Genomic DNA, 57,671 nt, shown 5'->3' with positions numbered 1-57,671 from the left:
ACTACCTGGAGCTGTTCGCGCAGGCCGGCATCGGCCGCTATTTTTTGAACAGCCTGCTGCTGGCGCTGGCCGCGACCCTGCTGTCGCTGGCCTTCAACGTCGGCGCGGGCTACGCCTTCGCCAAGCTGCGCTTTGCTGGGCGCGACCGCATCTTCAAGCTGCTGCTGGGGGCCCTGGTGATTCCCGGGCAGGTGGCGATGCTGCCGCTGTTTTTGATCATGAAGCAGATGGGGCTTGTGAATACCTACATCGGCGTGCTGGTGCCGGCGGCGGCCAGCATCTTCGGGATCTTTCTGGTGCGCCAGTACGCGCTGACGATTCCCGATGCGCTGCTGGAGGCGGCGCGGCTCGACGGCGCCAGCGAGTTCCGCATCTTCCGCTCGATCGTGCTGCCGCTGCTGGCGCCGATCCTGGTGACGCTGGCGATCTTCAGCTTCCTGGGCAGCTGGAACGACTTCATGTGGCCCCTGATCGTCCTCACCGACAAGGACTTGTACACCTTGCCGGTGGCGCTGGCGTCGCTCTCGCGCGAGCACGTGCAGGATAACGAGATGATGATGGCCGGCTCGGTGCTGACCATCCTGCCGGTGCTGCTGCTGTTCCTGGCGTTGCAGCGCTATTACATACAGGGCCTGCTGGTCGGGAGCGTGAAGGGATGATCAGACTGTGGCCGCTGCTGCTGTGCGCGGCGATGGGCGCGCAGGCGCAGGAACGCGTGCTGGACGACTTCGAGCAGCCGCTCGCGTGGAAGGCGGTGGTGTCGGACGGAGTCACGGCCAGCGCATCGCGCGCGCCCGGGGTGCAGGGGCAGGGCATGCGCTTCGACTTCGATTTCGGCAGCGCCGCCGGCTATGCCAGCGCCAAACGCAGCTTGGCGCTCGACTTCGACGGCGACTACGCCATCTCGTTCTGGATGCGCGCCGACGCCCCGCTCAACAACTTCGAGATGAAACTGGTCGACGCCAGCGGCGACAACGTCTGGTGGGTCAACCGCCCCAACTTCGCGATCTCGCGCGACTGGCAGAAGGTCACCTTCAAGAAGCGCCATATCGATTTTGCCTGGGGGCCGTCCAAGGACCGCACGCTGCGCCGCACGGAGCAGATGGAACTGGTGGTCAGCGCCGGACGCGATGGGGGACGCGGGTCGGTTTTCATCGACGACCTGCGCATGCGCGCCGTCGCCCCGGCCGGAGCGCCGCCGCAGCCCGTCGTCTGCGCCACGCCGGGCGCGGTGACGGTGGACTATGGCATTGCGCGCGAGTTCGGCGGCCTGGTGCTGCACTGGGCCGATGGCCTGCACGCCGTGCGCTACGAGGTGGCGTTCTCCGATGACGGCAATACCTGGCGCACCGTGCGCAAGGTGCGCGACAGCACGGGCGGCGCCGATCCGCTGCTGCTGGGCGAGTCGGAGGCGCGCTTCGTGCGCGTGACGATGCCCGACGCGCCAGCGCCAGCGCCAGTATACCGGCTGGAGCGCATCGAACTGAAGGACCTGGCGTACGGCGCCACGGCCAACAGCTTCTTCCAGGCGCTGGCAAAGGAAGCGCCGCGCGGCCATTACCCGCGCGGCATGTCGGGAGAGCAGAATTACTGGACCGTGCTCGGTGTCGACGGCGGCCGCGAAACGGGACTGATCTCGGAAGACGGCGCCATCGAAGCGGCGCGCGCCGGCTTCACCATCGAGCCGTTTGTCATCGACGACGGCAAGCTGGTCACCTGGGCCGACGTGACGGCATCGCAGTCGCTGCAGGAAGGCTATCTGCCGATACCGTCGGTCACCTGGACGGCGCCGCGCTGGCGTCTGCGTACGACCGCCTTTGCGCAGGGCACGCCGGCCACCTCGCAGCTGATTGCGCGCTACGACCTGGCGAATACCTCGGCCGCCCCCTTGACCCTGCGGCTGGCGCTGGCGCTGCGTCCCCTGCAAGTCAATCCGCCGATGCAGTTCCTCAATACCCCGCCCGGGGTCAGTCCGATCCGCACACTGGCCTGGAGCGGCGACAGTCTTGCCGTCGATGGCGCCACGCGCGTGTGGAGCCTCGCCGCGCCCGACCGGGCCGGCGTGTCCTCGTTCGACCATGGCGCCATCCCCGCGCGCCTGGCGGGCGACGGCTGGAGCGCCGTGGCGCGCGTGGAAGACGAAGCCGGTTTCGCCTCCGGCGCGCTGGCCTACGACGTCACGCTGGCGCCCGGCGCGACGGCGGTGTTCGGCCTGGCGCTGCCCTTGAACGGCCAGCCGGCGCCCCCGCAACTGGCTGGCGCCACGCCCGGCCAATGGCTGACAGCGATGCAGGACCAGGTGGCGGGCCAGTGGCGCGCGCGCCTGAATCACGTGGCGATCACCGTTCCGCCGTCGGCGCAGGCGCTGGTCGATACCATGCGGTCCTCGCTGGCGCACATGCTGATGACGCGCGACGGCGCGGCGCTGATGCCCGGCACGCGCTCGTACGCCCGCTCGTGGATCCGCGATGGCGCCATGATGTCGGAAGCGATGCTGAGGCTCGGGAACGGCGACGATGCGCGCGACTACGCGAACTGGTTCGCGCCGCGCCAGTTCGCGAACGGTAAGATTCCCTGCTGCGTGGACCGGCGCGGGGCCGATCCGGTGCCCGAGAACGACAGCCAGGGCGAGTTCATTTTCCTGGTGGCGCAAGTGTGGCGCTACACGCACGACCGCGCACTGGTGACGCGCCTGTGGCCGCGCGTGAAGGCGGCAGCGGCCTACATGGAACGCCAGCGCCAGTCGGAACGGACGGCGGCCAATCTCGCGCCCGGCCGCCGCATGCTGTATGGCCTGCTGCCGGCGTCGATCAGCCACGAAGGCTATTCGGCCAAGCCGATGCATTCGAACTGGGACAATTTCTGGGGCCTGCGCGGCTACCGTGACGCCGCCATGCTGGCCAGCGTGATGAACAAGCCCGCCGACGCCGCCGCCCTGCGCGCCCAGGGCGACCAGTTCGAACGCGAGCTGATGGCGTCGCTGCGCCTGACCGCCCGCATGCACAGGATCGATTACCTGGCCGGTGCGGCGGAACTGGGCGACTTCGACCCCACCTCGACCACCATCGCGCTCTCGCCGGGCGGCCTGCAACAGCGGCTGCCGCAAGACCTGCTGCACGGGACCTTCGAGCGTTACTGGAGCGAGGCGGTGGCGCGGCGCGACGGCCGGCGCGAGTGGAACGACTACACGCCGTACGAACTGCGTAACGTGGCCGCCTTCGTGCGGCTGGGATGGCGCGGGCGCGCGCACGAACTGCTCGACTACTTCATGCGCGACCGCCGGCCCGCCGCCTGGAACCAGTGGGCCGAAGTGGTGGGGCGCGACGCACGCGCGCCGCGCTTCGTGGGCGACATGCCGCACGGCTGGATTTCGTCGGACTATATCCGCTCCGCGCTCGACCTGTTTGCGTACGAACGCGAGTCCGACCGGTCGCTGATCGTCGCCGACGGCATTGCGCCAGCCTGGCTCGCTGGCGCCGGCGTTTCCGTCCAGGGCTTGCGCACGTCCTACGGACAGCTGGACTACGAGATCAAGGCGCAATCGCGTGGCATCACCATGAGAATCGGCGGTAAGATCGAACGGCCGCCGGGCGGCGTGCGGCTGCGCGCGGCCGACGCCCGCTGGCGTGGCGCGCGCACCACCATCGACGGCAAACCCGCGCTCTGGCGCGGCGGCGAACTGCGCATCGGCACACTGCCGGCCACCGTTTTCATCGCAGTCGATCACACCAAGGGAACACCATGATCAACGCAATCGAGTTTCCCAAGAATTTCCTGTGGGGCGCCTCCACGTCGGCCTACCAGATCGAAGGTTCGCCGCTGGCCGATGGCGCGGGGCCGAGCATCTGGCAGCGCTTCGCGCACTCGCCCGGGAATATCCGCGACGGCGACACCGGCGACGTGGCCTGCGACCATTACCGCCGTGCCGCGCAAGACGTGGCGCTGATGCGCGAGATCGGCCTGCAAGCCTACCGTTTCAGCATTTCGTGGAGCCGTGTCATGCCCTCCGGCCGCGGCGCCGTCAACCCGGTGGGGATCGGGTTTTACGACCAGCTGGTTGACAGCTTGCTGGAGCAGGGCATCAAGCCGATGGTGACCCTGTTCCATTGGGATTTGCCGGAAGCGCTGGACAACCAGGGCGGCTGGCTCAATCGCGACATCGCCGACTGGTTCGCCGATTACGCGCGCGTGATGTTCGACCGGCTCGACGACCGCGTCACCTCGTGGGCCACGCTCAACGAGCCGTGGGTGGTGTCCGACGGCGGCTACCTGAACGGCACGCTGGCGCCGGGGCACCACAACCGCTTCGAGGCGCCCATCGCCGCGCACAACCTGATGCGCGCGCACGGGGCGGCGGTCAAGGTGTACCGCGAGATGGGCAGGCACGAGATCGGGCTGGTGGTGAACCTGGAGCCGAAGTACCCGGCCAGCGGCAGCGCGGCCGATGAGGAAGCGGCGGCGCGCGGCCACGCCTACATGAACGGCCAGTTCCTCGACCCGGTATTTTTCGGGCGCTACCCCGCAAAGATGACGGACGTGTACGGCGACGCCTGGCCCGCCTGGCCGGCGCAGGACTTCGCGCTGATTGCCCAGCCGCTCGACTTCATCGGCGTCAATTACTATACTCGCAGCGTGACCCGCGACGAGCCGACCGCCTTGCCGGTGCGCGCGGTGGCGGTGCGCCAGCCGCTCGCCACCTATACCGAAACCGGTTGGGAAGTGTACGCCAAGGGCTTGAGCGACACGCTCGAATGGGTGGCCGCGCGCTACGGCAATCCGCCCGTGTACATCACCGAGAACGGCGCCGCGTTCTTCGATCCGCCGGTGGCCGAAGGAGGGCGGGTGCACGACCCGCTGCGCATCGACTACTACCAAAAGCACCTGCGCGCGATCCACGAGGTGATCCAGAAGGGCGTCGACGTGCGCGGCTACTGCGCCTGGTCGCTGCTGGACAACCTGGAATGGGCGCATGGATTTTCCAAGCGCTTCGGCATCGTGCACGTGAACTTTGCGACCCAGGAGCGCACGCTCAAGAACAGCGCCTATTTTTACCGCGAGGTGATCGCCACCAACGGCGCGGTGCTCGATGGCGTGCCGGCGCGGCCATCGCCGTGGACCGGCGCGGCGATGTGGACCGAACCAGGTCACCCTGGATTTACCAGCGATGGATCAGATACTCTTTCTGGCAGAAGGAGTACGTCTGAGTGAATTCCGGGAACAGAACCAGGTGCGTGCCATCGACCCAGATCCGGTACGAGGTGTTCTTCAGATAAAAGCCACAACGTTCGTCGTCGATCAGCTGTTCGGCCGTGTCTTCGTCGAGGCGGATGAGCTCCTTGTTTTTCGACACGGCGGGCGCGATTCTGACGGCAGGCAGCATCTGCTTGAACAAGGTTCGCGCCGGGATCGGCGTACCGCTCTTGCGCGCAAACACGCGCGCTTCTTTTTGTTCGTTCGGGGAGCCCGCACACACGGTCGTTTTGGCAAACACGATGCTCAGGTAGTTGTCGGACAGCAGGGCTTTGTCGAACCGGACTTGGTATCCCCATAAGTGTCCCTGCGCGGCGGCAGCGCATTGTTTCGCTTCTTTTGCAAAACCGGCGGTTGCGGAAGTCAAGGCGGCATTGACCTTGCCGACAGCTTGCCGGTCCATCCCGGCGACCGCTTTCACCGACACAGCCTGGATCGCAATGCTGTCGGACGGCTTGCTTTCGTCGACCCGGTAGCTGACCGGCGGGGTAGGCGGCTGCAGCGCCATGGTCAACCATGCCGCCGAAACGAGTACGTTCACAATACAATTCTTTTCATGCTGCTACGGTAGCGTTGTGGCGCAGAATAGCGCATTTCCGCAAGCGCCAACGAAATATCGACTGACGACAGGAACCGCTTGCGCGACAACGAGTAATGAAGGCATACACACATGGATCTCGAACCCGTTCAATCGCCGCCTGCCGAAGCCGCCGGGCTGTTTTCGGCCTACGACCACGGTGTGCAGGGCAGCGAGGCATATCCTGACGACTGGATGGACGGCGGCATGTCGCACGCCGTCGACGTCATGGACGCATTCTCCGACGCCGACTGGGACGCCCTGATGACAGAGCTCGATGCACGCAGCTCGCATTGGTTGCAGACGTGTGCCGGAATGCTCGACCAGGCGGCCGATACCAGGCGGGCCACGCAGCTCTTGACGCTTCTCAGCAAGAGCGCCGATCCGGACGTGGCCTACCAGGCGCGCGACGGTCTTCGCTATATGACGTAGGCGAACATATAGGCGGGTGTCAGAACCCTTCGACCGCGCTGGCGGTATGAAAAACCCGCGGCGGCGCGCTGTAAAATTCACCTACCAGGCGGCGCCATTCCTTGAAGTCTTCGCTGCCGCGAAAATGCACCATATGGTCGTCCACGCTTTCCCATTCGACGAACAGCATGTAGCTTCCCGGCTCTTCGACCGAGCGCTCCATGCGCATGCCATGGCACCCTTTGGCGCGCTTGAACAGCGGGATGGCTTGCTGCACGCCCGCTTCAAACTGCTGCTCCATTCCCGCAGCGATCTTCAGTTCCGCGACTTCCTTGATCATAGTGTCTCCTGATGTTCCCGGCATCGGCCGGCGTGCCGATATTTTAACGAGTCGCACGCATTTCTGCCCGCTGCGCTAAGATTTGCCAACGGAGGAAGCATGACACAGCAGATCGACTACGCAATGCAGGAAACCTGGATCAAAGCCTGGTGCTACGCGGCCCAGGTCCACGGCCAGCAAAAATTCCCCGGGTCCGACATGCCCTATCTGGTGCACCTGGGGATGGTGGGCATGGAGATTCTGGCCGCCCATGCCCAGGAGCCGATCGACGGGGTCGGCACGGCCATGCAGTGCGCCATCCTGCACGATGCGATGGAAGACCAGGATATTGCGCACGCAACGCTTGCCGCCGACTACGGGCTGGCCGTGGCCGATGGCGTGGCCGCCTTGTCGAAGTCGCCCAGCCTGCCGAAAGCCGAAGCCATGGCCGACAGCCTGCGCCGCATCCGGCAGCAGCCGAAGGCCGTCTGGTGCGTCAAGCTGGCCGACCGCATCAGCAATCTGCAAGCGCCGCCGCATTACTGGTCGGCGGAGAAAATCGGCGCGTATTGCGAGGAGGCCGGCGTCATCCTGGCGGCGCTCGGCGAGGCGCATGGCTACCTGGCGCAGCGGCTGGCCGCCAAGATCGCGGCTTATCCGTCCTGACGGTCGCGCTTCAGGTTGTCGGCCAGCATATTGCAGAACAGCGCGCCCTGTTCGATGGCGTCGTTCAGCGCCACATGCGAATGGGGCAGGGGATCGAACCAGTGCCGTGGCATATTGCGCTTGGTGCTGTCGCGGTAGCCGCGTTTCAGGACCGCCATCGCGTACGATTTCATGTCGAGCGCGGAATGGCTGAACGGACTTTCGCCGGTAAAGCGGATCAGGTACCAGTACACGAACAAAAAGTCGAAGCCGGCCGGGTAGGCCACGAACACCGGTTTTCCCGGCAGCGACTTGACCCATGCGAGGTAGCGCTGCATGGCCGCCAGCGGCGTTTCCAGGTCGGCGCGGCAGGCTGCCCAGGCCTCGGGCTGGGTCAGCCACCACGCGGCGGTGGCGGGATGCGCAGCGGCCTCCGGCAGGCATTCCAGGTTTGCGCTGAAGGTCGCGATGCAGGTCTTGTCGGCCAGGTAGGCGGCCGAGCCGATGCTGAGCATCGAATGCGGACCGGGAATCGGGCCGTCGGTTTCGACGTCGGTGCTGATGTAGATTTCCTGTTTCATGATGACAGAAGGTGAGGGTTGTCGGCGTGCGCCCGCCTTCATGGCGGCGGCCGTTTTGCGGGATCGAACGCGATCGACGAAAGGCACTCGCGCTGGCGTTCGGCAAAGCTGAAGCTTAGCGCTCCCCATGCGCGCACGCTGGTGTGCGAGGTGGTTTCGTTGATCGAGCGCCCGCGTGGAAAACCGGTGATACGCAGCTCGCCGTAGTGCTCACGGACCTGGGCCAGCGTGACGCACGCACCGCCCAGCTCGAGGACCATGAAGCCGGGATGGCTGCCTTGGCGCGCAATCCGCAGGTCGACATTGGCAATGATCACGCCATCGGCCAGCGCCACCGGCGTGCTCCGGTACAGATCGAAGTACTCGTTGACGCCGCTGGTCGCCGTGCTCAAGGTCGTTCCCAGCACCGCCTGCACCTGCGCGGGCCGGAACGGTGCCTGCGGCGCCAGCAGTTCGATCGCTTCCCAGAGCGACGATGGATGGGTTGCGATGCTTGCCTCCCTGGCGTGAATGGGCCCCGCAAGCGCGCCGGCAAGGCAAACCGCAGCCAGGCCGGCGGGCAGGCGGCGCATCAGGGCTCCGGTGGCGTCAGCAGGGCCGCCAGGCGGATCTTGCGCTTGGCCTGCAGGGACGATTGCAGCGCGCGGGTTTTCAGTTCCTCCAGTTGGGATGCATCGGCGGCCCTGACCAGGTCGAGCAGGCTGTCCTCGGCGAAGGCTTCTTCGGTGCGCAGCTTGTGCTGGTAGGCGATGCGCTCGTTGCGCTGGTCGTTGGCCGCCAGCGCCGCCTCGTACGCGGCGCGCTGGGCCGGATCCTTGATCGCCGCCGGCGACGCGCCTGCGGGCAGGCCGCTTTCCGGCGGCGGCGCCACTTTCATCTGGATGCGCGCGCTGGCGTCGATGTCGGGCGCCAGTTCGCTGTCGATGGCGTCGAAAATGCTGAGCCACAAAGCAAATTTGTCGTTCGGCGGGCCGGCCGGGGTCAGCGGCGCGATCACGTTCTCGATCCTGAGCATCTGTCCGATCGCACTGGAAAGCGCCTTCACATCATGACGGGACCGGAATGTCTCCAGGTCCTGCAGGATCTTCTTTTCAGGCTGTTGCATGGTTTCTTTCGCTGTCGTTGGATGGGGAGGGGGCGCGGCGCGCGCCTGCGCGCACGGCTGGCCGCCGTACAGCATGGCCAGCATCAGCAGCACGCAGGCGCGCGTCGTCATGGCGCACTCAATAGGTGGAGTTCGGGTCGCCCAGCGCGGCAGCGCCGTTGGCTCCGGCTTTGCTCACCGTCATGTCGCCCGCCGCATTGATTGTAAACCGCTGGTGCACGGTGGTAAATCCGCCCTGCGCGCCGGCGCCGACCCGGAACAGCCATGGGATCGGCCAGTCGAAGGTGCCGGCGGCATACGGTTCGCCAAAATTGCAGTGGCCCGACTGCGCCGTATCCTGGCCCAGCACTTCGGCGCCCTTGCCGGCCACCGTGTCGCTCACCGGCACCCAGGTGCCCGCGCCGTGCGTGCCGTGCGAGACGCCATCGAGCGGGGTACCCACGAAGTAGCCGGTTACCAGGCCCGCGCAGTCGTCTTCGGACACCTCGATGAACTTGAAGGACACGGTATCGGGCAGCAGGTAGATCGCGGTCCGGATGCCGACCGAGGGAATGGCGTTGGCGTGCCACACATTGGTGCCGCTGGCGCGCTCCATGCGCACGCCGCTCGGCTCGATCACGGTGAAGGTGAGCGTGACGCTGCAGCCGCGCCCGGTGGCGGTAACGGTCACCGTGGCGGCGCGGTCGGGCGCGTCGAAAATGACGGACGTGCCGCTGGTGTTGTCGAGCGTGCCGCCGGTCTTGGTCCAGGTGGCGCTTCCCAGGCTGTAGGTCAGCTTGATGCGCTCGCCCACCCCGACCGTGGTGCGGGCCCGGTTGGCGGGCAGGCGGGCCAGCGCCTCGATGGCGATGGCCGCGCGCGCGCACGGCGAACTACCCACCGTGGCCGGGGCGCGGGTCTTGTTGGCCAGCGGCGTGGTGGTGCTGCTGGCGACTGTTTTCCATGCGCTCATCGGCAGTCCTTTGCCACTTCCAGGCGCAGGGCCTTGGCCGCCAGCGGGGACATCATCGCGATGCGCTTGCGCTGCTTGGGCAAAGGCTCGCAGGTCATTTCATCTCTCACTATAAATCCTTGCTAGAACAGGTTGAGGCATATACCGGCCGGCGCATCAGCGCGTCGGCGTCAGCAGCTCCGTCAGGCGTATCTTGCGTTGCGCCTGAAGGGGGGATTGGGCGACCCGGCTTCGTAGATCTGCTAGCTCGGGTTGGCTGGCGACCCTGACCAGGTCGAGCAGGCTGTCTTCCGCGAATTGTTCCTCGGTGCGCAGTCGGTGCTGGTAGGATAGCCGCCGATTGCGCGCATCGTTAGCTGCCAGGGCAGCTTCGTATTCGGCCCGGAGCGCTGGATCCTTGATCGCCTCAGGAGACACTCCAGGCGGCAAGCCTGTCGCAAGCGGCGGCACCACGTTCAGGGACGCCTGCTTCGTGTCATCGTCGTTCGGTGCCAGTTCGGAGTCGATGGCGTCGAAAATGATCAACCATAAGGAGAACTTATCCTTGGCCGGAGTTGGCGGCGTCAGCGCTGGAATGGCGTTCTCGATGCTGGACATCTCCCTGATCGCCCTGGAAAGCGCCTTTACATCACGACCCGACCGGAACGTCTTCAGGTCCAGCAAGATCTTTTTTTCAGGCTGTTGCATGTGGTCTTTCGCTATCGTTCCATGGTGAAGGGGCATGAGGCCCTGACGGTCTGCCGCTTGCGCAGAATGCAGGCCGGCGTACAGCACGGCCAGCATGGTCAGCAACACTGCGCGCCTCGTCATGTTACCCTCAGTAATCCGAGCTTGGGTCGTTCAGCGCAGCGGCGCCGCTGGCACCGCCTTTGCTCAAGGTCATACAGCCAGCCTCATCAATAGTGAACTGCTGATGCACGGTGGCAAATACGTTCGGTTCGCCATCGCCTACCCGATAGAGCCACGGGATCGGCCAATCGAAGCTGCCGTCGGTATACGGCGTGCCCAAATTGCACGCGCCGGATCGCGCATGATCTTTCTGGACGAGTTGCGAACCCATCCCGGCGACCGTGTCGGACACCTGCGCCCATTCGCCCCCACCGCGCGATCCATGTTTCATTCCATCGAACCGGGTGCCCACAAAATAGCCGGTAACCAGCGACGTGCAGTCGCCCTCGCTCACTTCAATGGATTTGAACGAAACGGTATCCGGTCGCAAGTAGACGTGGAGCCTGATGCCGATCGAAGGAATGTCCTTGATGTGCCACACGGTGCTGCTCGCGCGTTCCATGACCACCGCGTCCGGCTCGATCACGGTAAAGGTGACTGTGCAGGTGCAGCCCGCGCCGGTGGCGGTGATCGTGACCGATGCCGCGCGGTCGGGCGCGGTGAAAAAGACCGATACGGCGGTGTTCTTGTCGAGCGTGCCGCCGCTGTTGCTCCACTTGGCGCTTCCCAGGCTGTAGCTTAACTTGACGCTTTCACCCACGCCGACGGTGGTGCGGGCCCGGTCGGAAGGCAGTACGGCGACCGCCTCGATCTTGATCGCCGCTCGCGCGCAGGGCGAATCCGCAAATTGCGCAGGGATGCGCGTCCTGTCCTCAACCGGCGTGGTGGTGCCGCTCGCAACCGTTTTCCACGTGCTCATCGTCAGCTTTTCGCCACTTCCAGGCTCAAGGCCTCCGCCGTTACCGAGGACACCACATGGGTGCGGCCTTCGGCGTCGGTCACGCCTTCCTGGTAGCTGCCGTCGGCCAGCTTGATGCGGTAGCGCTGGTTGGGCAGCGGCTCGCCGGTCGTTTCATCCCTCACGACGAAGCCCTGGTCGAACAGCTTGACGCGGGTGTCCGGCAGCGCTTCGAGCTGCGCGCTGCTGCCGCCGGGACCACCCCAGGGGTGCAGGGCGCCCAGCACCGAAAACTGCCCGCTGCACGAGAACGTGATGTCGGCGCCGTCCAGCGTGACCGAGGCGCCTTGCGTGCGCAGCACGATCTTTTGGCGTGCATTGATCGCGATGTTGTTGTTGACCGAGATGACCGTGATCGATTTGTCGGCCAGGATTTCCAGCGCATCGGTGTGGGCCTGCAGCGAGAGCGGCCCGTTGCCCGCGTACACCTGGATCCCGCCCGCATGGGTGAACAGGTTGCTGCCTTTGCCCGCCACCGAGGAGATGGTGCCGCCGGCCGTCATGTGCATGTCGCTCTGCGTGGTCCAGTGCAGCTGTTCGCCCGCGTACAGCAGGGTCGACGCCGGCGTGGCCCAGTTGATGCCCGCCGCCGATTCCATCAGCACCACCGGCTTGGCGAAGCGCTCGACCGGCTTGGCCGCGTCGAGCGCGCGTTCGGCATGCTTCGCCTTGAGCGCCTCCTGGCCGCTGACCGGGCCGGGAAACGTCGCCTTGGCCTCGGGGTCGATCAGGTCGATGAAGTCGGCCTGGGCCTTGCCCGCGTCCGTGCTGAACAAGGCCTTCTGCTGTTCGGCGGCGCCGGCCAGCTTCTCGCTGATGCCCTTGGCGTGCTTGAGCATGCCCACCGCCTCGGCCGCGTCGAGCTGGGTCGATTCGATGCCGCTGCCCGACACCTTGCGCGCCGTGGTGGTCAGCATCACGCCTTCGGCGCCGCGCACCACGGCCCAGGCATCGGTGCGCAGTTCGAAGCCGCTGCCGCGATAGCGTCCGCGCTGGGCCGAGCCGGCCTGCTGCGCGATCAGGTAACCCAGGTTGAGCTGGCTCGTCGCGCCGCTGCTGGCCAGCCGCGTGCGCACCTGGCCCTGGGTGTCGTCGAGCTGCCACTGGTTGTAGTCGTTGCCTTCGAAATTGTGGCTGTGGATCCCCGACAGCACGCCGGCGTGGTTGACGCCCGAGTCGACGCCGGCCGAAAACGGCGGGATGTCGGAGCCGGTGTAGAGCTGCGCCACCACCACCGGGCGGTCCATGTCGCCTTCGATGAAGTCGACCAGCACCTCGGTGCCGATGCGCGGCGTGAACTGGGTGCCCCAGTTCGGCCCGGCCAGCGCTTCGGCCACGCGCACCCAGGTGCCCGAGGTCTCGTTGCCTGGCGCATTGCCGCTGGCGTCGAGGTTGTGCGCCATGCCGCCGCCGATGGCCCTCTGCCCGCGCTGCCACGGGAACTGGATCTTGACGTGGTACTCGCGCGCGGTGGTCGAGACGGCGTCTTCCAGCCCCACCACGATCGCCGTCTGCGGTCCGAGCGCGTTGACGGCGTGCGGCAGGGCGGTGGCGCGCGGCACGATCGCCACCACGTCGCGCACGCAGCCGAAGCGGTTGCGGTAGGTGCCCGCTTCCACCCCGGCGCGGCTGGCGCTGGCGATGGACGGCTTGAAGTTGTTGCGCGCTTCGTGCGCGACCCACAGGACGGTGAAGCCGTCGGCGCCGGCGCCGTAGCGCTCGTGCTGGGTCAGGCGGAAGGCGTGGCCGGCCGCCAGGCGCCGCACCGCGCCTTCGCCTTCGAAGGTCTTGTTGTCCAGTTCCAGCGCTTGCAGCATCAGCTGGCTGTGCGGATCGGCCGCGCCGCTGGCGCTGACGATGCGCTCGCCGCTGCCGTCGTACACGGCCATCGGCGGCAGCTCGCCGGCCTGCAGCGAGGAATGCTGTTCGGCTGCCGGCGCGACCAGTTGGGCCGGGTCCCAGCTGCTGATCGAGACCGCGTTGGCCTGCACCTGGCGGCGCGCGCGGAAGGCGTCGATGGCGTCGTCGGTGTCGGTGGCGCGCACGCCGTGGAAGCGCAGTTCGGCGCCGCCGGGCGTGTCGGGCGCCTTGGCGCGGCTGTCGAAGATGACCAGGCGGTGCTTGGCCTGGCCATCGCCGCCATCGCTTGCCTGGTCGTGTTCGAAGCGGTACGACAAGCCTTCGGAGGCGAGCAGGCGTTCGAAAAATTCCAGGTCGCTCTCGCGGTACTGGGTGCAGATCGGGCGCACCGCCAGGGACTGGCTCACGTCGAACTCGAAGCGCACCTGCGGATAATCCGACAGCAGTTCGGTGACGATGTCCTGCGCATTCTTGTTCTGGAAAATGAAGCTGTCGCGGCGCAGGCGCAGCAGCGCCAGGCCCGGTTCCAGGTGCAGGCGATAGCGCGCCACGCCGCCGTCGGCGCCCAGCCAGGCCGCGTCGGTGCAGATGCCGTGCCAGTAGCGCTTGCTCGAATCGGGCTGCAGCAGGGTGATGGTGAGTTCTTCACCGATGAAGGTCGCCAGATCGAGGTCGGTCGAGACGCTGAGCGCGTCGACTTCGAACGTAAACAGGTCGTTGACCGCTTCGCGGCCGCTGAACTGCTCGGCCATGAGCGACTCCGGCAGCGCGCTGTCCTGTGCGCTGGCCAGGGTGATCAGGCGCGCATGCTGGCTCAATCCCGTGCCGAAGGCGGCGCGGGAGACAATCTGGTCGAGTGGTGTCATCAGGGCAGGGTAATGGTCAGGTGGGCGGCGCGCGGCGCCAGCTTGACCACGTCGTTATACGCGGCCATGCGTTCGTCGGTGGAGGTGTTGAGCGAGGCGCGCAGGCCGATGTAGCCGAGAATGCAGATCAGCCCGAACACCGAGGTCAGCACCCAGACCGGCAGGTCGCTGCGCAGCTTGTGCACGATCTGGTCGGGCCGTTCGGCGTGCGGGGCGAAGCCGCCGCGCTTGCCCTTCATGTTGGCGATTTCGTCGCCCAGGCGCGCGGTCAGGTAGTTCAGCTTTTCCGACCCTTCCAGGATGTAGCGGCCCTGGAAGCCGAGCAGCAGGCACATATGGAACACTTCCAGCGCCTGCAGGTGGGTGCTGCCGCGCGTGCGCAGCGATTCGAGGCGGTGATAGAAATTCTCGCCGGCCAGCTGGTCGCCGAACAGCACCAGCTGCAGCGGGCGCCGTTCCCATTCGTCGCGGATGGAAAAATTCGAGCGCAGGATGATCTCGTCGACCGCCGCGCAGAAGGCGTACTTGGAAGCGTCGATATCGTCGGCCGAGGCGCCTTGCTTCTTGGCGCCGCGCGTGAAGTCTTCCAGGAACTGGGTGGTCTTACGCTGGAAGTCGGCGTTGTTCTGCGGGCCGTTGCCGTTCTTGAGCATGAACAGCGCGTAAAAGCCCTCGTACATCAGGTCGAGCAGGGTTTGCGGGGTGGCTCCGGCGGCGGCGGGGGCGGCGGGGGCGCCGGCCATCAGCGAAGGTGCGGTGGTAGTCATCTGGGTCTATCCTTGGGTCAGGAGGTTACGGCAATCAGTTCCAGGGTCAGCTCGCGCATCCCTTCGGGAACATAAATCGAAATCGACTGCGCCTGCATCATACGTTCGTACATCTGGCCCTTCGCTTCGATCATGAAGTAGACCGTGTCGGGACGCACCGGCACCGCCGGCGGCACCTGCGGCGCGTGCTGCAGGCGCACGCCCGGCATGGCCGAGAGCACGAATTTTTCGACGTCGTCGGGGGCGCCGATCTTGAAGCGCAGCGGCACCACGTCGACCAGTTCGATGGCCGGCAGGTTGGCCGACACCGCCAGGAAGAACGCGGTCTTGTCGTCGATCTTGCCCGATTCCAGCGAGCCCAGATAGTACGATGGCTTGATCAGATCGAGCGCAATGGCGAAGTACTTCGACGATATTACAGTGTCCAGCAGGTCGCGGATGATCATGTTCAGCTTCGCGAACGCCGGTCCCGGATCGGCGTGCTGGTAGGGCGGCAGGTCGGCCAGGGTCCAGCTCTTGGAAAACGTCATCAGGGCGCCGGCCACGCCCAGCAGCGCTTCGTACAGGCGTTCCGGATGCAGCGCCGGATGGTGGAAGTAGTGCGTCAGCGAGGCGTAGGCGCTGCTGGCCGTGTGCAGCAGCCAGAACGAGGACATGTCGCCGGAGCGGAACTCGATCACGTTCTTGCTCGGTTCGCGGTGGTGCCCGTACAGGGCGCTGACCTTGGCCTGCAGCGCGTCGATCAGGCGGCGCAGTTGCAGGAACAGGATAGGGGCGCTGCGCACCGACATGCTCGGCGGGACGAATCCCGGGTCCATCTCGAAGCCGCCGGTGGCCACGCGGCGCAGGCGCAGCAGCGGGAAGTGGGTGTACGAATCGCGCGGTTCGAACTCGGAAATGAGGCGCACGCTTTTCTTCAGGTAGGTCAGCTGGGCTTGCGCGGCCTGGGTGTACAGGTCGGGCGTGTCGGCATTGGCCTGGACGAAGCGGGCCGCGTTGGCGGTCTGGCCGAGCGGCGCGAAGTTGCCGCCGAACGGCTTGAAGGCGGGCAGGGCGGCATAGAAGGTCACGGTCTGCTGCGATTGCAGCAGCTGGCTCAGGTCGACCGTCTCGGGCAGCGCGTCGGCGCCCGGGGCGTCGACCAGTTCGCCGTCCTGGAAGCGCAGCGACAGTTCCAGCACGCGCAGGGCGTTGTTGGCCAGGGCGTCGCGGTCGACCTGCAACTGGTTCACGCCCCAGGCATACGGGTGGACTGCCTTGACGCTTTCGTTGAGGCGGTGCTCGTGGTACTGGTCCTGCTGCTGGAAGTGCTGGGGGCGGAGGAACAAACCTTCGCCCCAGAGGACTTTACTTGACATGCTGTTGGCACCCTTCGGAAAATTTCGCGCTAATATGAAAAACTAATTAGCGGAACAATAACATTTATGAGAAGATTTGTCTGCGGTGCTAATGTAACGTGCGCGCTTACTACAAAGTGAGAATGTGTGATTTTCAATTGAACGCTGTTAAATTTCAAACTCTGCTAACGTTGTTTCAGTAATAAGTGTTACAGTATACACATTATTTTTTTGTCACCGCTTCTGAGGATACCGCATGACCACTTTTTCCGATTTCAAGTACCTGTGTGGCGTCCTTGCCTGCGCCGCCGCATTGACCGGTTGCGACACCACGGCCAAGGCCCCGCCTGTACCGAAGGGCCCGGCGCCGCTGGCCGACCTGCTCAACCAGGGCAGCCAGGCCGCCGCCACGGGGCAAAAAGAGCAGGCCATTTCGGTATGGAAGCAGGCCGGCACGGCCTATCCGGCCGACAAGTCGCCGTGGGCAAATATCGCCCAAACCCGCTACGATTCGGGCCAGTATGGCGAAGCGATCGTCGCGGCGCAGGAAGTTTTGTTGCGTGATCCCAACGATAAGGCGGCCAACACCATCATCGCGATCGGCGGCCTGCGCCTGTCGACCCGCGCCTTGGGCGATCTGAACCGCCAGAACAATATGACGCCGCAGCTGCGCGCGGATGCCCAGGAGATGGCCAAGTTGTTGCGCGAAAACATGAGCGACAATTCGGCGGCGGTGGTGCCGACCCGGCGCACCACGGCGCCGGCCCGCAGCTCGCTGCGCGACACCAAGGACGTCAAGGAGGTCAAGGACGTCAAGGACAAGGTCGAGGCCGCGACCAAGGTCAAGCCGGAAGGCGACAAGAACGATCCGTTTGGCGGCTTGCTCAAATAATCCGGCCGGCTCAGCTCCACATACGCTCCAATCATGTAGAAGGAAACACCATGTCAAAGAAACAAAGTGTCCAGAAGAAATTGCAGAAAGTGCGGCCGCCGCGCATCCAGATGACCTATGACGTCGAAATCGGCGATGCGATCGAAAACAAGGAACTGCCCTTCGTGATGGGCGTCGTGGGCGACTTCGGCGGTGCCTCCGAGGTCGAGAAGAAGCGCCTGAAAGAGCGGAACTTCGTCGGCATCGACCGCGACAATTTCGATGAAGTGATGAAGGGCATCGAGCCGCGCGCCGCTTACCGCGTGGAAAACACCCTGTCCGGCGAAGGCGGCAAGTTCGCCGTCGACCTCAAGTTCAAGTCGATGGAAGATTTCCGTCCGGAGTCGGTGGTCCAGCAGGTCGAGCCGCTGCGCAAGCTGCTCGAAGCGCGCACCAAGCTGGCCGACCTGCGCAACAAGCTGGCCGGCAACGACAAGCTCGAAGACATCCTCAACGACGTGCTCAGCAACACCGAGAAATTGGCCGAACTCGGCCAGCAAGCCAACGCCAAGAAAGACTGACCATGTCCGCTCAACTGACCCCTGCATCCGGCGCCGCCGCGACCCATGAAACGGCCCTGCTCGACCAGATCGTCGAACAGAGCAAGGTGGCCAAATCGAGCGTCGAGCACGCCCGTGCCAAGGACCTGATTTCGGAACTGGTGCACCAGGTGATGGACGGCACGGTGATCGTGTCGGACAACCTGTCGGCCACCATCGACGCCCGTGTCGCCGAACTGGACCGCATCATTTCGGAACAGCTCTCGGCCGTGATGCACGCCCCCGAATTCCAGCAGCTCGAAAGTAGCTGGACCGGCCTGAACTACCTGGTGAAGAACACCTCGACCAGCACCACGCTCAAGATCAAGATGTTCAATGCGACCAAGCGCGAGCTGGTCAAGGACTTCCAGAGCGCGCTCGAATTCGACCAGAGCTCGATGTTCAAGAAGGTCTACGAAGAAGAATTCGGCACCTTCGGCGGCGCGCCCTTCGGTTCGCTGCTGGGCGACTACCAGATCACGCGCCAGCCGGAAGACATGTATTTCGTCGAGCAGATGTCGCACATCGCCGCCGCCGCGCACGCGCCGTTCATCACCTCGGCCTCGCCCGAGCTGTTCGGACTGGAAAGCTACAGCGAGCTGGGCAAGCCGCGCGACCTGGCCAAGATCTTCGACACCGTCGAATACGCCAAATGGAAATCGTTCCGCGACTCGGAAGACTCGCGCTACGTCGGCATCACCCTGCCGCGCTTCCTGGGCCGCCTGCCTTTCCATCCGGCCGACGGCGCCACCACCGAAGGCTTCAACTTCGTGGAAGACGTGGACGGCACCGACCACCACAAATACCTGTGGTGCAACGCGGCGTATGCCTTCGCGACCAAGCTGACCGGCGCGTTCGACGACTTCGGCTGGTGCGCGGCGATCCGCGGCGTCGAAGGCGGCGGCCTGGTCGAAGACTTGCCGACCCATACCTTCAAGACCGATGAAGGCGAAGTGGCGCTCAAGTGCCCGGCCGAAATCGCGATCACCGACCGCCGTGAAAAGGAATTGTCGGACCTGGGCTTCATCTCCCTGGTGCACTGCAAGAACACCGATTACGCGGCCTTCTTCGGCGCCCAGTCGGCCCAGAAAGCCAAGAAATACAACACCGATTCGGCCAACGCCAACGCGGTGCTGTCGGCCCAGCTCCAGTACATCTTCGCCGTCTCGCGGATTGCCCACTACATGAAGGCAATGATGCGCGACAAGATCGGCAGCTTCGCTTCCGCATCGAACGTCGAAGATTTCCTGAACCGCTGGCTGACCCAGTATGTCCTGCTTGACGATAACGCAAGCCAGCAACAGAAAGCCCAGTACCCACTGCGCGAGGCGTCGGTGCAGGTGTCGGAAGTTCCAGGCCGTCCGGGCGTGTACCGCGCCGTGTCGTTCCTGCGTCCGCACTTCCAGCTCGACGAGCTGTCCGTTTCACTCCGACTGGTCGCGGAGCTTCCACCATCGACCAAAACGTAACACCCCGTAGTACCTATAAACCACTGAAAGGAACACAATGGCAATCGACGTCTACCTCCAAATCGACGGCATCAAAGGCGAATCCACCGACTCGGCCCACAAAGACTGGATCGAGTGCCAGTCCGTCAGCTGGGAAGTGCTGCAGCCTAAATCGGCTACCGCATCGACCGGTGGCGGTCATACCGCCGAGCGCACCGAGCACCGCGATATCGTCATCTCGAAACTGGCCGACCTGGCAACCCCTCTGCTGCTGCAGAACTGCTCGTCGGGCAAAACCCTGCCGAAGGCAAAGCTGGAATTCCTGCGCGCCGACGGTCAAGGCGAGCGTATCAAATACTTCGAAATCGAACTGGAAAACGTGCTGATCTCCAGCGTTGCTCCAGCCGTTGCGGCAGGCGACATCCTCACGGAAAACCTGTCCTTGAAGTATTCCAAAGTCAAATGGAAATACACGCAGCAAAAAGTTGGCGGCGGTTCGGGTGGTAACACTTCCGGCGGCTGGGATCTGTCGACCAACAAGACGGCGTAACGCAGTAACGCATCGGGGTACCAATGAAGGGTTTTACGCCAGGTTTGTTTGACCGGTTGATGGACGTGCCGGTCAATGGCTCCTCCAGCGGCACAGTCACCCGGATGTCGATCGAGGACTTGAAGGACTCGGTCGCACGCGATCTCGAGGCGCTGCTCAACACGCGCACCGTGATACCGGAGGAATTGCTGAAACGGTACCCCGAATGCGGTCGCTCGATCGTGACCTTTGGCCTGAACGATTTTGCAGGCCGGTCGCTGTCGAGCACCGACGACCGGGCGTATATCTGCCTGTGTCTCGAAAAAGCCATTGCGCGCCACGAGCCGCGCCTGCGCAACGTCAAGGCTTCGCTGGAAGTGCGCGAAGACTCGGTGAACCGCCTCAATTTCGCCATCACCGCACTGCTGGTGGTGAGCAGTTCCCAGGAACCCGTCAATTTCGACGCCATCTTGCAGCCTTCGAGCCTGCACTACACCATCAGCAAGGCGCGCCGCGCTGCGTCCGGGGGAGCCTGAGTTTGGAAGACCTATTACCGTATTACGAACGCGAGCTGGGATTCCTGCGCCGTTATTCGCGCGAATTCTCCGAGCGTTATCCGAAGATCGCCGGGCGTCTGCTGATCGCCGGCGAGGTGTGCGAAGATCCGCACATCGAACGCATGATCGAATCGTTTGCGCTGCTCAATTCGCGCATCGCCAAGCGGCTCGACGACGACTATCCCGAATTTACCGAAGCCCTGTTCGAGGTGCTGTATCCGCACTACCTGCGCCCGTTTCCATCGTGCTCGATCGCGCACATGGACTTTTCGGGCGCGGCCGCGCAGCTGACCACGGCCACCGCGATCCCGCGCGGCACCCAGCTGACCACGCGCCCGGTGCGCGGCGCGTCCTGCACCTTCCGCACCTCCTACCCGGTGACGGTGGCGCCGGTAGCCCTGTCGGCCGCCTCGTTCGCGCCCATCATCGACACGCCCGAAGCGATCCGCCCGCCGGTCGGCGCCACCTCGAGCGTGTCGCTGACGATCACCAGCACCTCGGACCAGGTCTCGCTGGCCAAACTGGGCCTGGCCAGGCTGCGCGTGTTCATCGACGGCGAGCCGTCGTTCTGCGCGGCCCTGCGCGACGCGCTTTTCATGCGCAGCGTGGCCGCCTACGCCGAAGGCGACAACAGCGGGCGCTGGATGGCGCTGCCGGCCATTCCGGTGCACGCGGCCGGCTTCGACGAGGACGAATCGCTGATCGACTTCGAGGCGCGCTCGCACACCGCCTACCGCCTGCTGACCGAGTATTTCTGCTTCCCCGAAAAATTCAACTTCTTCGACATCGACCTGGCCGCGCTGACCTCCGTGCTGCCGATGGGCTGCCGCTCGATCACCCTGCACCTGGCGCTGTCGGGCATGCGCACCGATTCGAACGCGGCGCGCATGCTGGGCACCCTGACCACGAATAATGTGCTGCTCGGCTGCACCCCGGTGGTCAACCTGTTCCGCCAGCGCGGCGAACCGATCCGCCTGACCCACACCACCGCCAGCTACCCGGTGCTGGCCGACGCGCGCCGCGCCTTCGCCTACGAGGTGCAGGCCATCGATTCGGTCAAGCTGGTGCGCCAGACGCCGCAGGGCGAATCGATCGTCGACTTCCGCCCGTTCTACTCGCTCAAGCACGGACAGACGCCGGAAAAGAAGGGCCATTACTGGGTCATGCGGCGCGACGAAACCATCGCCGAGAAGAGTCCCGGCTTCGAAACCGAGATTTCGATCGTCGACATCGACTTCGACCCGGCCGAAGTGGAAACCGACACCCTCAGCCTGGAACTGACCTGCACCAACCGCGACCTGCCGGCCTCCCTGACCTACGGCCTGCGCGGCGGCGACCTGTTCCTGGAAGGCGGCTCCACCGTGCGCCAGATCAGCTTCCTGCGCAAGCCGACCTCGTCGCAGCGCTTCGAGCGCGGCCGCGGCGCCCACTGGCGCCTGATCTCGCACCTGTCGCTGAACCACCTGTCGCTGGCCGACGGCGGCCTGGACGCCTTCCGCGAAATGCTGACCCTGTACGACCTGCCGCGTTCGCCGTCATCGCAGCGCCAGATCGGCGGCATCGCCTCGGTGGCCTACAAGGCGGCCAACACCTGGTTGCCGGGCAATCCGTTCGCCTGCCTGGTGCGCGGCATGGAAGTGCGCCTGACGATCGACGAAGAAGCGTTCGTGGGCAGCGGCATCCACGCGTTCGCCCACATCATCGAACGCTTCCTCGGCCTGTACGTGCATGCCAACAGCTTCACCCAACTGGTGATCGTATCGAATAAGAATGGAGAAGAGCTATTGAAATGCTTGCCACGAAGCGGCGATTTGAGCCTGCTGTAATCGAGCGCCTGTTCGAGGAACCGTACCGCTTCCAGTTCTTCCAGGCGGTGCGGATGCTCGAGCTATGGCTCAAGCGCCACGGCTCGCCGCAGCAGGGCGCGATCGCCAATTTCCTGCGCTTCCAGAACTCGACTTCGCTCGCTTTTTCGCCCAGCCAGCTCGAAAAGATCGAGTCGGTGCCGCGCGAGCTGCCGCGCCAGGCCAGGTCGCTCGGCGAGGCGCTGCAATCGAACACGCTCAAGTACATCCGCATCACGCCGGCCTTCATGGGCCTGCTGGGCGGGAACGGCGCGCTGCCGGCCCATTACACCGACCGCATCTCGGCCCACATCATCTACAACAAGGATGAAGGGCCGCGCGCCTTTCTCGACACGTTTTCCAACCGCTCGCTGGCGCTGTTCTACGAAGCCTGGCGCAAGTACCGGCTCGAACTGAAGTATGCGCTGGACGGCAAGGACAGCTTCCTGCCGCTGCTGCTGTCGCTGGCCGGGGTCGGCAACGAAAGCCTGCGCCAGCGCCTCAACGACGACCTCGGGGGCGAGGTGCTGGACGAGTCGCTCGGCTACTTTGCCTCGTCCATGCGGCACCGGCCGCCGTCGGCGACGCAGATGTCGCGCGTGCTGTCGGAGTATTTCGGCCAGGCTATCCGCGCCGAGCAGTTCATCGGCTGCTGGTACGAAGTGCCGGCCAGCCAGCAGACCATGCTGGGCGCGGCCAACTCGATGCTGGGCGGCGGCGCCATGGCCGGCGAGCGCGTCTGGCAGCGCGACCTGCGCCTGCGCCTCGTGATCGGCCCGCTCGATCACGACAGCTTCAACGCCTTTCTCCCGGGCGGCAAGGCGGCGCGCGCGCTCAAGAGCATGGTCACCATGTTTACCGGCGTGACGCTGGAATACGAAGTGCAGCTGGTGCTGCGCGGGCCCGACGTGCACGGCATGCGGATGGACGAGGACCGCGCCGGCGGGCGCCTCGGATGGGACAGTTTTCTGGTGACCGGACCGCTGCAGGAAGACCGCAGCGACGTCCGCTACGATATACACGCGCTCTGATTGACAAAACGAACATCAATAAAAGGAACCCCGCATGAGCATCAACCTGAAAACGCTGATCGGCAAACTCAACGAGACCAGCCGTACCGCCGCCACCCGCGCGGCCAGCATCTGCGTCTCGCTCGGCCAGTACGAAGTCGACATCGAGCACCTGTTCCTGGCCCTGCTGGAGCAGCCCAAGAGCGACTTCGCGCTGATCGCGCGCCAGTGCGGCATCAGCGCCGGCATGCTCGAAGCGGACCTGCAGGCCGAAGTCGCGCGCCTCAAGGCGGGCAATTCGCGCACCCCGGTGTTTTCGGTGCGCCTGCCCAAGCTGTTCGAAAACGCCTGGCTGATCGCTTCGCTCGACATCCAGTCCGGCCGCAGCGCCGAAATCCGCAGCGGCCACCTGCTGCAGGCGCTGCTGACCGATCCGGAACTGGCGCAGCTGGCCTTCCGCGGCTCGAAACTGTTCGGCAAATTCGACGTCGAGCAGATCAAGCATAACCTCGACAAACTGGCCGCCGGCTCGCAGGAAGCGGTGGCGTCGCAGCCTGCGGGCGAGAGCCAGAGCGGCGAGGGCAACGACCCGGTCGGCGAGATGGCCGCCAAGGCCGCGTCCAAGACGCCGTCGCTGGACCAGTTCACCACCAACCTGACCGAGCGCGCGCGCGCCGGCAAGGTCGACCCGGTGATCGGGCGCGACACCGAAATCCGCCAGGCGATCGACATCCTGATGCGGCGCCGCCAGAACAATCCGATCCTGACCGGCGAAGCCGGCGTCGGCAAGACCGCCGTGGTCGAAGGCCTGGCGCTGCGCATCGCGATCGACGACGTGCCGGACGTGCTCAAGGGCGTCGAGATCCACACGCTGGACATGGGCCTGCTGCAAGCCGGCGCCAGCGTCAAGGGCGAGTTCGAAAACCGCCTGAAGAACGTCATCGACGAAGTCAAGAAAAGCCCGCACGCGATCATCCTGTTCATCGATGAAGCGCACACCATGATCGGCGCCGGCGGCACCGCCGGCCAGAACGACGCGGCCAACCTGCTCAAACCGGCACTGGCGCGCGGCGAACTGCGCACCATTGCCGCCACCACCTGGGGCGAGTACAAGAAGTACTTCGAAAAAGACGCCGCGCTGGCGCGCCGCTTCCAGGTCATCAAGGTCGAGGAACCGAGCGAGGAACTGGCCTGCGCCATGTTGCGCGGCATGGCGCCGCTGATGGAAAAACACTTCGGCGTGCGCGTCTACGACGAGGCGATCACCGAAGCGGTGCGCCTGTCGCACCGCTACATCATGGGCCGCCAGCTGCCGGACAAGGCGATCAGCGTGCTCGATACCGCCTGCGCCAAGGTCGCCCTGGGCCAGAATGCCACGCCGGCGCTGATCGAAAACCTGGCGCGCAAGCTCGAACGCATCGACATCGAAGCCGGCGCCCTGCAGCGCGAGGAAAGCGCGGGCGGCGCCCACCCGGCGCGCCTGAAGGAACTGGCGGCGCAGCGCGCGGCCGCGGCCGAGCAGCACACGGCGCTGGCGGCACGCTGGGAACAGGAAAAGCAGCTGACCGAAAAAATCATGGAAGGGCGCCGCACGCTGGAAGAGGCGGGGCAGAAGGACGCCAGCAAGGGCAAGGATATCCAGGCCATGATGGCCGAACTGCGCGCCCTGCAAGGCGAGGCGCCGATGGTGCCGGTGCAGGTGGACGGCCACGTGGTGGCGGAGATCGTCGCCGGCTGGACCGGCATCCCGCTCGGCAAAATGGTCAAGGACGAGATCAAGACGGTCCTCAAGCTCAAGGACCTGCTGGAAGAGCGCGTGCTGGGGCAGCCGTACGCGATCGAAGCGGTGGCCCAGCGCGTGCGCACCTCGCGCGCCAACCTGGATGACCCGAACAAACCGAAAGGCGTGTTCCTGTTCGTCGGCCCGTCCGGCATCGGCAAGACCGAAACCGCGCTGGCGCTGGCCGATGTGCTGTACGGCGGCGAGCGCAAGCTGATCACGATCAACATGAGCGAATACCAGGAAGCGCACAGCGTCTCCGGCCTGAAAGGCTCGCCGCCCGGTTACGTCGGTTACGGCGAAGGCGGCGTGCTGACCGAAGCCGTGCGCCGCAATCCGTACAGCGTGGTGCTGCTCGACGAAGTCGAAAAAGCCCACCCGGACGTAATGGAGCTGTTCTTCCAGGTGTTCGACAAGGGCGTGATGGACGACGCCGAAGGGCGCGAGATCGACTTCAAGAACACCATCATCATCCTCACGTCCAACGTGGCGTCGAGCGCGATGATGCAGGCTTGCCTGAACAAGCCGCCGGAAGAGATGCCGACCCCGGAGCAGCTGGAAGAGCTGATCCGTCCGCACCTGATGAAGCAGTTCAAGCCAGCCTTCCTGGGCCGCCTGAAAGTGATCCCGTACTATCCGCTGGGCGACGACGCGCTGGTCAAGATCATCGAACTGAAGATGCGCAAGATCGCCCAGCGCATCGCGGTCAACCACAAGGCCGAATTCACCTACGACGAGGCGCTGGTCGAAGCGGTGCTGGCGCGCTGCACCGAAGTCGATTCGGGTGCGCGCAATGTCGACAATATCCTCAACGGCACCCTGCTGCCGGAAGTGGCCGAGTCGGTGCTGGCCAAGATGGCCGAAGGCGCCGCGATCGCCAGGATCAAGGTCAGCGCCGACAAGAAGGGGCAGTTCAAGTACACCATCAAGTAAGGCTGGCGGCGGCGCCGCCCGCACAGGGTGGCGTCGCCGGTATGTGTGTTTTTACTATTGCAATATGATAAAGTCTGTTATGAAAACGGGAGCGCTGCGCTGTCGGTGACGCTTTAATCGAGAATATTCAAGGAGGAAGTTGGAATGGCTACTAGTTCATGGACAGCAGGCAAAAATGGCCCGAAAGACGTGGCGGAGCTGCGCAAGCATATGCTCGCGCAGGTCAAGAGCGCGGCGACATCGCAGCTGATCGATGCGAAGTTCACGCGCGATCATATCTACGCCGGCCATAAGGGCGGTACCGAAAAGCTGGCGACGATGCTGGCGAACCAGCGCGAACTCACCAAGAGCACTCTGCTGATCAGCTCGATGTCGGCACAGGCCAGGGAAGAAGTGGTGAACTGGATCGCCAAGATTCCAAGCACCATGCTGACCCTCAATCACGGCGTCTGGTCGATCAATACCACCAACAGCGCCGTGCCGGCCCTGAACGTGTACAAGTGGGCCACGGTCGACTTTGCGACGCTCAAGAGCATGAATTCCGACGACGTGATCAAGAAAAGCCGCAAGTGGTTGACCGAGTCGGAGAAGAAGCCCGAAATCGCCTGCCAGTTCGGCGCGAACGGCTGCCCGGTCATCTATCACCTCAATTACTGAGCCGGGGACCAGGCCGACGACCACGCGGCCTTCCCGCGCCTGGCTGCCGCTGCGGCGCAGCCGGAAACCGATGCCTGCCCGGCGTCGCCAGCATGCGGCGACGCCGGGCAGATGTCATTGGGGGGCCGGATCGGGAATGATCGCCCTGGCGCCCGCTGGGCAATCGATCAGGCAGAACGGCGCGGCGCGGTGCGCGGGGGCGCCCGGCGCCGGTTCGCCGGCCGCCATCGGCACGTCATCGGGCACGTCATCGGGCACGGTGTAGCGGAAGGGCTGGGGCGGCTCGCCGTGGCGCGCAAAGGCGGTTCTTCCGGCGCCGAACATGGGGCCGGCAAAGGGCTTCGGCGGCGCGCTGTGCAGCGCCTTGATGCCGCGCCATTGCGGCTGCAGGTTGACGGCGCTGGCGCAGCTCTCGCGCGCGGCGCCGGGGCACAGGGCCTTGAGGCTGTCGTGATAGTAGCTCAGGAACAGCCAGGGCTGGCGCAGGCGCTTGCCGGGATGGTCCGGCGCCAGGTAGGCGGCTCCGCCCGCCATGAAGACCCGGTCGCCGGTGCGCTTGCCGGTCTTGGGACTGATGGCAAAGCCGCGCCTGTCGAATTTGACGATGAAGAAGACGCTGCCGAACTGCTTCGGCTTGACCAGGTAGGGCGAGCGCGCGACCGCCTTGTACAGTTCGGAAGTTTCTGCGCTGCCGCTGGCGTCGCTGGCGGCGTACAGCCAGTAGCGGAACGGCCAGGGCTCGAACGGGAGCATTTCGCGCGGGCCGACGAAGCTCCAGCGGTCGACCCAGGTATCGGCGCCGCGCACGTGGCAGCGGACGCGACCCTGCGGTTCGGCCTGGCTGATGCAGGCTTCCCAGTCGCCCTGGCCGACATCGAGCACGACCGCGTCGCTGAGCTCCTTGAAGGGTTTGAGGTCGCCCTTGTTGGCGTACATGGGCAGCCAGTTCTTGCCGGGTATGATGGGCACCAGCAGGTCGTTGCCGAAGTTGGTGTAGCGGCCGTCGGTGACGCCGCCGGCGCCGCAGATGCCGGCGGCGCCCAGCAGCAGGGCGGCCAGGGCGGCGCGGCGCGCGCTGTCGGTTGATCGGATGGTCATTGTCGGTGTCGTTTCAGTTGTGTACAAGAGGGTGGGGCGGACGATGCGTCAGGCGCCGAGCCTGAAGCGCGTGCGGTGGCGTGCCAGCGCGACCTGTGCGTTCGTCTCGTAGAACGGCGACGATCGCCCGGGAAACAAGGCGATTCCCTGGTGGGCGTTGAAGTCGTGGGGCAAGGGGAATCCGTAGACCGTGAAGATGGCTTGCGCGAGCTCGCCTCCCGGCATGATCTGATAGGGGGAACCGTGTCCCAGCCGCCCCAACGCCGCGCACATCGCCAGGAGCATGATCGAGACAGCGATGAACTGCGTCGCCGATATGGCATATCCCTCGGCGTACATGGACACAAGGAGTGCCACCTCGAATACGGCCCAGACGCCGACGATCAGCGCCCACATTGCGCGCCGGTTGCTGCGCACCAGCGCCTGTTCGCCGGCATAGACGCCGTAGGGCAGCAGCATCAGATCGTCGGCGCTACGGATGACGCTGTGCACGTAGTGCAGGTCGCCGCTGCGCGCCACCACGGCGCGCAGCACGTCGCCATCGGCCAGCTGGTTGGCATTGTCGAACATGCCGTACAGCGTCAGGCCATCGAGCTGCGCGGCGAAGATATGGGTGTGGTGGTCATCGAATTCGAACAGACAGGTTTCTTCGGCCAGTGCCTGGTGTCTGGCGGCCAAGGATGGGTCGGCGTTAGCGCCATGGTGCCGCAGGCGCGAGGCGAGCTTGTTCAGCAGTTCCGTTTTGGTGGCCGCCATCTGCAGTTCACTGAGCGTGCCCTCGACCAGGAAAAGCTGTCTGCCGTGGTACTCGGCGGTAGGGTGTGTGAGCATGCGTTAGCAGGTCCGTGGTGCCCGGCTGATATCGGAGGACTTGGAACCACCCGGAATTTGCTTAAATGACTATTTTATCCTATTGATCGAGGATGGGATCAACGTCAGGCCCGCCGGCCCAATACCAGCCGATGAGAGCACTTTCTGGACCTGAGCAGGGGACGAGTCAGCGCCATCAGAGAAGCGATGACGTAATCGCCTGGCGTGCGGTTCGGATAGTCCAGGAAAATCAGACCGAGGGCGGCGAAAGACCACATGCCGATGACCCAGCCCCGGAAAGTTCGCAATGATTCTCTACGCAGTACGCCATATCCAGCGAACGTGTCGCCAGGCAGCAATAACAAAGGATCGCGTAAGTATTTCCCCTCCCCATTGTTGTGCCGGCATGAATTATTTAGCGTTTGGCAGGATTGAATCTGCTTTAATTTTTATTAAGTGCCACTTCGGCTTCGTCATCGTCGATTAACAGGCTTTCGCCTGCAGCGTTAGTGAGCGCATCGTACATTTCGCGTACCGATTTGCCGTCATCGCCGACTTGCTGCTGGACTTGAAGTCGCTGTTCCATGCCGTGGAGGAGGTGAACACGACTACGCGCTGTTTGTAATTCGCTCAGCGTTCCTTAGATAAGAAATAGATTTTCCCCGTCGAAATTAGTTGCATTTGCGTAAGCCATTATTCCGCTTCCTGAAAGGCAGCATCGGCCGCGGCGACGTCGAAGCGCCAGGCCGGCGCCAGCTTGCCCAGCAGCGAACGCAGCCCGATCGCGGCGTCGGTCGCGAGCGCGCCGATGGTGAAGCGAAAACCGGCGCTGATGGTTTCTTCGCCGCGCACGCATTCGGCCAGCAGATTGTCGGCCCCGAGCGGCGTGGACAGGCGCAACAGGCGGGTGGACTGGGTGAAACTGGAGAGCATGGCGGCAAGCGGTGTCGACATGGAGGGCGGCGGGCAGCTTTCGGCCAAAGAGGCGTAGTTGCAAAAATGTTACTGTGGCCGAGATGGTAACCCGGAACGTCCTTCCCGCGCCAGTTACAAATAGGATGAGAAAATTCTCCAACCTGATCCTGATGCAGGGCGGATCCCTGTCGATATCGAAGTCGCCGCACTGAACCTGGCTTTCAATGATGCAGCTTGAAAATTCCGTCAGATGCTGTGCAGGGGGCGAACTTGGAGCGCAGGGACGAGCTAAAAAGGTGCTTGGTAAAACGTGTTTTAAACACAAATTATGTTTGTCAATGTATAATATTGAGTTGCTCAAAAGTAGCGCAAGCTCGGTTGCAATCTCATGTTTAGATGAGCGCGTAGCCGCCTTTCATGGTGAAGACAGCCTGCGGAAGGCCGCCCCCAGTGCAATTGACCTGGTCGTTGTTGGTTGAGCCATTCTCTAGTCTCCACCAATGAGGTGGTCAGACACTGCAATACGGATTGATGCTGGCTGGTGGCAGGACATATCGAATGAGGCGCTGTTTCTTCCGGGACATGTAATGACGAACGAACTAGCTACTTTCCGGGCGGCCCTGCTGCAAGCCGTTCGCGCAGCCCGCGACGCCCGTCCGGATGCGCACATCCATCTGGTGTATTCTCCCGAACTGTTCGACCCGCTTGACCTGGTGGGCGACACGCGACGCGATATGGGACTCATTCATGCGCCGGACCATCTAGCCAGTGTCAGCGCCGACAGGGATCGATCGCCGCGCCTGCTGACGCTCGACTGCCGCCGGGTGGCGAGCTACCTACTCGAAAGCGATGCGGCGCTCGACGATCCGGCATTCGAGCAGAGTATTACCCAGTCGCATGCCGAAATTTGCCTGGCGCAAGCCTACAACGCGGAGTTGGGCAACGATGAGCGCGAATTCTCGGAGTATGCCATCGGTGGCTGGCTGATCTCCACCGAATCGGCCAAGGTGGTGGCAGCGCGTTTACGCGGCTTTTCGTCTCAGGGACGCACCTGGGTGCGTTGGACCAACCCCGCCATCTTGAGCACCGTATGGCCCAGCATGACCCCTGAGCAGCGCCATGCGATGATGGGCGATGCGGCATGGCTCAGTTTCGATGCTGGCGCCGTCCTCGTTCAGCATGCCGCCACGGCGCCTCCGGTTGCTGCGTCCGACGTTCCCGGCACCGTCCTGAGCTTCGCACCCCGTCTCGATGCGCAGCAGCTGAGCCGGGTGGCTAACGTACCGCTGGTGCGCGATCTACTTGCAGCGTGGAAAAGCATGTGCGAGGCGGAGGGCGTGGCCTTGCCCCGGAACGCCGAGCAAGACCTGCATGCGCACGTCATACGCGCACAGCAGGCCGGGCTGGGTGCGGAATCGGTCGCGATCTACACGATGACCCTCGTCCAGCTCACGCAGGGGGCAAGCGACGACGGCGAATGGCGCGCACTGGTCGACCACGCGGCGCATCAGGGCCTGGCCCTTCGCGACCTGCTCGATACGCTGTCCGATCCTTTCTGGACTCGCTACAGCATACCTGAGTACGCAAGCAAGAGCGGCTGACTCGCCTTTCCATAATCGCCCCCAATTCACGCAATTCGAAGGTACATCATGAGCGACACCGCAATCGCGACACCGAAGCAAAAAATTATCGATAAGGCGAGCAAGGCTGTCGCTGGAAAGCCGGTGTGCGATCCGAAGTCGCCGTGCCAGCCCTGCCAGCGCGCAGACTTGCAGCTGCTGGTCGTGTTGCCGTCGGTGGTGCCGTCAGACCATACCCCGGCGCTTGGCGCGGCCGGATACTCGTGGTCGTCCAACTTCGACGCTGCCTTGGCTGCGACCAAGCGTGAAGCGACCACCCGGGTTGCGCGCATCATGCGTGAGGGCTATGTTTATCTGTACTACTTTCACCGCAAGCGCTGGGACGTTTGGCAAGTCATGAACAATGGCTTGACGCGCAAGATCATGAACCAGGTTGACAAGGCAGCGTACGAAAAGCTGCAAGGCGGTTTTGTCGGTGCGCCGGTGCCGAAGTCATGCAGCCGCGGCGCCGCCAATGTACCGGCTCACCTGATCAGCGTACAGGGCGCCAAGACCACGCCCAAGGTGTGGATGGCCTTCAGTTCGCAGTTGTGGTCCGGTTTTGCGCTCCAGCGTTACGCCGATAATCCCGCTGGCACGGTGCCAGGCCCGGACGGCAAGTCCATCCCCGTCGATTTGCGCGCGCTGCGTGGCTGTGAAATCAATCCGCAAGCGATTCTCGAGGGAACGCTGCCGCCAACGGCACTGCCGCTGCGCACCGACGTCCTGGAACACAGCGTGGCGGATTTTGTAAAGAGCGGCAACGATGTTTACCGCAGTGCGTTTGCCGCCGCGCTCTCCCCGATGGACGAACGGCGGTTTGGCTTAGCGCAAACGTTTTCCGATTCGGTACGCGAACTCGAGCGCGCCAGCGCGCCGCCCGGCAACCCAAAGTTGTATCTGGAAAAGTCCATCGTCCTCATGTTGCCAGATGCATTAGGGGTCGTGGAAGAGCATAACCATTTACGCCTGATCGAGCAGGATGCCAAGAAGATGTGGACTATCGGGGCGAATGGCGTTTCGCAAAAGCCCGACCCGGAGCGCAGCTGGAAATTGCTTTCGGCCCAGCATGCCGACATGATCGAGCAATGGGAGGCGGCAAGCGAAGCGAAGTCGATTACCGACGCTGCCGAGCGCGATCTGGAGAGCATGCATGCACCCGTGACGGAAGAAGTCTTTATCCGGGGGCGTGACGCCGGAAAATATCCTCCGGGTACGGACTGGTTTCCCTTGCATATTCAGGACGGAGGGCGTGAAGGTTTCCTGAAAATGGATGCCTCCGGGAAGCCGATTGAGCAGACTGTCGCGTCGATCTATAAGCCGGGTACGCAAACGCGGCTTGGCCGCCTGATTCTTCCGCCCGATATGGTCCAGAAGGCTGCCAATCGACGTGGCGCCGACCGGGCAACGGGTTTCCGCGATCGTCTTCGGGGCCGGCTTAAATACGGCGAAATGAAGGCATTTTCCGACGCCTATAAGGCCGAGTCCGATTTATGGGACAAGCGGATCCTGCGTTTCGACCGGGACTACCTTGCATGGCGTGATAGCGCGCCGTTCAAGGAACTCATCCTGTACGACTACAATTGCGACATCAGTTTGGCCAAGATCGTTCCGGCGTTCGGCACGGTCGATCAACAGGTGGGCGAGGTCATGGCGCGCACCATCGCCCTGGAGAAGGCATTCGGCGGCGGCGCCATCACACCCGATTCGGCCAAGGCCATGGCGGCACAGTACAAATTGAAGCCTGAAGACCCGGCAAGCTGGATCGACAGCTCCCTGTATAAACCGTTCAGCTGGAATGACAATCTGGTGAAGGATAAGGGCAACCAGTCTGAAGCGGTCGAGAACGTCGCTGCGGTCTACGAGCTCGGCGTATCGGTCATCGAAGCCATTCAACGGCACAAACACAGGCAACATTATGAAAGCGCGGCCCGGAGCCTGCTGGCCAGCCGCGCGCAGTTGACCATGCTGGTGGCATCCGCCGTCGATCCCATCACGGCAAAGAAGCTCGGTTTGACGGCGCACTCCGCGACCCAGGCGCAGAAATATGTAAAAATGAATCTCAGCATTGAGTTGCTGATGGAAGATCTTTTGTCGCCAACGCCGGGGCAAAGGGCGGCGGAAAAATTCGTTTTCAACTTCAAGATCCCTGCGGGGGTGGCGATCAGCGAAGTACAGAGCGCCATGCACGGGCGCATCGTTCCGGCGGAGTTCAGTGAAAAAAAGAACACCAGCCGCGCGCAACGCCGCTATACACAGCGCCAGTTCAGGGCGCTTCGGGGACGCTTCAAGGGTGAAATGAACTATCCGATTTTGGTGGATAAGGAGCTAATCGCCAAGATGCAGCGGGAAGCAACGCCGGGGACTAACATGGTCAAAGTGGTTCCAGATAGCGTACTCGGCAAGTCAAGTGGTGTCATCGAGATCCCGGAAGCCGTTGCAAGACGTATGATCCGCGAGCAAGCGTTCAAGTATCGTTCGCTTAGCAACCTGAAAAGCGCAAATTTTATGACGCTGGGCGGCATTGGTTTTGTGCAGGTTATGGGCTTGCTGGAGGCCGCTAAAAAGATATCGGGTGAACAGGGCCTCGAACAGATCGATGGGACGCTGTCGACCCTGTCGTCCGTGATGGGGGTTGCTGAAACGCTCACGAGCTTCAAATTGCATGCATGGACAATGCGTACTGACGGCATGCGGACGATGTTGGCAACCACAGCGTCGAAGATGGCCTTGATTCGCGTGGCCGCGGGATCGTTTGGGGTTGCTGGCGGTTTGATCGATGCTGCCTTGGCCTTCATTAAAGCCGACTATGCGCTGCGCTCGGGAGACAAGCAAACTGCCGAAATCTACAAGACCGCTGGCAGGCTGTACGTTGGCTCATCTGTCCTCAGCGGCTTGGGCACATTTGCCGCCTATCAGGGTTTCATGGGCGGATCCATCGCCCGCATGGTGGGCGTGCGCGCACTGATGCTCATGGGAGCCTGGGCGGTCGGTGTGGGGGTTTTGCTGGCGCTGGCGGCATTCGGATACATGTTATACGCACTACATACGGCCTATCAGAAGACCGATCTTTTCCTTGATCGCAGCTATTGGGGTAAGGGAGAGCACGAAAAGTTCGGGATCAATGTACGCCAGCAACTCGACGTCACGCACGCCAATCCGCGTCTGAACCACGCTGCGCGCGGTGCTGCCATCAACGTGCTGGTAAACGACGGCATGACGGCCGAGGTCGAAGCTTTCCTCGCGCTGACCATCGGTATCAGCGTCGATTTCGAATGGCACAAGAATTGGTTCGATGACGAAGCAGTCGCTGTGAAATTCACGGCAGGTGCCTGGCCGGAGAATCGTACCGTCAAGATCAAGATTGAATTGTATGCGAAAAACTCGACCCGTATTGTGGTCATGGACGTCGATGGTGCGGTGTTGACATCGAAGATCGGTGATGACGGGAAAGAAGTTTTCGAGCTGGAAAAAGCATGGGTATTCAAGGACGACAGCCATGAACGCTACAGTCATGCGCGCGTCAATTTTTCGGCCCATGAAAAAACGGACAATGGCGTGGATCTGGTTATGCGGGATACCCTTGTTGCCAGGAGGGACGCTTGAGCCGCACAGGTCGACGTGGATCTGCGGAGCGCGGCGCAACACGCGCACCGGTCTCGCCAGGTAGCAATCCGGATCGGATCGTGTTGCGCGACATGCGCTTTGACACGCCCGAGGCAAGCGCGATGTTTCTCAGTTTCCGTTATCGCCACGCTAGTTTCCGCGGGGTGGAGGGCGATGGGGTCAGGCTCCCGTCAAACAGGGAATCGGTGAGCGCGATGGCCAGCTCGGGCGGTATGGTCTATAAGGCTTTTCGCAACGGCTTAATGTACGGCGACCAACAGTCGCTCATGGCGGGAGGCGGCCTCTTTCTCGGTTTGATCGTTGTATTCATGTTTACCCAACACCTGTTTATCGGTGGGGAAAACATGTTTTCAAGCGCACTGAATGGCGTGCGCGAAGGCCAGGTGGTTCTTGCGATCACCAACATCGTCTGGCTTATCGCGATGCTGGCCGCCTTGCCGCTATTGATGCTGTTCGTTATTGGCGATCTGGTCGGTTTTCGCTTCGACAGAAGCGCTTTGTTCGATCGTCAGGCAGGCAAGGTCCACGTGTTTTCGGATAAATCGACTCCCATCGCGCCGTGGCGATACACGCTGAAAACCTACGACTGGGCCTGCGTACATGCGGAAATCGACACGATGGCCATGCTGATCGACGAACTACGGCAACCTCAGGCAGGCTTGCGGGTGGTGATCATGGACCAGCCGGGCGGCCATACCGTAGTCGACCATTTTTTGCTGGGCATCAGCGTGCCGGCCCAGCACATTCAGCCATTGCTCGACACCTGGGAGCATGTACGGCGCTTCATGCAGCACGAAGGGCCCTTGTTCGCCAGCCCGCAGGACAGGCCGAATAGCGCGCTCGGACGCAAACCCCTGTGGCGCCATCTGCTGGCATGGCCTGCCGAATACCTCTGTTCTGGCCCGGACTTGGTCAAGCTGGGATGGCGGCGCAAGAACCCTTTTATTGCGTTCGGCGCCGTCTTGTGGTTTTTCAGCCTGCCGGTTGTTGTCTTTACGTTTCTATGGGGTTTCCTGCCATGGTTAAGCGGACTGGCCAAGCGTGACCCGGTCTGGCCTGCCGATATTCTTGCCAGCGTCGGGGGCGCTTCCTTGAGCGGGAAGGAGCTCGATGCATGGCGCGATCTGGTGCCCGGCAAGGCGGACGGACAACAGGGGAGCGAGGCTGCTGAACAAAAGTAGCGCTGAGTATGCCGTGGATGCGCCATGCATGAAAGTCGACGAAATGTCCCCGACGGCAATCGAGCCGCTCCGGCCGGCGCAAGGAGGGCACGCGCGGCAGGGGCGAAACGGCTTCGGCAGTGCGGTTCGATAAGGCCGCCCTTCACCAGATGCGCTTCGATACCTCCGGAGCAAGTGCAGAATTGATGCGCTTGCGTTACCTGGACCCGGCTCGGAGAGCATCGAGGGAGGATCCCATCAGCTTGCCTCGGAGACGGTGGCATGGTTGAGCGCGCTTTTGCGGGGGAAGATAGTAAAGGTTCAGGGCACAGCGCCATCGCCGGCGTTTCAATTCCATCGCTTCGTCCTGGTGGATGTTGGCGTTGTCGGGCACGACGATGCATGGTACCGGATGCGGCTGTTCCGCGATACGATCAAGGAAGACGGGCGTCGCGCACAGTGTGCTGTTCCTCGACCGTCCACAGCAGCTTGCCGTCAGGGCCCGGCGCAGCCAGAACATTGACACGCTGCCGGTGCTCACCGGCCTCGGCACTCGGGCTGTGGCCTATCGGCGCCCATCCATACTGAAGCGGCGCAAGCAGCCTGCCGCTGCGCTGGCACCGATCTATTTCGTGCCGCCGTCCGCTTTCGCGGCCGCCAGGCGCACTTCGCACCCTTTCAGTTCGCCCACATCGAACGCCGGCAGCGCACCGCCGCCGCCACCACCGCCGGCCAGCTCCTTGAAGCCGGCCATGAACTCGACCACGCCCGGCGCATGCAGCATGATGTCGCCGCCCGCCAGTTTCATGTAGGCGCCGGCGGCGTTCATCAGCACCTGGGTCGGCGAGCCGACGGTGACGGTGGCGCCGCTGTTGACGGTCAGATCGCGGTCGGCCGTGATGCGCGTCTCGTCGCTCTGGCTCTGGGTCGAGACCTTGCCGCTCGCCGTGTGCAGGCGAATCCCGGTTTCCTGGTTGGGCTTTTCCGGCTTCTCCGCCTTGCCATACGTGAACATGCTGATGCCATCCTTGACCGCATGCAGGTAGTTGCCCTGCGTCGCGACATTGATGTCGGCCCCGGCTACCACGCTGGCGGTCGCCAGACTGCTGAGCACCGCATTGGCCGGGGTGGTGGCGGCGATGCCCACGGGGCTCGACAATTGCAAGTGCTTTTCGCTGAACGCGGTCACGCTGCCCCCGCCGGCGGCGCCATCGGATTCGGACGAGCCGCTGGAAATGCCCAGCTCGGTCTGTTTCAACACCTCGATAATGTTGCCCATGGCCTCGATCGGCGGCAACTCCTTCGGCTCCGGTTCCGCCTCGTCCTTCTCATCCTTGAGCCGTGCATTGTGCTTTTGCGCCGCCTCGGTCAGGACGATCTGCAGCTCGTGCGCCTGTTTGACCTGCGACACGGCCTTGCCCGATTCCAGCGCATCGCGCAGTCCGCCCGGGCTGGCGTCGGTCGTCAGCAGCATGCCGGCGCCGGCGCGCAGCGCCACGCTGTTCTCGGTCTTCAGTTCGGCGCCGTAGCCGGCCGGCGCCAGGCGCTGGTTGTCGGTCTGGTGGCGCAGGTGGCCCAGGTTCAGCTCGGCCGTGCCCTGGTGCGCGCCCGCGTGGCGCTGCAGCGACGCGCGCGGCTGCCCGGGCGTGTCGTCGAACACCAGCTGGCTGTACGCGCTGGCGCCGTTCTGGCTGGCCTGCATTTCCTGGCTCTTGATGCCCGACAGCACCGCCGCATGGGCGTGCGCGGCTTTCTCGCCCGGGAACCAGGCGGCGGCGTTGCCGGTAGCCGCGCCGCCGCCCACGCTGACCTGGTTGTGCTGGGCGTCGGGCTGGCCCACGCCGTTATACAGCGCGCCGATGATCACCGGGCGGTCGATATTGCCTTCCAGGAAATCGACAAGCACTTCCTGGCCCACCCTCGGCAGGGCGTTGCCGCCCCAGTTGCTGCCCGCCACCGGCGCCAGCGGCGCGGCCACGCGCACCCAGGTGCCGGCCTGGTCGTCGGCCGGGGCGCCCGTGTGGCCGTCCGGATGCGGGTGCGCCATGCGGCTGTGGCTGGCCTCGCCGCGCTGCCAGTGGAACTGCACCTTGACCCGGTGGTCGCGGTCGGTGTGGATCACGGCGCCGGGCGGGCCGACCACGATCGCGCTCTGCTGGCCGCGCACGGTCGGGCGCGGATGCAGCAGGACCCCGTGGCCGTCGCTGCGGCTGGCGCGGTAGGGCACCTTGGCGCGGATGGCGTCGATGCGGTTGCGGTACAGCGGGCGCTCGCCCATGCCGGCGCCGGTGGCGTGCAGGCTGCCCGCCGCTTCCAGCGCCAGGGCGTCGGCCAGGGGCGCGGCGCCCAGCGCGCGGTGCAGCGCGCCCTGCAGGTCGGCCGACAGGTTGTTGTGCATCAGGTGCAGCACGCGCGTGATGGCGAAGCTGCGCGCATCGTCATTGCCGGCCTGGTCGCCCAGCGCGTGCCCGCCGAGGGTGAAGGTGGTGCCGGGCGCCAGGGTGCGCACGGTGCCGGCGCCGGTGAACACTTCGCGCTGCGTATCGAGCGCGTGCATGTGGTTGTCGGCGATGCGCTGGCCCTGGGCGCGGCTGGCGTAGGCGTAGGCGCCCGGCACGTCGCGCTGGACCAGGCCCAGCGCGCCGGGCATGGTGCTGGCCGACGCCACCGGACGGCTGTCGAGGGTGCGGTAATCCCAGCTGCCCAGCTCGACGACGCCGGTCTGCAGCTTGTATTCGCTGCGCCAGCGGTCCAGGCTGTCTTCTTTCATGACCGCGCCGGGCTGGGTGAAGCGCACCTGCGCCTGCCGGTTCGGCTGGAAGGCGCCGTTATGGTCGGCAATCACCATCTCGTGGCTGCCCAGGCCGGGGCTGTCCGGATCGCCCTGGTGCTCGAAGAAATAGAACAGGCCTTCCTCGCTCATCAGGCGCTCGGCGAAGGCCAGGTCGCTCTCCTGGTACTGGGTGGTCAGGCTGCGGCGCGGGTAGGCCTCGCGCGCGGCGACGTCGAAGCGCCAGGCCGGCGCCAGCTTGCCCTGGCCTTGCCAGGAGGAGAACACGGCGTCGAGGATGTCGAACACGGTCATGTCCTGGAACACCCGGCTGTCGCGCCCGCGCGCGAGGAAGGCGGTCCACGGTTGCAGGGTAAGCGTGTAGCGCGCCAGGCCGCCGTTGGCGCCGTTCAGTTCGACCTCGGTCAGGTAGCCGTGGAAGGGCCGCGCCTGGCCGTCCTCGACCGTGAGCAGGCGCAGCAGGGCCGGCTGGCCCAGCAGCGAACGCAGCCCGATCGCGGCGTCGGTCGCGAGCGCGCCGATGGTGAAGCGAAAGCCGGCGCTGATGGTTTCTTCGCCGCGCACGCATTCGGCCAGCAGATTGTCGGCCCCGAGCGGCGTGGACAGGCGCAACAGGCGGGTGGACTGGGTGAAACTGGAGAGCATGGCGGCAAGCGGTGTCGACATGGAGGGCGGCGGGCCGGTTTCGGCCAAAGAAGTGTAGTTGCAAAAATGTTACTGTGGCCGAGATAGTAACCGGAACCGGCCTGATGCGCTACTGATGTGCACTTAAAGCAACAAGCGTTGCCGGTACTGCCTTGAAAACACGCGCGGCTCCCATCTGCGGGCGCCGCGCGGCGCGGCATCAATCGTCTTGCGGCGGTTTGACTCCGAGCAACTCTTCGATGTGGGCCATGGCGCTGGCATCCTTGACGACCGAGCGCAGCCAGACGTGCAGGTCGGTGGTGGCGGCGTCGGCGGCCTTGTCGGCGAAGTAGGATGCCGGGCTGTGCGGTTCTGTGCGGCGGAAGAACTCGGCCACGTTGCGCAATTGGGTCACGGCCTGGTCGCGCGTGCGGATCACGCCCGGCGGCCCGGACGGTACCGCCACGCCGGCCGGACCCTGTTCGTTCTCCGGCTCGGCGTAATAGAACTCGCCCGGCGCGGCCTCGGCGGCCGGCTGGGCGGCGCTGGCGGACGGCATCAGGGTGACCATGTTCTGCAGCGCTTCGCGCGCGTTCGAAAAACCGGGGCTGTCGCGCCCGAGGCGGGCGTCGGCCGCCTGTTCGAACTGGCGCAGGCCGTCCAGGCAGTACTGGGCGTCGGCGGTAAACGTCTCGCGGAACTTGGCGGAGTTGGCGCTGCGCGCCTTTTCCAGGTCGGCCAGCTTGAGCGGGGTGGCGCCGCCGCTGCTGTTATTGCTGCTGGCGCCGCCGCTGGCGTTGGCCAGCTTGCGCGCCACCTCGAAGTCGATCGTGCTGTAGCCGCGCACCCCTTCGGTGATGCGCATCTCGCGCACCAGGGCGGGGGTGCGGCCGAGGATCCACGACAGATTGCCGATGCGCTGGTCGTGGTCGTCGTCTTCGGCTTCCGGGTACAGGCCGCGCTCCCAGTACTGGTCGATCAGGCCGGCCAGCACGCGGAAGCTCTCGCCCAGGCCGCGCAGCTGGTGTTTCTTGGCGGCCGCCTCGGCCAGCCAGACCGCCAGGCGCAAGTCCTTGCTCTGCGTTTCGATCAGGGCGGCGCAGCGGGCGACCACGAAGTCCCAGTCCGCTTCCTTGATGTCGGTCACCCATTCGCCCTGGTCGAGCGAGGGATCGTCTTCCTTGCGCGCCAGGTTGATGGCGTCCAGTTCGGGCGAAAAGGCCAGGTCCTCGCCGGCTGGCCGGTCTTCGCTGATCGGGGTTAAAAGCTGTTCTGCTGCAAACATGTTGTCCTCTTGGTGGGGCGGCGCTTATTGCGCCATCCGGAATTCGATGCGTCGGTTGCGCGCGCGGCCGTCGGCGCTGTCGTTGCTGGCGACCGGGCGGTCGGCGCCCTGGCCGGAGGCGCTGAGCAGTTCGGCCTTGATGCCGGACTGGATCAGGTAAGCCTTGACCGCTTCGGCGCGCGCCTGGCTCAGGTTCTGGTTGGTGGCCTTGTTGCCCTGGCTGTCGGTGTGGCCGATGACGTCGATCTTGCGGTCCTTGAGCTTCATCATGGCGGCCGCCATTTCGTCGAGGATCGCGCGCCCGGCCGGGGTCAGGGCGGCCTTGCCGCTTTCGAATTCGACGATGCGGTTGGCCAGGGTGGTGTCGAGCACGCTCTGGTCGGCGGCCGACACGCGCAGGGTGTTGTTGACGGTGTAGGTCGGGTTCAGGCTGGCGGCGACGTTGCCGGCGATCTTCTGGCGCGTCGCTTCGCTCGCCACCTCGCCCTTGATGCTGACGGTGCTGCCGTCGATCTTGAGCTGGCCGCGCGAAATCGACTTGAGGTCGGGCGTGATCAGTTTTTGCACATAGCCGTTCCAGTTGGCCGGGGTGGCGACCTGGCCGACGGTGATCTGGTCGACCACCAGTTCGGGGCCGTAGACTTCGCGCAGGCGCGCCAGTACGGCGGCCTTGCTCGCTTCATCGGGCACGGTGCCGGAGACCAGCACCTGGCCCGGCTGGGGCACGGCGGTTTGGGCGCCGGCGGTAACTGCGCCGGCAAGCAGGATGACGAGGGCGACGAGGTGGCGCATGTTCTAGGATCCGATAAACGCCGCGCGCAAGGATTCCAGCGCGGATTTGAGTGACAAATTGGCTTGCGCCAGATAGGTGGACAGTTTCTTGACCGCGTAATCGGTGTCGGTCTGTTCCTCGACCCAGTCGAGCTGGTCGAACGTGATGTGGCGTTCCAGGCCCGCGGTCGGGTCCATGATCGCCTGCAGGGTCTGCGGCGAGGCGCCGGAAAAGCCGATCACCAGCGCCGGACGGGCATTGATGCGCGCCACGAACAGGGCCAGCTCGAAGTCGGCGCGCGCCAGGAAAGGGCTGATCAGGTGCATCCAGAAGGCCGCCACCAGATTGCGGTACATCGGGTCGACCGGCAGCGGCAGCACCAGGCTTTTTTCCAGGCGGCTGGAACTGCTGGCCATGACCGGCTGCATCAGCATGCCGATCGCCAGCAGGACCTGGCGCGCCGAGCAGTCGTAGCCGGCCTGGCCGAGCAGGGCGTCGAGCGCGCCGACGGTCTGCATGTCGAGGAAGTCTTCGAAAGCCGCTTCGTAGGCCGACGCGCGCAGGTCGACGTCGATCATGTGGGTGGCGGCCGCCTGCAGCGGGGCGGCGGCATCGGCGGCGCCGATCACGCCGGCGCTGAGCGACTCCAGCCGGTTCCACAGGCGGCTCAGCACCAGCGGCGCGTCCGGCACGAAGGTGGCCGGGTCGGGCACTTCCATCGCGCTCATCATCAGGAACGGAAAGCGCCGGTTCGACTGGTCGCTGCTGGCCACGATGTGGCCGGCGATGGCGTTCCTGCGGCGCGGGCCGACGAAGGCGAAGTGCAGCGGCGCGACCGCGTCGTAGCTGAGCTTCCAGCGGGCGTCGGCGCTCATCAGGTCCATGGCCTGGGCCAGCCAGTCGTCCAGCACCTTGATCAGGGCCGGGCTGTCGCTGCCCTTGACGAAGTCGCCCCGGCTGGGAATCTTGCCGAAGTAGCCGACCGGGGTCGGGGTGGCGGCGCGCGTCATGGCTGCGCTCCGGCCGCGCCGGCAGCGGCCGTGGCGGGCGCCGGCGCGGCCGGCGGCAGGGTCGAACTGATGATCGAGTCGGGCAGGCGCAGGCCCTTGAAGCCGCGCGACTGCGGCGCCGCCGCCGGCGCCGGACGTGGCGCCGGGGCGCCCGGGATGATCTTCAGGTTGGCGCTGACCTTGACGCCGGCGTTTTCCCAGCTCAGTTCGAAGGCGCCGTCATCCTTGCGCTTGCGCTGGGCCGATTCGACCATCTTGCGCAGGCCGAAGCGGCCCTGTTCGTTGAGCAGCACCACCGTCTGGCCCTGCGGCGTGATGGCGGTAATGCGCGAGCCCGGGGTCCCGCCCGGATTCGGCCAGACCATGCGCACGTACGGCTGCGGCTGGCCTTTCCAGCGCAGCGACTGGCCATCGATTTCGATGGTGAATTCGGAGGCGCCGGTGGCGCCCAGGGCCTGCAGCTCGAACTGGGTCTGGGCTTCGGTGCTGGCGCTGCTGGCCGCGGTGGCGTTGGCCACGCCGCCGGCCGACAGCGGCGCGATCCAGCTCGGGAAGCTCGATACCGCCGACGGCGACAGGCCGATGCCCATGTTGGCCCAGGTGCGGGCCGCGACCACGTCGCCACGGCGCACGACCAGCGGGCCGATGGTGGTGTCGAAGAACTTGGCGACCGCGCCGGAAGGGCCGAACACGAGGCCGATTTCTTCGTTGGTCGCTTCGGCGGCGCGCGCGTCGGACGAGAACGGATACTTGGCGGCCAGGTTCTGGCGGAACGGTTGCAGCACCTGGGCCGCCCACACCTTGTCGATCTCGGCTTCGGTCGGACGCACGATCACGGCGAAGGTCTGCATCAGCGGACGCACCAGGATCGGACGGATGGCCTGCTTCTGGATGTCGCTCATGCCGGTCAGCATCTGCTCGTCCACATACTTGAGCGCCTCGGCCAGTTCCGAACCGCTGCCGTCGAGGGTCTGCTGCATCAGCTGCTTGGCGCCCGGGCCCGGGTCGCCCTGGTTCTTGATGGTGTTGAAGCGGCTGCGCAGTTTCGACAGGTGTTCCATGTAGCCGCGCATCAGCGAGGCATCCTTGTCCTTGACCACCACCAGCCGCGCCACGCCGGAGAACTCGCGTCCGACCGGGCCGAGCGGCAGGTTGGCCGGATTGACGGCGTTCGGGTTGGCCGGCGTGCTGACGTTGATCTGCGACGGCTTGCGGCGCAGCACCACTTCGCGGAACCAGGTCATCAGGTCGCGCTTGGCGCTGGCGATGCCGGCGTCGGCCAGGGTCGGGTTATCCCACGAGGTCTGCTCGGCCACGGTGCTGATCAGCTTGTGGATCGGCGAGGTTTGCGGGTCGCCCAGGCGGTTCATGGCGGCCACGGCGGCTTCGAATCCGTTCAGGTCGCGGATGGTGACGCCCTGCACGAACTTCTGCCATTCCTTGGCGTAATCGTTCTTGTACATCTCGACCAGCGCCTTCTGGATCTGTTCCGGGCTGCCTTCCAGGGTCAGGTCGTTGGTCGAGGCGGTGCGCAGCACCCAGTCGGCGCTTTGCAGTTCCTTGTTGGCGGCATCCTTGAAGGCGGCCTGCACATAGCCTTCCCAGGCTTCGCGCGTGAAGCTGCCCGGCACCGCGTAGCTGCCCAGCACCAGTTCCTTGTCCTGGTCGCCGACGATGCGGCCCACCGTCATCGACGGGAAGCGGGTGGCGGCGCGCGCCTTGACGTCGGCATACACGCGTTCGCGCGCCGGCATGCCGCGCACCACCAGGCGCAGGGTGTCGCGGGTCTGGTCGACCAGGGCCAGCTTGTTCTCGATCTGCGGCCAGGACACGTCTTCCATCTGCGCCAGGTAGAAGGCGATGGTGCGTTCGGCGCTGCGGATCATCTGCTCGCGCGGCATGGCGCCGCGGTTGGCGTCGAGCCAGCCGCGCCAGAAGCGGGTCAGCTGGTCGTTCAGGTGGCCGCCTTCGAAGCGCGATTTATCGGCCAGCATCAGGTAAGTCTTGAGCGCGTTGTAGCCGTCTTCGGTGCTGCTGGCGGAGGCATCCTTGAACTGGGTGCTGACCGGCGCCGTGGCGGCGACGGCGGCCGCGGCCGCCGGGGCGCTGCCGTCGGCCGGCTTGGCCGGGGCGCCGCCGCCCGGGGCGTCGGGCGCGGCCGGCTTGACGTTGCCCTGCAGCTGGCCGGCATTCGCGTTGACTTCGGTCAGGAAGGTTTCCAGCGAGCTAGCCACCGGTTTGAGCATGATCTCGCGCACGCCGTTGAAGTATTCTTCACGCAGCTTGCGGTCGAGCATCTCGCCCTGGTACAGGCCCAGGCTGAGCGAGAGCGGACGGTCTTCGCGGTAGCGTTCCAGCTGTTCGATGCGGTCCTGCAGGATCTGCAGCGCTTCGAAGCGCGATTGCAGGTCGATCTTGTTGGACTGGATCTTGACCACCTGGTCGAGGTCGGCCTGGACGTTGTCGACCAGCTTGCGGTTGCTCATGTAGGACCAGCTCCAGCCGCCCAGGGTCAGGCCGACCATCGCGGTGGCCAGGAAGAAGGCGGCGTAGCGCATGCGGGTCTTGGTCGGGCTGGCGTACTGGGCGACCAGGTCCTTGTCGGCGAAGATCACGTTGCGGAACAGGTTGAGCAGGAAGAAACCGCTCTGGGTCTGGGTTTCGGCATGGTGCTGCGGTTGCAGCTTGATGTCGAACAATTGCGCCACGTGCTGGGAGGAGGCCGAAATCGATTCGCCTTCCTGCAGCGCGCTGGTGAAGTAAAAGCCGCGGAACACCGGCTTGAACTGGAACGGGTTTTCCTCGAACAGGGTGGCGATGAAGGTGCGCAGCGGCTGCTTGATGGTGGAAAACTCGAGCGGGAAGGTAAACACGCCGGGCGGCATGCGTTCGCGCCATTGCAGTGCCATATTGGCCGCGCTCATGTCTTTCAGGCCGTCGTACAGCTCGTCGAAGCGGGCGTCGAACTGGGCCAGGGCTTTTTCGCTGCCGGTGGCGTGGCTGTAGGGCAGGGTGGCGCCCCACACGCGGTCGCGCTCGGCGCGTTCGGTATCCTGGAAGAATTCGTTAAAGCCGGCGATCAGGTCGGCCTTGGTAAACACCACGTACACCGGGGCGTGCACTTCGAGGCGCTCGGTCAGTTCCTGCACCCGCATGCGCAGGTTCTTGGCCAGGTTGATGGCGAATTCGGGACGGTTGCCGGTCAGTTCGGCCACGCTCACCGCAATGATGATGCCGTTGATCGGGGCTTTCTTGCGGTATTTTTTCAGCAGCGACAGGAAGCCGAACCATTCGGTGCGGTCTTCGTCGACCACCGAATAGCGCCCGGCCGTGTCGAGCAGGATGCCGTCGGTGGTGAAGAACCAGTCGCAGTTGCGGGTGCCGCCGACGCCCTGGACGATCTTGCTGTCGGCAAAGGGAAACTGGAGGCCGGAACTGGCGATGGCGGTACTTTTGCCGGCCGCCGGATTGCCGATGATCATATACCACGGCAATTCGTACAGCGCCGCGTCGCCCGACAGCTGGCCCAGCTTGGAGCCCTTGATGGTGGCGATCGCATCGAGCATGCGTTTCTTGATGGTCTCGTGTTCCTGGCGCTGGGCCGGGTCGGCGCGTCCGGCCGCGTTCACCTGCTGTTCCAGCATCTCGCCCAGGTTGCCGGCCGCCTGCTGGCGCTTGTGGCGGCGCCACAGCCAGACCAGGAAGCCGAAGAACAGGGCCACCCCGAGCACGGCGAGCGCGTACTCGATGGGAATCTCGAACACCGCCGCCCCGATCAGCAAGATGGCGGCAAACGCCAACCACCCCACGACGATCAGGGTGCGACGGCTCGTCAGGAACTGCCAGATTGATTGCATCATTATCAAAAACTCAGTTGAGAAAACGGTTACGACAGGACCGTCGCGGGCCGGACCAGGGCGGCGCAGCGACGGAAAGGATCTTCATTGCTCAGGCATAGTACAGGGGCGTTCAGTTTCGCGGCCTGCTGCGCGGCCACCGCCAGCGCCGCCACGAAGGGCACCGCGCCGCAGGTGCCGCTGGCGCTGCCGACCTGAAGCAGCTCGTCGTCGCCGTCGAGCTCCGGCAGCAAGCCGCCCGCCAGGCTCATCGCTTCCATGACGCGCGTGCTGCGGTTGCCGGTGTCGGCCACGATCAGCTTGACCTCGGCGGCCGGGCTGGCGGCGCGCGCCAGCACTTGCTCGGCCAGGACGCGCAGCACGGCGGCATCGGCGCGTTTGGCGCTGTCGGCCGACGCCTCGCGCTGGCCTTCGGCGCTGAGCAGCTGGACCGGTGGCTTGTCGTCGATCAGGGCGGCCTGGGCCGGGTCGGCCAGCAGCAGGGCGGCCGCGCCTTCGCCGGGCAAGCGGCCCTGGCCCTGTTTCGCGGTCAGCAGGGTATTCTGGCCGGCCCAGCGCGCCACGCTGGCTTCGCCGATGTGCGAGGCGCAGGCCACGACCAGGGCCAGTACCGGCTTGCCGTCGGCGCTCTGGCGCGCCAGGCGCTGCACCAGCGCGGCCGGGGTCGCCACGGAAGGATCGCCCGCCAGTTCCGGGTCGAGCGCGATGTGTTCGCGCGGCCAGCCGCAGCGCGCCACCTGCCGCGCCAGCCACAGGGCGGCGGCGCCGCGCTGGTCCTGGTGCCAGCCGGCCTGCCACAGCATCAGCAACTGCAGGGTCGGGAGCGGCACGGTGGCGCCCTTGGCCAGGGCGGGGTGGGCCAGCAGATGCCCGGCCAGCTCGCGCACCACGCCGGTGGCCAGGGTCAGGGCGCGCCATTGCTCCTCGTTGTACTCGAGCGCGGGAAAGCCGTTGTCGGGCAGCCAGGCCTGCATGTCGTCCTGCACGGCGGGGTCGTCGGCGCCTTCCACGCGCGCGCTCATCACCGGAAAGCCGTCGTCGTCGACCAGCTCCTTGTCCAGCGCGGGACGGATTTTCTGCTCGGCCAGCGCCTCGCCCAGTTCGGCCGCGGAGGCGCCGAAAGGCAGGTTCAGCGCGCTCGCCAGCACGCCCAGCGGCGGCAGGGGAGCCGGCGGCGGCGGTGGCGCGGGCGGCGGGGCGTCGGCCGCCACGGCCACGGCCGGAGCGGCGGCCAGCATGCCGATCAAAAACACGCCGAGCCAGAGCAGCAGCAGGATGGTGAGCGGCAGCACCAGCAGGTACAGCAGCAGGTCGCCGCTGTCGGGTGCGCGGCTGCTGTCGCGCCAGTACAGGATGGCGCCGGCCCAGGTCAGGCCGAACACCAGCAGAACCAGCAGGGAACGCTTGAAGGCGGTGCGCATCAGGCGCGCGCCGCCGGCTGGACGAAGAAAACCTGCGCCATCAGAGCAAGTCCACCGTGATCGACTGGCTCGGGATGAGCTTGGCGCCGCAACTGGTCTTGTCGCCGAAGCGCGCCACCGGGCGCCCGTCCACGATCAGGCTGTCGTCGCCGGTGGCGATATAGCCGTCGCCGTGGATGGGGCAGGTGATCTTGTCGAATTTGCGCGCGATCGGCAGGCCCAGCACGAAGCTGGCCGGGGCGCCTTCGATGACTTTGCCACCATGGGTGTGCGTGTCTTTCTTACGGATAAACGGTTTTCCCACACTATCTCCAACTTTGTTTGTTCACACTTTGTTCGTTGAACGCCGGCGCGCCGGCGATGCTTGCCTGCCGGGCCCCTCAGCGGCGCTTCATGACGCCGGGCAGGCGCAGTTCGGTATGTCCGAAGTCCATCATCTTCCAGCGTCCGCCCCAGGTCAGGCCGAGCGATTCGGCCACTTCGCCGTACAGCTCGTAGCCGCGCATGGCCCAGGGATCTTTTTCTGAAATGACAATTTTACCGTTTCGTACGAATGCGCAGTCCGCCGCCAGCCCGTACTGGTGCCAGCTCTGGAAGGCGGCCGCGTTGGTCACGGACGAGCCCATCGCGGCCAGCTTGTTCTGGCGCTCCGGACTGCGGTAGCCTTCCAGGATGGCCATATCGTAACCGTGCCGTTCTTTCATTATTTTAAACGCTTGCAGCAAGCGCTGCGTGTACTCCGGGTGCATCAGGGTCCAGTCGCGGCTGGCCGAGACGATCATCGGGCGTTCCTGCTCCACTTCGACGGTGGCGAACAGCATCGGCGGCAAGGGCGCCGGCGGCACCAGGTTTTCGCCTTCCAGCAGGCCGGCGACCTGGGTATCCATTTGCCGGCTCGATTCTTCGTAAGCGCTCAGGGTGCCGCCGCCGCTGAACACGGCCACCAGCGGCGGTACCGACAACAGCACCAGGGCGCCGCTCACCAGCAGGTAGTGGCGGCGCAAAAACTGGCTGGCTTCGCGTGCCGAATTGCCACTTGTTTGTCGTATCGCCGCAACACTTTGCCCTTTGGCGCGCGATACCTGTCCGAACCAGCCGCGTACGCGCGCATGCACGCGCGCCAGCATCGCGAGCGCAAAGGCGCGGCCGGCCGGAAACAGCACCAGGAAGCTGATCAGGCAAGCGAGCAGGAAGTACAGGGCGACTGCTAGGAACAGCACGGGAACCTCATCGAGACATTGAGAACAAAAAGTGCGATACTGACATAAAGGATTGCTTGGAAGTATATCTTACTGTTCTAGCAATTTGATAAATGCTTCGCTACTCTTTTGCACGCACTTGTGTGAGTAAACGCACTGTTGACATGTTAAAAAAGCTTCACGTTTTTTTTGAATAGCGTAAAGTTATGTAGAAATCAACAAGGAGCGCCCATTGCAACATCGTGACGACAAGCCGGCACCTGCCTCAGGCCGGCCCAGTTTACTTTCTACAGAGCAACAAGCGGAGGCGGCGCGCGCAAGCGCCGAAGCACGCCAGGCGGCCGAAGCGGCCGAACAAACCACCCTGCGCGCGAGCCAGGCCAAACGCAGCAAGACCGGCTTGATGGCCGGGGCCGCTGCGGTGGCCGCCCTGTGCGTCGGCGTCGGCGTGTGGCTGGCGATGGATAGCGGAAACACGGACGCCACGGCGCTGCGCGCCGCTCCCCCGGAGACGGCGGCGCCGGTTCTTGCGGCCAACGATGTCAAGCCGGCCGCGCCGGTTGCGGCGGTCGCGGCGGTCGCGGCGGCCGAGCCGGATGTGCCGGCCGACGCGATTCTCGCCCAGGTTGCCGTGCCGGCAGCGTCGGCGCCGGAGAAGGATCCCTCGCTCAAGGACATGCTGGACGCGCCGTCGGCGGCCGATCCGAAGTCGTCCGATCCCAAGTCGTCCGATCCCAAGTCGTCCGATCCCAAGTCGTCCGAAGAAGAATTGACCAAGCTGCTGGCCGGCGCGCCGGCCGAGTCCAAGCCGGTCGCGGCCAGGGCGCGCGCCGCCGCGCCTGTCGCAGCGGCGAAGGCGGGCGAGAAAAAGGCGCCCGCGCAGGCCAGGACCGGCGCCAGGGAGGGCGCGCCGAAGGCGCCGGCGAAAGCGGCGGGCAAGCCCGATCCGAAATCCAGGCCCGAGGCCAAGGCCGCAGCCGGGGCCAAGCCCAAGGCCGAGGCCAAGCCCGAGGCCAAGCCCGATCCCAAGGCCGACGATGCCAGCCTGCTGGCGGCGCTCAAGGCCCACTCGCAGGAGCGCGAAGGCAAGGAGGGCAAGGAGGCCAAGGCCGCCAGCACTGGCGCCGCGCCGACGTCGCTCAGGCAGTGCCGCCAGCTCAACGCCGCCGAGGCCGAGCAGTGCCGGGTCAGGCTGTGCGCGGGCAGTGCCAAAAATGAGGCCGAGTGCAAGGCGCGCCTCCCCGCCAAGGTGGCCGACTGAGGCCTGCCCGCGTTGCGCGTTCAGCGGCGGCCGGTTTGCCTGGCCGGGTGCGGGGCGTGTGGCTGCCGGACCCCGGCCAAGGTTGTGAAAACCGTAAACTAGCGTATCATGACGTGTTATTTTGACAAAATTGCTTGCCCTCAAGGCCGGCCGGGCCGTACTGATTTGTAAGGAAGACCATGCGTTTCACGATCCATCCGATTTCCAGAACGCGCCTCGGGCGCAGTTGCGGCGTTGACGTTCCCGCGCGCGCGCGCTGCCAGCGGATCGGATACTGACATGGCGCTCATCGACCGTTCCGCGCTGCTGCAAAAGGCAAGCGCGACCCTGGCCCTGTTTTCCAGCGACACCCGGCTGTACGGCCTGACCATCGGCGACGGCAAGGCCGACCTCGGCTCGGGCGGCCTGCTGGTCGAAGCCTTTTGCGCCGACGATGCGCTGCAGGGCATCGGCGGGCGCGACATCATCGTGGTCTCGACCGACGCCCACCTGGACCTGGCGCTGCTGCTGGGGCAGGCGGCCAAGCTGGACGTCACCCTGGCCGACGGCAGCCGCACCGTGTTCGCCGGCGAGATCAGCGAAGCGGCCATGCTCGGCAGCGAAGGCGGACTGGCGCGCTACCGCGTGCGCATGTCGCCGTGGATGTTCCGCCTGAGCCAGGTGCGCAACAGCCGCGTGTGGCAAGACAAGAGCGTGATCGAGATCGTCGACGCCGTCTTCGAGGCCTATGTGCCGGCGGCGCGCTGGCGCTGGAGCGAGGAGAGCGCGCCCTGGATGGCGCAGGCCGTCCCGCGCAGCTACTGCTGCCAGTACCGCGAAACCGACCTGGCCTTCGTCGAGCGCCTGCTCGGCGAAGAAGGCTTGAGCTGGCGCTTCGAACAGACCGGTGATGGCCCATGCATGGTGCTGTTTGCCGACAGTACCCAGCTGAGCGCGGTGCCCGACGACCAGCAAAGCGCAGCCGGCCATGGCGTGCGCTTCCATGGCGCGCGCGCGCGCGAGCAGGACGACACGGTGCAGGCGCTGCAGGCGCAACGCAGGGTGGCGGTCTCGCTCTCGACTGTGCTCAGCTACGATTACAAGGCCAAGCGCGCGGTCAGCGCGAGCGTGCCGTCGAAGCTGTTCAGCGGCAGCAAACTGCCGGCCCTGGAAAGCTACGACATTCCCGGCCAGTATTCCTACACCAATCTGGAACAGGCGCGGCGTTACGCCACCTTGCAGATGCAGGCGCGCGAAGCGCGCAGCCAGTTGTGGCGCGGCCGCTCGACCGTGCGCACCCTGCGCGCCGGCACCCGCATGACCATCCTCAACGGCCCGCTCCAGCAGGGCGCCGAGAGCCCGGCCTACACCATGCTGCGCGTGGTCAGCGTGGGCGTGAACAACCTGCCGTCGCCGGCGGTGCAGGCGCTGGCTGAACTGTTCGGCCCGATTCCCGAACTGCTGCAGGAGTCGGTGCGGCTCGATCCCGAGGACTTTGCGCTGGTGCTTGCCGAAGCGCGCAAATCGGGCTACGCGAACTGCTTCGAAGCGCTCGCCAGCGAGGTCGTCTGGCGACCGCAACTGGCCGGCAGCGACGGCCGCACCCATCCCAAGCCGACCGCCCAGGGCGCCCAGAGCGCCATCGTGATCGGCCCGGACGGCTCGTCCAGCCCGCAGGGCGCCGACGAGCTGTACTGCGACCAGTACGGCCGCGTGCGGATCCGCTACCACTGGCAGGAAGACGCCGGCGCCAATTGCTGGGTGCGGGTGGCGCAGCGCTCGGCCGTGGGCGGCATGGGCAGCCAGTTCCTGCCGCGCATCGGGCAGGAAGTGCTGGTTCAGTTCATCGAAAACGATATCGACCGCCCGCTGATCGTGGGCGCGCTGTACAACGGCCAGGGCGAAGGCGGGATCGTGCCGACCCCGGGCGGGCGGCGCGACGCCGACGAGGCCAAGGGGCGCTTCGAGCCGGCGCACGACCACGCCACCTCGGACCAGGGCAACCTGGCCGGCGGCAACAGCCCGCTCTGGCACGGCGCCTCGACCACCAGCGCCGGGCACCGCAACAGTGCGGCCCAGTGGGGCGTGCGCAGCAAGGAATTCGGCGGCAGCGGCTATAACCAGCTGCTGTTCGACGATACCGACGCGCAAGGCCGGGTGCAGCTCAAGGCCAGCCATGCCGGCACCGAACTGACCCTGGGGCACCTGATCCACAACGCCGACAATTTCCGTGGCAGCCTGCGCGGGGTCGGCGCCGAATTGCGCACCGACGCCTATGGCGCGGTACGCGGCGGCGCCGGTTTGCTGGTGTCGAGCTACCGCCTGGCGCACGCGGCCGATGCACGCGACCCGGCCGGCGACAACAGTGCCGGCATCGCCATGCTCAAGCACGCGGTCTTGCTGGGCGAAACCTTCAGCAAGGCGGCCAGGGAGCACAAGACGGTGGAATTCGGCGCGCACCAGGGACCGGTGCGCAAGGACGAGAGCGTGCTGGACGAGGACGCGGCGCCGCTCAAGGCCATCCTCAAGGCGGTCTCGGGCATGGTCAGCAATGCCAGCCTGAACGCTGCGCGCGACGATGCCGCCGCCAAGGTGACCAGGCCGGACGCCGACAAGCTGCCGCACGAGACCGATCCGGTGATCGCGATCGCGGCGCGCGGCGGCCTGGGCGTGAATGCGAGCAGCCATCTGCAGTTCAACAGCGGCGAAACGATCACCGTGATGAGCGGCCAGGACAGCCAGTTCGTGACCGAAGGCCAGTTGCGCATCCACAGCCGGCAAACGATCGGCATGCTGGGCGGCGCGGTTGAGCCGGGCGCGGACAATATGGGCCTGCAACTGATCGCGGGCAAGGGCATGCTCGACATCCAGGCCCAGTCGGACACCATCAAGATCCAGGCGCTGGCCGATGTGGACGTGTTGAGTACCAACGCGCACATCGACTGGGCTTCGCCGACCAGCATCAGCCTGTCGACCGCGGGCGGGGCGAATATCACGATTTCGGGCGGGAACATTGCGATCGGTTGCCCGGGGACGATTCTGGTCAAGGCGGGGATCAAGACCTTCGACGGGCCGGGGGGCGGGTCGTATCCGCTGCCGAAAATGCCGCGCGAAGTGTGTGTTGAGTGCATGCTCAAGGCAATGCAGTCTGGCAGCGCGCTTGCCTTGAAGTAGGGTGCCGGGCTCTATGTGATCTACATGCTGTCCAAGCTGCAGTATCAAGGAAAATCAAGGCCAGCCCAGGCTTGATGGGTGTCGGGTCGGCCGCCGGAAGGCAGTGCTTAAGTCGACGAGACGAGGGTTAGAAACTGCATACATGCGCGGAGATTAATTTAGGCGCAGTTTATAATGGACGATCCATCTCAGATTTGTTTTTCTGCCGGGCATGATCTGGATTCCACTAGCTGGATTCCACTAGATGCACTGAAATTAACGATGTGCGAGCGGCTGGGATAAAGCGACATCTGATACACAACCCTTCTCGGCTATTGGATGCGGAATGAATGAATTTTAGCGCTGCATATTTGCGAAAATTTTTCTTGATTTCCCTTGGTGCAGCGTTAGTGGCTTGTGCTCCTGAAGGGGCAAGTATGCAGATAGTTGGACTAATTATACGGATAAGCCGATGCCCGCATTCTCGGTAAATGGGTATCGCGCCGCATCAATAAGGGCTAATGGTGGTGGCGGATTTGCCTGCTGTATCGGCGTGCCTTTGCGTTGGAGAAAAGGGATGCAGGTGAACGTGAGATGGTCCGATAATGTAGATGATTTTGATACCTTTAAAGAAATATCGGTAGAGGTGCCCGAATATGGCGAGCAAGATTTGGGATTCCTCTCCGTTCATTTTTACCCAGACGGTTCCATCAAGGTGCTGGTTACCGATAAAACCGCTACTCATCCTGTTTACCCATATCCACGGCCAAATTAGCGGGAGTGAGGCGCAAATTATTGTGAGGTCGTTCCGATGAATGGATGTTGGATCCCGATTCGATGGCATGCTTGACTCTCAGGGGCCGATATTGGGGATCGGAAATGGTAATCAACGAACTTATTATTAATGGCTTGAGCATTATGAAATTCAGAAAAACATTCGACAGGAACGGCCGTTCGGACGATATGCAATGTTGACCGAAAAAAGCGAAGTAAGGCGCTCACGCTTGCGCCGTAGCCCAATCTTGCGCGTCGGGCAGCCGTGTGAGCGGCCTGAGCGACCGCTTCTGCAGCTCGGCGACGAGAGCCCAGCCTGCAACATGTTGCATGCGGTCGGCATGGAGGTGAACAACCTGCCGTCGTCGCAGGTTTACAGCGCGCCGGACGTGAAATAGGAATCCAAACCGTATGTATTTTGCACTTGATTCATGTGACCCTGCGCTGGTGCATGCTCGTGTTGCCGAACGTGTTGCTCAACGCCCGGACTTGCACTGGATGGCGCTGGTCGATGGCGCCTTCGACTTTGGCGCGAAGCAGCAGCTGGCCATCGGCGAGCGCTTTCCGATTTTTAACTTCGGCAATATGTTCGAAATGATGTCAGCCTCACCTTTTCTGGTGAACCTTGGAACCGGTGACAACTTGCGCCGCGACATTTTTACCCTGGCCAGGCATCGGGCCGAGCGGCCAATGCTCAGCTTTATCGGCAGCCGCAGCCCGCTGCCGCAGGTGCGCCAGCATCTGCAACAATTTGTCGAGGTCAAAGAAGAGGATGGGCAGGAGTTCATTTTGCGATTCGCCGATACCCGCATTCTTGCTTCATTGCCGGAATGCCTGTCCCCGGTAGCCTGGGCTGGTTTGCGCTGCCCGGCCGAGGAGTGGCTGTACGTCGACCGCCATGGGAATCTGGCCGCAGCGGCGTTGCCGAAGGACGGTTCCGATGCTCCGCTGCCGTTGACGCTGTCGCATGCGGAAGTGGCCCTCCTGGTAGAGAAAGGCGAGCCGGACGCGGTGATCAATGTGCTCGCAGGCGATCACATCGAACTGCTCCCGCTGGCTGACCGAGCGCTTTTTTATGGGCGTATCGCGGGGATCTGCGGGTTCGCCAGGCGCCACCAGGTCGATGCGTTCCCCGATGTCGTGGCGCTCGCGGTTTTTTTCCTTGCAACAGGAACGGATCCCGCAGCGGACGAAGGCGTGCTTGCCCTGATGCGCAGCAGGCAGTGGGAGTCCGGACGCCTGATCGATCGATTGAGTGAATTGGTTGATGATGACGTTGAATAATCCGGGCCTCATGTGCGTGACGCTCCGCAGCAAGCTCATGATGGGAGTATGGCGATGAAGCGTATTCATGAAGTGTGGCTGCGCTGGTGCCTGTTCGTCGTTGTCGGGCTCTCTCTGACCGCGTGTGAGCCGGAAATTACTCACATCGAGTTGTGCGGCTTGAACTACACCAGCAACCATATCGGTTTTTTTGTCAATGGCGCCGCTGGCGCCGACATTACACCGCATGCCGGTGGCGGTGGCTTCGTTTGCTGTGTCGGTTTGCCAAAACGCTGGCGCAAGGGCTTGCAAGTGACAGTGCGCTGGCGCGACGACGAACAGCATCCCGATGTATGGAAAGAGAAAATCGTCGAAGTTCCCAGGTACGAACCGAGCGATATCGGCTTTTTTGCGGTGCACTTTTATCCCGATGATTCGATTAAAGTTCTTGTAACAACAAAGATGGCGGGATATCCAGGCTATCCTTATCCCCGTCCGCCGAAGGAATAAACATGACAACAGTCACCCCCAAGCTTTTCCCTACGGGCGGATTACGCGCGCTCTCAGCCAAAGAAACCTTGCAACGGGCAAAGGCGATGAATTGCAAGATCGCGAAATCGAGTAAGCCGAGTTGCACCGGCCAGATCTTTGTCGGCATTTTTTTCGATGGAACGGGCAACAACCGGGACAACGATTTTAAAAAGCCGGCAGAGGCGGCGCGAAAACACAGCAATGTGGTCAAGCTGTATCACGCCTACAATGACGATGCGGCCGCCGGTTTTTTCAAGTTTTACATACCGGGTGTCGGCACGCCATTTCCGGAAATTGGCGATGACGCTGCCATGTTTGGTGGCCCATTCGCCTGGAATGGCGAAAACCGGGTAATCTGGGCATTTACGCGCCTGCTGAATGCGCCGCACTTGTACGTCAACAACACGCAGCTGATGGATGATGCCAGGTCCAAAACCATCACCAACAACATGGCATCGATGTTCACGCCACCGGCACACCGGCGACTGGTCTTGCGTACATGGCAGGATAAACTCAAGCAAGCCTTGAAGAACAAGAAGCCCGAATTGGAACTGATTACGCTATCCGTTTTCGGTTTCTCGCGCGGTGCGGCCGAAGCACGTGCGTTCTGTAACTGGCTGTTCGAGGTGCTGGAGTACAAAGACGGTGGCTGGCAGCTTGGCGGGATTCCATTTCGGCTCGACTTCCTCGGCATTTTCGACACCGTGGCGTCGGTCGGGATTCCCAATTCTTTACCAGATCTCCTGATGGAAGGCCATCAGTCGTGGGCGGACGGCAATATGCAGATTCATCCGGCGATCGAACAATGTGTTCATTTCGTGGCGGGGCACGAAGTGCGGGCGGCATTTCCCCTCGATTCGGTGCGTATCGAACAGGCCTATCCGCCGAATGCGCGCGAAGTGATGTATCCCGGCGCCCATTCCGATCTGGGCGGCGGTTATGCGCCTAACGCGGTCGGTATTTCAGCAACGGTGGCGGACCCGCTCGCGATCATTCCGGGTGCGAATATGTATCAGGACGCGCGGGTGGCCGGGGTGGCACTGAACTCGTGGAGCAGATTGCCGACCTGGCAGCGCGCCGACCTGACCCCGGCGACGGAAACTGTCAGGAGTTTTAACGCGTATATGAAGTCCGCCGGTATTACCTCGGGGCCGGTGGAAGACGTCCACCGCAGCTACATGGCTCCCTACCTGAGTTATCGCTTCAAGTACCGCAATGACAACAGCAAACTGCCTTTTTACGTGCGCGCCAACGCCGCCGACAAATCGTACATCGCGATCACCAGCGAAACGTTCAACGCGCGCCTGCAAAGAAAATTTTCGGCATATCCGATACGGCCGAACGACCCGAAATATTCGCTGACCGATGCGGCGGACATGCAGAGGAAGCTTGCCAAGGCTGCCGGGCTGGAGGCGCAGGACCGTAACGATGGCAACCTGCAACAGCTTTACCACATGGCCAGCCTGATCGACTACTCAAAAATCACTCCGGCGATGGAGGAGTTTTTCGGCAATCATGTTCATGACTCGATGGCTGGTTTCATCGGCATGGGGCGCCCGACATTCTTTGAAAATAGTACGGATGAGTACAAGGTGAATGGCCTGGGTATTTGGCGGTTCAGGAAAATATTCAACAAGAACGGATAACGCCGACGCGAATGAAATTTCTTTTCCCGCATCGCGGGCGGCATCGGCCGGGTAGCGTGACGAACCTGGCTGAAAACGGGGGCGAGACGGGCGTTGCCCGTCGTCTCAAAAGCTGATCGGAAAAAGCCCCATGATGGCACCTGAAACCAAGCTGGCATTGCGCGCGCTGTTTAAAAAGATTGCCTTGGTTTGCGTACTGCTGGCTCTCGTCACCTGCTTGTGCATTTATTTCATCGAGAACCATCACATTCAGATGCTAGGGAAACGCTGATCTAATCGATTTTTGAGCCG

At 64.2% G+C, this 57,671-nt stretch carries 45 protein-coding genes and 1 pseudogene (1 of these 46 running past the window's edge); 24 read left to right on the top strand and 22 right to left on the bottom strand.

Features of this window, described 5'->3' with window-relative positions:
• The 3 genes in view from EJB06_RS25270 to EJB06_RS25260 are tightly spaced (each overlapping or abutting the next) and all read left to right on the top strand, a layout consistent with a single transcriptional unit that may run on beyond the window.
• A protein-coding gene (locus EJB06_RS25270; protein ID WP_126076797.1) for a carbohydrate ABC transporter permease crosses the window boundary here: on the top strand, positions 1-659 show its 3' portion. It extends 175 nt beyond the left edge of the window; the window shows 659 of its 834 coding nt (coding positions 176-834); the start codon falls outside the window, past its left edge; the stop codon is at positions 657-659.
• Positions 656-3,745 (top strand): discoidin domain-containing protein, encoded by a 3,090-nt coding sequence (locus tag EJB06_RS25265; RefSeq protein ID WP_126076796.1) that lies wholly within the window; start codon positions 656-658, stop codon positions 3,743-3,745. The genes EJB06_RS25270 and EJB06_RS25265 overlap by 4 nt, the downstream gene beginning before the upstream one ends.
• Complete coding sequence (locus EJB06_RS25260) at positions 3,742-5,208, top strand: GH1 family beta-glucosidase (RefSeq protein WP_126076795.1); 1,467 nt, start codon at positions 3,742-3,744, stop codon at positions 5,206-5,208. The genes EJB06_RS25265 and EJB06_RS25260 overlap by 4 nt, the downstream gene beginning before the upstream one ends.
• On the opposite strand, the gene EJB06_RS25255 is transcribed toward EJB06_RS25260, so the two are convergent.
• Positions 5,156-5,791 (bottom strand): hypothetical protein, encoded by a 636-nt coding sequence (locus EJB06_RS25255; RefSeq protein WP_126076794.1) that lies wholly within the window; start codon positions 5,789-5,791, stop codon positions 5,156-5,158. The genes EJB06_RS25260 and EJB06_RS25255 overlap by 53 nt on opposite strands.
• Before the next feature lie 129 nt (positions 5,792-5,920).
• On the opposite strand from EJB06_RS25255, the gene EJB06_RS25250 reads away from it, so the two are divergent.
• Positions 5,921-6,259: a hypothetical protein gene (locus EJB06_RS25250; protein WP_126076793.1), complete on the top strand. Its 339-nt coding sequence runs from the start codon at positions 5,921-5,923 to the stop codon at positions 6,257-6,259.
• Between the two features lie 19 nt (positions 6,260-6,278).
• On the opposite strand, the gene EJB06_RS25245 is transcribed toward EJB06_RS25250, so the two are convergent.
• Complete coding sequence (locus EJB06_RS25245; protein WP_126076792.1) at positions 6,279-6,578, bottom strand: antibiotic biosynthesis monooxygenase family protein; 300 nt, start codon at positions 6,576-6,578, stop codon at positions 6,279-6,281.
• A gap of 99 nt (positions 6,579-6,677) precedes the next feature.
• On the opposite strand from EJB06_RS25245, the gene EJB06_RS25240 reads away from it, so the two are divergent.
• Positions 6,678-7,223 (top strand): HD domain-containing protein, encoded by a 546-nt coding sequence (locus tag EJB06_RS25240; RefSeq protein WP_126076791.1) that lies wholly within the window; start codon positions 6,678-6,680, stop codon positions 7,221-7,223.
• On the opposite strand, the gene EJB06_RS25235 is transcribed toward EJB06_RS25240, so the two are convergent.
• The 9 genes from EJB06_RS25235 to tssK all read right to left on the bottom strand — a co-directional run bounded on the left by EJB06_RS25235 (position 7,211) and on the right by tssK (position 16,378).
• Complete coding sequence (locus tag EJB06_RS25235; protein WP_198420916.1) at positions 7,211-7,825, bottom strand: exonuclease; 615 nt, start codon at positions 7,823-7,825, stop codon at positions 7,211-7,213. The two genes, EJB06_RS25240 and EJB06_RS25235, sit on opposite strands and share 13 nt — an antisense overlap.
• The gene (locus EJB06_RS25230) at positions 7,822-8,355 is read right to left on the bottom strand and encodes a hypothetical protein (protein ID WP_229427279.1); all 534 of its coding nucleotides are present in this window, start codon (positions 8,353-8,355) and stop codon (positions 7,822-7,824) included. Before EJB06_RS25230 ends, EJB06_RS25235 begins: the two co-directional genes overlap by 4 nt.
• Positions 8,355-8,999, bottom strand: coding sequence for a hypothetical protein (locus EJB06_RS25225; protein ID WP_126076789.1), 645 nt, complete (start codon positions 8,997-8,999; stop codon positions 8,355-8,357). The genes EJB06_RS25230 and EJB06_RS25225 overlap by 1 nt, the downstream gene beginning before the upstream one ends.
• Before the next feature lie 7 nt (positions 9,000-9,006).
• Positions 9,007-9,840, bottom strand: coding sequence for a hypothetical protein (locus tag EJB06_RS25220; RefSeq protein WP_126076788.1), 834 nt, complete (start codon positions 9,838-9,840; stop codon positions 9,007-9,009).
• 156 nt (positions 9,841-9,996) lie between these two features.
• Positions 9,997-10,632: a hypothetical protein gene (locus EJB06_RS25215; RefSeq protein WP_126076787.1), complete on the bottom strand. Its 636-nt coding sequence runs from the start codon at positions 10,630-10,632 to the stop codon at positions 9,997-9,999.
• A 25-nt stretch (positions 10,633-10,657) separates the two neighbouring features.
• Positions 10,658-11,488: a hypothetical protein gene (locus EJB06_RS25210; protein ID WP_198420915.1), complete on the bottom strand. Its 831-nt coding sequence runs from the start codon at positions 11,486-11,488 to the stop codon at positions 10,658-10,660.
• Positions 11,489-11,490: 2 nt separating this feature from the next.
• Positions 11,491-14,253, bottom strand: a complete 2,763-nt coding sequence (locus tag EJB06_RS25200; protein ID WP_126076785.1) for a type VI secretion system Vgr family protein — start codon at positions 14,251-14,253, stop codon at positions 11,491-11,493.
• The gene (icmH, locus tag EJB06_RS25195) at positions 14,253-15,020 is read right to left on the bottom strand and encodes a type IVB secretion system protein IcmH/DotU (protein ID WP_126076784.1); all 768 of its coding nucleotides are present in this window, start codon (positions 15,018-15,020) and stop codon (positions 14,253-14,255) included. Before icmH ends, EJB06_RS25200 begins: the two co-directional genes overlap by 1 nt.
• A gap of 17 nt (positions 15,021-15,037) precedes the next feature.
• Entirely contained in the window at positions 15,038-16,378 is a 1,341-nt protein-coding gene (gene tssK, locus EJB06_RS25190) for a type VI secretion system baseplate subunit TssK (RefSeq protein ID WP_126076783.1), read from the bottom strand.
• A gap of 235 nt (positions 16,379-16,613) precedes the next feature.
• On the opposite strand from tssK, the gene EJB06_RS25185 reads away from it, so the two are divergent.
• The 9 genes from EJB06_RS25185 (at position 16,614) to EJB06_RS25145 (ending at position 26,585) form a co-directional block, all read left to right on the top strand.
• On the top strand, positions 16,614-17,249 hold the full coding sequence (locus tag EJB06_RS25185; RefSeq protein WP_229427278.1) for an outer membrane protein assembly factor BamD: 636 nt from the start codon (positions 16,614-16,616) through the stop codon (positions 17,247-17,249).
• A gap of 50 nt (positions 17,250-17,299) precedes the next feature.
• Complete coding sequence (tssB, locus tag EJB06_RS25180; protein WP_126076782.1) at positions 17,300-17,809, top strand: type VI secretion system contractile sheath small subunit; 510 nt, start codon at positions 17,300-17,302, stop codon at positions 17,807-17,809.
• A 2-nt stretch (positions 17,810-17,811) separates the two neighbouring features.
• On the top strand, positions 17,812-19,296 hold the full coding sequence (gene tssC / locus EJB06_RS25175) for a type VI secretion system contractile sheath large subunit (protein WP_126076781.1): 1,485 nt from the start codon (positions 17,812-17,814) through the stop codon (positions 19,294-19,296).
• A 37-nt stretch (positions 19,297-19,333) separates the two neighbouring features.
• Complete coding sequence (locus tag EJB06_RS25170; RefSeq protein WP_126076780.1) at positions 19,334-19,825, top strand: Hcp family type VI secretion system effector; 492 nt, start codon at positions 19,334-19,336, stop codon at positions 19,823-19,825.
• Between the two features lie 23 nt (positions 19,826-19,848).
• A complete protein-coding gene (gene tssE / locus EJB06_RS25165) occupies positions 19,849-20,340 on the top strand; it encodes a type VI secretion system baseplate subunit TssE (RefSeq protein ID WP_126076779.1) in 492 nt (163 codons plus the stop codon).
• Between the two features lie 2 nt (positions 20,341-20,342).
• Positions 20,343-22,187 (top strand): type VI secretion system baseplate subunit TssF, encoded by a 1,845-nt coding sequence (tssF, locus tag EJB06_RS25160; protein ID WP_126076778.1) that lies wholly within the window; start codon positions 20,343-20,345, stop codon positions 22,185-22,187.
• On the top strand, positions 22,151-23,236 hold the full coding sequence (gene tssG / locus EJB06_RS25155; RefSeq protein WP_126076777.1) for a type VI secretion system baseplate subunit TssG: 1,086 nt from the start codon (positions 22,151-22,153) through the stop codon (positions 23,234-23,236). The genes tssF and tssG overlap by 37 nt, the downstream gene beginning before the upstream one ends.
• 34 nt (positions 23,237-23,270) lie before the next feature.
• Positions 23,271-25,928: a type VI secretion system ATPase TssH gene (gene tssH / locus EJB06_RS25150; RefSeq protein WP_126076776.1), complete on the top strand. Its 2,658-nt coding sequence runs from the start codon at positions 23,271-23,273 to the stop codon at positions 25,926-25,928.
• Between the two features lie 144 nt (positions 25,929-26,072).
• A complete protein-coding gene (locus EJB06_RS25145; protein WP_126076775.1) occupies positions 26,073-26,585 on the top strand; it encodes a hypothetical protein in 513 nt (170 codons plus the stop codon).
• A 114-nt stretch (positions 26,586-26,699) separates the two neighbouring features.
• Here the strand turns inward: EJB06_RS25145 and EJB06_RS25140 are convergent, their stop codons facing one another.
• The 3 genes from EJB06_RS25140 to EJB06_RS25130 form a co-directional block, all read right to left on the bottom strand.
• Complete coding sequence (locus EJB06_RS25140) at positions 26,700-27,683, bottom strand: hypothetical protein (RefSeq protein WP_126076774.1); 984 nt, start codon at positions 27,681-27,683, stop codon at positions 26,700-26,702.
• A gap of 48 nt (positions 27,684-27,731) precedes the next feature.
• On the bottom strand, positions 27,732-28,514 hold the full coding sequence (locus EJB06_RS25135; protein ID WP_126076773.1) for a hypothetical protein: 783 nt from the start codon (positions 28,512-28,514) through the stop codon (positions 27,732-27,734).
• A 672-nt stretch (positions 28,515-29,186) separates the two neighbouring features.
• Positions 29,187-29,447 (bottom strand): hypothetical protein, encoded by a 261-nt coding sequence (locus EJB06_RS25130; protein WP_126076772.1) that lies wholly within the window; start codon positions 29,445-29,447, stop codon positions 29,187-29,189.
• A gap of 548 nt (positions 29,448-29,995) precedes the next feature.
• On the opposite strand from EJB06_RS25130, the gene EJB06_RS25125 reads away from it, so the two are divergent.
• From EJB06_RS25125 to EJB06_RS25115, 3 genes are read left to right on the top strand one after another with little or no spacing between them, the layout of a single operon-like run.
• Positions 29,996-31,009 carry a hypothetical protein gene (locus EJB06_RS25125; RefSeq protein WP_126076771.1) on the top strand — a complete coding sequence of 338 codons (1,014 nt, stop codon included), beginning with the start codon at positions 29,996-29,998 and terminating at the stop codon, positions 31,007-31,009.
• A gap of 48 nt (positions 31,010-31,057) precedes the next feature.
• Positions 31,058-34,633 (top strand): T6SS effector BTH_I2691 family protein, encoded by a 3,576-nt coding sequence (locus EJB06_RS25120; RefSeq protein WP_126076770.1) that lies wholly within the window; start codon positions 31,058-31,060, stop codon positions 34,631-34,633.
• Positions 34,630-35,835 carry a DUF6708 domain-containing protein gene (locus EJB06_RS25115; protein ID WP_126076769.1) on the top strand — a complete coding sequence of 402 codons (1,206 nt, stop codon included), beginning with the start codon at positions 34,630-34,632 and terminating at the stop codon, positions 35,833-35,835. The genes EJB06_RS25120 and EJB06_RS25115 overlap by 4 nt, the downstream gene beginning before the upstream one ends.
• Positions 35,836-36,439: 604 nt before the next feature.
• Here the strand turns inward: EJB06_RS25115 and EJB06_RS25110 are convergent.
• The 8 genes from EJB06_RS25110 to EJB06_RS25075 form a co-directional block, all read right to left on the bottom strand.
• Entirely contained in the window at positions 36,440-39,271 is a 2,832-nt protein-coding gene (locus EJB06_RS25110; protein ID WP_229427277.1) for a type VI secretion system Vgr family protein, read from the bottom strand.
• A gap of 178 nt (positions 39,272-39,449) precedes the next feature.
• Positions 39,450-40,514, bottom strand: coding sequence for a type VI secretion system protein TssA (tssA, locus tag EJB06_RS25105; protein WP_126076768.1), 1,065 nt, complete (start codon positions 40,512-40,514; stop codon positions 39,450-39,452).
• Between the two features lie 24 nt (positions 40,515-40,538).
• Entirely contained in the window at positions 40,539-41,306 is a 768-nt protein-coding gene (locus EJB06_RS25100; RefSeq protein WP_126076767.1) for an OmpA family protein, read from the bottom strand.
• Positions 41,307-41,309: 3 nt separating this feature from the next.
• Positions 41,310-42,296 (bottom strand): type VI secretion system-associated protein TagF, encoded by a 987-nt coding sequence (gene tagF / locus EJB06_RS25095; protein ID WP_126076766.1) that lies wholly within the window; start codon positions 42,294-42,296, stop codon positions 41,310-41,312.
• Positions 42,293-46,153, bottom strand: coding sequence for a type VI secretion system membrane subunit TssM (gene tssM, locus EJB06_RS25090; protein WP_126076873.1), 3,861 nt, complete (start codon positions 46,151-46,153; stop codon positions 42,293-42,295). The genes tagF and tssM overlap by 4 nt, the downstream gene beginning before the upstream one ends.
• A gap of 29 nt (positions 46,154-46,182) precedes the next feature.
• On the bottom strand, positions 46,183-47,574 hold the full coding sequence (locus EJB06_RS25085; RefSeq protein ID WP_126076765.1) for a hypothetical protein: 1,392 nt from the start codon (positions 47,572-47,574) through the stop codon (positions 46,183-46,185).
• Between the two features lie 40 nt (positions 47,575-47,614).
• Entirely contained in the window at positions 47,615-47,878 is a 264-nt protein-coding gene (locus tag EJB06_RS25080) for a PAAR domain-containing protein (RefSeq protein ID WP_126076764.1), read from the bottom strand.
• Between the two features lie 76 nt (positions 47,879-47,954).
• Positions 47,955-48,794 (bottom strand): M15 family metallopeptidase, encoded by an 840-nt coding sequence (locus tag EJB06_RS25075; RefSeq protein ID WP_198420914.1) that lies wholly within the window; start codon positions 48,792-48,794, stop codon positions 47,955-47,957.
• A 211-nt stretch (positions 48,795-49,005) separates the two neighbouring features.
• Here EJB06_RS25075 and EJB06_RS25070 point away from each other — a divergent pair, with 211 nt between their 5' ends.
• From EJB06_RS25070 to EJB06_RS32065, 7 genes and pseudogenes are all read left to right on the top strand, one after another.
• Entirely contained in the window at positions 49,006-50,034 is a 1,029-nt protein-coding gene (locus EJB06_RS25070; protein WP_126076763.1) for a hypothetical protein, read from the top strand.
• A 279-nt stretch (positions 50,035-50,313) separates the two neighbouring features.
• Complete coding sequence (locus EJB06_RS25065; RefSeq protein ID WP_126076762.1) at positions 50,314-53,187, top strand: type VI secretion system Vgr family protein; 2,874 nt, start codon at positions 50,314-50,316, stop codon at positions 53,185-53,187.
• A gap of 445 nt (positions 53,188-53,632) precedes the next feature.
• Positions 53,633-53,941, top strand: a pseudogene (locus EJB06_RS25060) (DUF3304 domain-containing protein); the annotation flags it as partial.
• A 410-nt stretch (positions 53,942-54,351) separates the two neighbouring features.
• Complete coding sequence (locus EJB06_RS25055) at positions 54,352-55,224, top strand: DUF4123 domain-containing protein (RefSeq protein ID WP_126076760.1); 873 nt, start codon at positions 54,352-54,354, stop codon at positions 55,222-55,224.
• A 54-nt stretch (positions 55,225-55,278) separates the two neighbouring features.
• Positions 55,279-55,713 (top strand): DUF3304 domain-containing protein, encoded by a 435-nt coding sequence (locus tag EJB06_RS25050; protein WP_164558038.1) that lies wholly within the window; start codon positions 55,279-55,281, stop codon positions 55,711-55,713.
• A 2-nt stretch (positions 55,714-55,715) separates the two neighbouring features.
• Positions 55,716-57,380 carry a T6SS phospholipase effector Tle1-like catalytic domain-containing protein gene (locus tag EJB06_RS25045; protein ID WP_126076758.1) on the top strand — a complete coding sequence of 555 codons (1,665 nt, stop codon included), beginning with the start codon at positions 55,716-55,718 and terminating at the stop codon, positions 57,378-57,380.
• A 130-nt stretch (positions 57,381-57,510) separates the two neighbouring features.
• Positions 57,511-57,651 carry a hypothetical protein gene (locus EJB06_RS32065; protein ID WP_164558037.1) on the top strand — a complete coding sequence of 47 codons (141 nt, stop codon included), beginning with the start codon at positions 57,511-57,513 and terminating at the stop codon, positions 57,649-57,651.
• The last annotated feature ends 20 nt before the right edge of the window (positions 57,652-57,671 follow it).

This window comes from Massilia atriviolacea (genome assembly GCF_003953935.1).
Lineage (GTDB): Bacteria > Pseudomonadota > Gammaproteobacteria > Burkholderiales > Burkholderiaceae_D > Telluria_A > Telluria_A atriviolacea.
The sequence above is the reverse complement of the archived record's forward strand: the minus strand, read 5'-3'. Positions and strand labels throughout refer to the sequence as shown.

Bases quoted from the DNA above. Each gene is read 5' to 3' on its own strand.
- EJB06_RS25265 (WP_126076796.1), top strand. From the start codon at position 656: ATGATCAGACTGTGGCCGCTGCTGCTGTGCGCGGCGATGGGCGCGCAG.
- EJB06_RS25260 (WP_126076795.1), top strand. From the start codon at position 3,742: ATGATCAACGCAATCGAGTTTCCCAAGAATTTCCTGTGGGGCGCCTCC.
- EJB06_RS25250 (WP_126076793.1), top strand. From the start codon at position 5,921: ATGGATCTCGAACCCGTTCAATCGCCGCCTGCCGAAGCCGCCGGGCTG.
- EJB06_RS25245 (WP_126076792.1), bottom strand. From the start codon at position 6,578: ATGATCAAGGAAGTCGCGGAACTGAAGATCGCTGCGGGAATGGAGCAG.
- EJB06_RS25240 (WP_126076791.1), top strand. From the start codon at position 6,678: ATGACACAGCAGATCGACTACGCAATGCAGGAAACCTGGATCAAAGCC.
- EJB06_RS25235 (WP_198420916.1), bottom strand. From the start codon at position 7,825: ATGAAGGCGGGCGCACGCCGACAACCCTCACCTTCTGTCATCATGAAA.
- EJB06_RS25230 (WP_229427279.1), bottom strand. From the start codon at position 8,355: ATGCGCCGCCTGCCCGCCGGCCTGGCTGCGGTTTGCCTTGCCGGCGCG.
- EJB06_RS25225 (WP_126076789.1), bottom strand. From the start codon at position 8,999: ATGACGACGCGCGCCTGCGTGCTGCTGATGCTGGCCATGCTGTACGGC.
- EJB06_RS25220 (WP_126076788.1), bottom strand. From the start codon at position 9,840: ATGAGCGCATGGAAAACAGTCGCCAGCAGCACCACCACGCCGCTGGCC.
- EJB06_RS25210 (WP_198420915.1), bottom strand. From the start codon at position 11,488: ATGAGCACGTGGAAAACGGTTGCGAGCGGCACCACCACGCCGGTTGAG.
- EJB06_RS25200 (WP_126076785.1), bottom strand. From the start codon at position 14,253: ATGACACCACTCGACCAGATTGTCTCCCGCGCCGCCTTCGGCACGGGA.
- icmH (WP_126076784.1), bottom strand. From the start codon at position 15,020: ATGACTACCACCGCACCTTCGCTGATGGCCGGCGCCCCCGCCGCCCCC.
- tssK (WP_126076783.1), bottom strand. From the start codon at position 16,378: ATGTCAAGTAAAGTCCTCTGGGGCGAAGGTTTGTTCCTCCGCCCCCAG.
- EJB06_RS25185 (WP_229427278.1), top strand. From the start codon at position 16,614: ATGACCACTTTTTCCGATTTCAAGTACCTGTGTGGCGTCCTTGCCTGC.
- tssB (WP_126076782.1), top strand. From the start codon at position 17,300: ATGTCAAAGAAACAAAGTGTCCAGAAGAAATTGCAGAAAGTGCGGCCG.
- tssC (WP_126076781.1), top strand. From the start codon at position 17,812: ATGTCCGCTCAACTGACCCCTGCATCCGGCGCCGCCGCGACCCATGAA.
- EJB06_RS25170 (WP_126076780.1), top strand. From the start codon at position 19,334: ATGGCAATCGACGTCTACCTCCAAATCGACGGCATCAAAGGCGAATCC.
- tssE (WP_126076779.1), top strand. From the start codon at position 19,849: ATGAAGGGTTTTACGCCAGGTTTGTTTGACCGGTTGATGGACGTGCCG.
- tssG (WP_126076777.1), top strand. From the start codon at position 22,151: ATGCTTGCCACGAAGCGGCGATTTGAGCCTGCTGTAATCGAGCGCCTG.
- tssH (WP_126076776.1), top strand. From the start codon at position 23,271: ATGAGCATCAACCTGAAAACGCTGATCGGCAAACTCAACGAGACCAGC.
- EJB06_RS25145 (WP_126076775.1), top strand. From the start codon at position 26,073: ATGGCTACTAGTTCATGGACAGCAGGCAAAAATGGCCCGAAAGACGTG.
- EJB06_RS25140 (WP_126076774.1), bottom strand. From the start codon at position 27,683: ATGACCATCCGATCAACCGACAGCGCGCGCCGCGCCGCCCTGGCCGCC.
- EJB06_RS25135 (WP_126076773.1), bottom strand. From the start codon at position 28,514: ATGCTCACACACCCTACCGCCGAGTACCACGGCAGACAGCTTTTCCTG.
- EJB06_RS25130 (WP_126076772.1), bottom strand. From the start codon at position 29,447: ATGTCGACACCGCTTGCCGCCATGCTCTCCAGTTTCACCCAGTCCACC.
- EJB06_RS25125 (WP_126076771.1), top strand. From the start codon at position 29,996: ATGACGAACGAACTAGCTACTTTCCGGGCGGCCCTGCTGCAAGCCGTT.
- EJB06_RS25120 (WP_126076770.1), top strand. From the start codon at position 31,058: ATGAGCGACACCGCAATCGCGACACCGAAGCAAAAAATTATCGATAAG.
- EJB06_RS25110 (WP_229427277.1), bottom strand. From the start codon at position 39,271: ATGTCGACACCGCTTGCCGCCATGCTCTCCAGTTTCACCCAGTCCACC.
- tssA (WP_126076768.1), bottom strand. From the start codon at position 40,514: ATGTTTGCAGCAGAACAGCTTTTAACCCCGATCAGCGAAGACCGGCCA.
- EJB06_RS25100 (WP_126076767.1), bottom strand. From the start codon at position 41,306: ATGCGCCACCTCGTCGCCCTCGTCATCCTGCTTGCCGGCGCAGTTACC.
- tagF (WP_126076766.1), bottom strand. From the start codon at position 42,296: ATGACGCGCGCCGCCACCCCGACCCCGGTCGGCTACTTCGGCAAGATT.
- tssM (WP_126076873.1), bottom strand. From the start codon at position 46,153: ATGCAATCAATCTGGCAGTTCCTGACGAGCCGTCGCACCCTGATCGTC.
- EJB06_RS25085 (WP_126076765.1), bottom strand. From the start codon at position 47,574: ATGCGCACCGCCTTCAAGCGTTCCCTGCTGGTTCTGCTGGTGTTCGGC.
- EJB06_RS25065 (WP_126076762.1), top strand. From the start codon at position 50,314: ATGGCGCTCATCGACCGTTCCGCGCTGCTGCAAAAGGCAAGCGCGACC.
- EJB06_RS25055 (WP_126076760.1), top strand. From the start codon at position 54,352: ATGTATTTTGCACTTGATTCATGTGACCCTGCGCTGGTGCATGCTCGT.
- EJB06_RS25050 (WP_164558038.1), top strand. From the start codon at position 55,279: ATGAAGCGTATTCATGAAGTGTGGCTGCGCTGGTGCCTGTTCGTCGTT.
- EJB06_RS25045 (WP_126076758.1), top strand. From the start codon at position 55,716: ATGACAACAGTCACCCCCAAGCTTTTCCCTACGGGCGGATTACGCGCG.
- EJB06_RS32065 (WP_164558037.1), top strand. From the start codon at position 57,511: ATGATGGCACCTGAAACCAAGCTGGCATTGCGCGCGCTGTTTAAAAAG.